This window comes from Larsenimonas salina, assembly GCF_023736155.1.
Lineage (GTDB): Bacteria > Pseudomonadota > Gammaproteobacteria > Pseudomonadales > Halomonadaceae > Larsenimonas > Larsenimonas salina.
The window spans coordinates 855,969-912,963 of sequence record NZ_JAMLJJ010000001.1 but is presented as its reverse complement, the minus strand read 5'-3'; the positions used below and the strand labels follow the sequence as shown (position 1 = coordinate 912,963).

Here is a 56,995-nt window from a genome sequence, read left to right as displayed (position 1 = left end):
TTGATACGCCGCGCTCGGGCAAGGTAGAGCTTTCGATCAAATCAATGCCTGTGGCCGAATTCGCGCCTTATGTTCGTGAGTTTGGCGGATACGAAGTAAAACAGGGCCAGGTCAGTGCAACGATGCACTATCGGCTCGAAGGCGAGACCATACGGTCTTCCAATACAATCTACTTCAATAATCTGGCACTGGGGCAACCGGTCGGTAAGCCACCCTCGTTTCCCATCAAAACGGCCATTGCTCTGCTTGAAGATGATCAGGGCCGGCTAACGCTGAGTGTGCCGTTCACCCTGAGTGCCAATGAGGCCTCGGTAGATATAAGTGCGCTGGTCTGGCAGGCGCTGAGAAAGGCCTTTGCCGATGTCCTGACATCGCCATTTGATGCGCTGTCGGCGCTGGTATCGGACTCAAGCTCGACCAAGGCGTCCGGCCGTGGTCCGACCTCGCTTTACCAAGCCATCGGCCATTCGACGGTCGAACAGGACGGGCGCACGATCAAGATTCGTTTCGGGCATCAGGAATATCGATTGAACGAGGCCAAGGCCGATCGATTGACCCATTGGGCGCGCGGACTCGCCAAGCGTTCGAAGCTTGCAGTACGGTTGACGCCTGGTGTCAGTCGGGGTGAACGGTCATCGCTTGATGGCCAACAAGTGCGCGCGTTGCTTGACGACCGGCGCGCTACGCTTAAGGCACTTTTGAGCGACGCCGGTGTGAAGTCGTACCAGATAAAAGAACGAGATGGCGGTGCGAGTCAGCTTACAACGCTTGAGCTGATATCACGTTGATAGAACGATGAGGCGGGCTGCTCATCGTCTGTAATGACGTCAGCAGATTTTGAGCCGATAGCCTCTTTGGACGATGAGAGCGGTGTCTGGCCATCGGCCTTGGCTGCCAGGCGTGCTGCTGCCTGGCAATTTAACTCCTCCGTGTGTTCGCGAAGTTTGCGACATTTGTAGCTGCGCCAGAACGATAGGATCAATGTAAACATGATAAATGGATTCCGTACTCGTCAGTTCGAATGACTTCAATGGGAATAGGGCTAGTGTCTGATTTGGTCTCTAATTCTTTTTTATTAGCTTTGTTGGAATAAGTATTAGTATTTTAATCGAAATCCAGGGCCCTTTAAAACCGGAAAACACTGCAAATAGTAGAGCTTATCGGCATAAGTGATCGATGTTGTCTACTTAACTGACTGATAAGGATGTGGATTTTTCTTGATTTAAATTACGTGATGAGTCGTTTTGAATTGGAATCCATATGTCGCCTACGGTAAGCGAATCCAGGGCGATATAAGTAAACTTGCGATTATGTAAGGCAATGCTGCCACGCGTCCCCTCAAAAGCCACTATGCTTAATTTCAAAGCCATGGACGGCGCATTTCCGATTCATCTGAGCGCCATATCGGGTTTACGGAAAGCGTATTACGCGAAAGCGAGGGCAATGACTCATGAGCAGTAAGCGTCAACAGCTGATCGAAACAGCATTTACAGAGTTCTATCGCGATGGCATTCATGCCGTTGGCATCAATCAGATTCTTACGGCGTCAGGAATTGCCAAGAAAACCCTGTATACCCACTTCGACAGCAAGGAGAATCTGGTGCTCGATGTGGTCGATTACTGGGATAACACCTTTGTGGACTGGTTGGCCAAGCGGCTGGCCATCGCGGACACCCCGAGCGAATTAAGTGACGCCCTGTTCGATGCGCTGGACGATTGGCAGGCCAATAAAGAGTCAACGTTTCCCGAGTATCGCGGCTGTTTTTTCGTCAATACCGCCGCAGAATACAGCGATCCAAACCATCCCACTCATGTTCGCTGCGCTCAGCACAAACGGCGGATTCGAGCCCTTCTGGATTTCTATCTAAACGAGATGGGGGTTGCCCAATCAGATAGAAATCAGTGGTGTGATACGCTCTGTCTGTTGAAGGAAGGCGTCATTTCTCAAACGCATATTGAGCGCGACAGCGAAGCTCCTGCACGTGCAAAGACGCTTGCCAGCACATTTTTGAACGCTTGAGCCAGTGCAGGAGGGGGAGCGCTTTTATCCAGTCAGCTCTTGGCCTTTTGAGCCAGTAGATCATTGCCGGCGGGAGAAAATTTAAAGAGCCCGGTTTTTGCGTCGTTTTCGCTGGTACCCAAGGGCGCACCTGCCGACTCGGGATGCGACGGGTCGGTTATCCGCGCATGGCAGACGACCGACAATGGCTTGTCCGATTGGCCAAGGCCTGTGCGAACCGCCTGGCTCATCAGTGAGTAGCAGATTCCATCGCTGTAGGCCTCGATCTCTTCGGCATTGAAGTTATAGTCCCCGTCGAACCAGACCGTGGCTTCAATGGTATTGTCTGCAAGGCGGTCCAGTCGGTAGCGGGTGGCGAGGTCATTTTTATTCACGAAGCTGTCCAGGGCGTTGTGGACTCCAGCAGCGGACGGCGTGCCGGCGCTGGCGCAGATGCTTGTTGTCAGAAGAAGTAATGTGGCAAGAAGTTGACGCATAAGAACCTCTGTAGATGGCGGATTTTATTGTAGGTGAACTCGTTAAAGGCTTTTCTTTGAGACTTTTCGGTTTCACGACTATGTTGGAGGAACACTTCCCGAATATGGAGATTTAGGGTATGTCCAACAAGCGCAGCATGTTTGGTCTTGCAGGAATTATGGGTGTTTCACTTTTGGCTGGGTGCGCAAGTGGCGGCCTCGAGGAAAATTCACCCTACGATCAGGTAGAAGGTAACTATGCGGGTGTTCTACCTTGTGCTGACTGCTCGGGTATCAAGACACGTTTGATGATCGATAATGAAAACGACGTCTCTGGCAAGTTCACCATGAAAAGCACCTACCTTGGTAAGTCACAAGGTAACGAGCCAATGATCACCAAGGGACAGGTCATGGTCCTTAATGACGCCGGCCCGAACCAGTATCCGGTAGTCTATCAGCTGACCGGACAGGATGGGACGACGGTCTATAATCTGCTGCCCCTCAGTAACGGTAACCTCCAGATCCTGAGCCGCGATTACACCAAGATTCAATCCAATATGGATCTGACCTTGAAGCGCGTCGATTGATTCCTTTTACCGGCCAGCTCAGGCTGGCCGGTAATCGCATTGCGGGCTAAACTCACGCCGACCTTCGCGACGAGTTATCTCTAAAAGGAGCCCCCATGAACGACCTTTCCGAAGAAATGCGAATGCCGTCTCCCTGCCCTGAATGTGGCAGTCATCGTGTCCGGCTTTCACAGGTGCACAATCCGGAAGACAAGGTATTCTGCTCCTCCTGCAATACTCAACGTGGGCTTTACAGTGATTTGAAACGTGAACTGATCGAATCGCCGAAGAGCACCAAGGAAGCACTGATTGAAGAAGCCGCCAACAAGAAGAGTTGATCGGATTGATTCGATAAAAAACCACTCGCTGAGTGGTTTTTTTATGGGTGGTCGCACGCCACTCTGTGATGAAAGCCAACTATTGAACTTAAAAAGTTAGCACGCTTTGTATTGGCGTTGGCTCAACGTCTTACGTATCATGCACGTCACTTGAATCTGGTGGGGAATCGCGTGTGAGTCAAACATTGCCTGGTGCGTGCAAACGTCTCAAGTGGGGCGCTATGAGTGCGGCGTTCTCTATGGCCGCGCTGTTGGCGGGCTGCGCCAATTATGCGGGTATCGAGTCTCACAGCGATATTCGAAGTGTCGACCGCGTTCATTCGGAAAAAACGCTGGCGAAGGTGCCGTTGTCCAAGGCCGCATGGCCTGAAACGAAGTGGTGGCGCGCGTTCGATGACCCCATGCTGGACGCCTTGATCAAGCAGGCATTGGATAACAGCCCCGACCTGGAAATCGCCCGGGCGCGCCTTCGAAAGGCCAACGCCGAGGCTGGAATTGCAAATGCCGAGCGGCTGCCAACGCTCGATGGCAATGCCAATGTAACGCGTACACGGGTGTCTGAGGTCGATGACCCTACAGGCGTTGGCGGGTTTTACAGCACGACGCGCGGCATGCTTTTGAACTTCAGTTACGACGTCGACTTATGGGGGGGCAACAAGGCCGCCTGGGAAGCCGCGCTTGGCCAGGCGAGGGCGCAGAACATCGATTATCGGGCAACGCTTCTGTCGCTTTCAACCAACGTGGCTCAAGCGTATATCAAGCTTCAGGATGCCTATACGCTCAGACAGATTGCGAAGGCGAACCTGAAGCGCACGCAACGGATCGCCGACATCAACCAGGAACTGTCGCGGGGCGGCCTTCAAAACGAGGCGCCGCAGCTGCAGGCACGTTCGAGCGTATCAAGCGCTCGACAATCGCTTGCCAGTGCCGACCAGCAACTTCAAAGCGCCAAGTTTTCATTGGCGCAGCTCATAGGTAAAGGGCCTGACGGTGCTTTTGCGCTGTCAGAGCCTAACGCCCTTACCGAGCTTCCGCTTGTGTTGCCGGGTCATCTGCCAGCAGAGCTTCTCGGCCGTCGGCCTGACATTGTGGCCGCGCGCTGGCGCGTCGAGGCTGCATCAAAGAACGTGAAGGCTGCCAAGACCAAGTTTTTTCCCAACATCAACTTGAGTGCCATGGCAGGGTTCAAGTCCTATCTGGGCGATTACATGTTCAGTGAGTCTGCCAAGGCGGGCAGCGTCAGCCCGGCGATTTCATTGCCGATCTTCGAAGGCGGCAAACTTCGAGCCAATCTCGAGAGCACGCTGGCCGACTATGACATGGCGGTCGGTCGTTATAATCAGACCCTGCTGTCGGCCTTGAATCAGGTGGCCGATGCGGTCAACGCCGTATCGTCCTACCGGACGCAGCTCGAAGCGGCGCGTCAAGCCAAGGAGGCCGCCGAGAAGGCTTTTACGCTTTCAAAAGAGCGCTATCAAGCCGGTATTGCCAATTACCTGCAGGTGCTCTCGACCGAGCAGCAGCTTCTTAGTGCCGAGCGAACGCTAGCCACCGTGACCTCACAGCAGCAGCAGGCCTCGATCAAGCTGATTCAGTCATTGGGCGGTGGCTTTGCGGGGGATAGCGAGCATCTGGAGCACGACGAGGGATTGATTTCTGCACCCGACGTACCGAAACGTCTGACCGACGGTGAGTCGACAACGAGCTGAGCACAGTCAATTCGTGCACAAAAAAAGCCCTCATGGTGAGGGCTTTTTTTATGTGGGCAGCGCACCTAGTGCGTCAGCTTTCGTTATCGCTTTCTTTACGTGTGCGCTTGGCAACGGCTTTTGAGTTGTCGGCGTTATCCAGCTTGGTCAAAAGCGTCTGGCTGCGTTTCTTGAAACTGGCCAGCTCGCTGCCCTTGAGGTGAGTGCCGCCCGGCAACTTGACCCGCATCGGGTTAACGCGGTGGTTATTCACGATGACTTCATAGTGCAGGTGAGGGCCGGTGGTACGCCCGCTGTTGCCTGAATAGGCGATTTTCTGACCCATTTTCACGCGTTGACCTGGTCGTACCACAGAGCGCGACAAATGAAGATAACGTGTCTTGTAGCCATTATCGTGGGTGATAACAACGTAAAGCCCCGCCAGTGCGTGATTGACCACCTTGGTAACACGTCCAGCGCCTGCCGCCTCGATCGGAGTGCCCGTTTTCATGGCGAAGTCGGTGCCGTAGTGCGGGCTGATTCGCCCGGTTACCGGATGGTGGCGACGCAGATTGAACGGCGAACTTACCCGATGATGACCGTTGAACGGATAGCGCTCGAACGAGGGATCAAGGCTTTTTCCGGTCGGAGTGTAGTAGGTGTCATCATGACGAACGATCGACAGGTCGAGCCGCTTTCCTTCATACCGGGCCGCAAGGATCCGCGAGGCGAGCGGACGGCCATCAATCATTTCCGACTCGACCAGCACCTGGAACCGGTCGCCCTGGCGCGTATCCTTGCGAAAATTGATCTTCTTGCCGAGCGCTTTCGTGAGCTCAGAAACTTCAGCGGAGGAAAGTCCGGTTGCAAGTGCCGATGCGCCGAAGCTGCCCTCGACCGTTCCCGCGAACATGCGCTGGGTCGCCTGTGTGGCCTGTGTGACGTTTGAAAGCGTAAAGGCCTGATCTGCGTCGCTTCGATCGAGCAGGTACCCTTCACGGGCATTTTTCATCACTTTTAAAGCGATTAAATTGCCGGCTCGGTCGAGCTTGTAATACAGGTCATGCCCGACTCTCAATCGCGTCAGTACTTTCTTGTCGGGTAGGGTGTTCAATATCTTGATGACATCGCCGTACCCGAGACCGAAGTTCCGCTCTGCCATGATGGTAAAGCTGTCACCGGGTTGAACGGTGTAGCTTTGCCATTCGGGGACGTATTGTTCCGTGGCGGCAATTTCTCCTTCAAGCGTCGATGCGTCTTCTTCCAGGTCAAACGGTTCGGCGAAGCTACTGTCAGAGGGAAGAATTTTCTGCGCGGCGTCGGTTTGCAGACTAAGTGCAAATTCGAGTGCCGAGGTGGAAATGTCTGAACGAACCGGCTCGCTGAACAGAGGCACGCTCATGGGCAGGGGTGTAACCATCTGAGGTGCCGGAGAAGAAGGCGGGTTCGTGCTTTCGGTGGCAGCAAGCTCGATGGGCTGTACGTCAACGGTTGATTCGGTATCTGAATTTTCGAGCCCGGCGACCAGGGTATGCGTGCCAAGCACGGTGACAACGGTGACTGCCGGTAACAGCAATAATTTGTGTGCTCGGGGTAGCGAACGCAGTATTCGCAGCATAGGGTGAGGCCCGTGTAAATAAAGGTGAACAGTATACGACCACGTATGACGATCAGGCTGGCCTACCTTATCCCATGGCTCGATTTATGAAAAGTTAGAAAAAGAAACAAGCGTGGGCTCTTAAAATGCTTTAAAGACGGTATTTTTGCGGTAAAGATCTTGAAATTCCCGATTCAGCTCGACCGTTTCGGCGATGAACGATGTATGATTTATACGGTGTCGCTGACCTGTTTGGAGCGTTTTTCAGACAGTGAGGCGAGCTCGAAATCGGGGCAGCGGCGCTTCCCAGACTGATCAATTCCGCCAACGAAGCCAGTAGATGCTCATTACACTCCTGGTGCCTCGAGGTTGTGTCATGTCCAAAATCACGCTTGCTCAGTGGCAGATGTTGGCCGCTGTGGTCGACCACGGTGGGTTTGCCAAGGCAGCCGAAGCCATCCATAAAAGCCCTTCCACCATCAATCATGCGGTGCATAAGCTGGAAGCTCAGCTTGGGGTGACGCTTTTAAACATCGAAGGGCGTCATGTGCGTCTAAGCGAAGCAGGAAGCCTGCTTTTGCGCCGGGCACGTCAGTTGCTCGAGGGGGCCGATGCGCTTGAAAACGTGGCCGGAAGTCTTGCAGAGGGCCTCGAGCCTGAAGTGAGCATTGCCGTCGATCAAATTTATCCAACCGACGCGCTTTCCGATGCACTCGACCGCTTTTCGAAACAGTTTCCTCATACGCGCATCCAGCTTTATGAAACCGTATTGCGAGGGGGCATCGAGCGCCTCGAACGTGGCGAAGTGGATCTATTGATCAGTGGTCTGGAGCCGGTGGGGTTTTTGGGGGAGTTGTTGACGCAGGTGCGTTTCATCGCGGTGGCCCACGAGTCTCATCCGCTTCATCAAGTGCGTCGAGAGCTTGATCTACGTGACCTTCATCAATATCGACAGATCGTGGTGCGGGATTCCGCGCGTTCTACAAGCGTCGATTCCGGCTGGCTCAAGGCTGAACAGCGCTGGACAGTTTGCCACGTAAGCACCGCGCTCGACATGCTTTCAAAGGGGCTGGGGTTTTGCTGGGTGTCGGAAACCAGGCTGAATCAAGGGCTGGTACATGCGCGATTAAAGCCCTTGCCGCTCAAGGCAGGGCGGGTTCGTGAAGTCCCCATACGACTTTACTATCGCGACATGGACAGTGCAGGGCCGGCCACGAGCGCATTGGCCATGTGTCTTAAAGAGGCAGTCAAGGCCGAGTGCGGTTCGGCGCGCCCCATTTATTAAAGGAGTGAATTGGCATGGGACTTTTGGTCGACGGTCAATGGAAAGATCAGTGGTACGACACAGAAAGCACCGGCGGAGAGTTTGTGCGTGAGCAGTCTCAGTGCCGGCAATGGGTCGTGGGCGATGGCATGATTCCACCCAATGATCGAAAGGTGCGGCCGGCGGAGGCCGATCGATATCACCTTTATGTGTCTCTGGCGTGTCCGTGGGCGCATCGTATTTTGATCATGCACCGGCTGAAAGGCCTTGAAGATTTGATCGGAGTCTCCGTGACCAGCCCATACATGGGCGATGACGGCTGGAGCTACGATCAACGTCAGGGCAGTACGGGCGATGCCATCAACGGGGTCGATTTTCATCGCGAGCTTTATATCAAGTCCGACCCCAATTACACCGGCCGAGTGACGGTGCCGGTGCTTTGGGATAAAAAGATGGGCGATATCGTTAACAACGAATCCGCCGAGCTGATGCGGATTCTGAACGACGCGTTCGATCAACTGACCGGCAATTCGCTTAACTTTTATCCGCCGGGGCTTCAAGCGCAGATCGATGACGTCAATGAACAGGTGTATGACACCGTGAACAACGGGGTCTACAAGGCAGGCTTCGCGACAGAGCAGTCCGTGTATGAAAAGCATGTTTCGGCTTTATTCAAGACCCTGGATGATCTTGAAGCCCGGCTTGATCGCCAGCGCTATCTTGTCGGGGCCTATCTGACCGAGGCCGATATTCGCCTGTTTACCACGTTGATTCGGTTCGATGCGGTCTATCACGGGCACTTCAAGTGCAATATCCGCCGGATCGAGGATTACCCGAATCTATCGAACTACCTGCGTGAGCTTTATCAGTGGCCCGGAGTCGCTGACACCGTCGATTTCGATCATATCAAGCGCCACTATTATCAAAGTCATCCGACCGTCAATCCGAATGGCATCGTGCCGCTTGGCCCAGCACTTGAGCTTTGGCGTGAGCACGACCGTGCCCGGTTGCCGGGCAAGGGCATCATGCAGTAGAGGTGCGCCAGTGTGTCAGCACCTTGTCGAAGGCATTGGCAAAATCGCGCACATCGGCGGCGGACATTCCGGACGGGCCGCCGGTGTGCTCGCCGCTTGCCCTGAGCGTTTCCATGAAGTCGCGCATGTTAAGCCGCGCCTTGATGTTATTGGACGTCAGCGCCTCGCCGCGTGAGGTCATGACCTGGGCGCCCTTGGCGATCACGGCATCGGCAAGAGGAAGGTCAGAGGTCACCACCAGATCATTTTGCTCGGCACGCTCGATAATTACATCGTCGGCGGCATCGGCGCCTCCCGGAACGCTGATCATTGTCAGGCAATGGCGCTTGGGCAGGGGCAGGGCATGATTGGCGACGAAATAGGCGTGATAGCCGGTACGCTCGGCGCCGCGTACGACGATGTCGCGGATGGCCTTGGGGCAGGCGTCGGCATCAATCCAGATGTAAGGCAATGGGGCTCTCCAAATCAGGCGGGCAGAACGCGGCCTTGTCCGTTCGTTAAATAAAGTAGGCAACTAACCTTTGGTATGATACAGTAGCTGTTCCTCGCATGTGTAGTAAGACCCTACCATCCTAGTTGATACGCCCCCTCTTTACTGTCTGAGCAATCGGGGACGTTTCTCCGACAGCGTTAAGGCGCAAGCCGCTGCCTTGCACAGATGGAAAGGCGCAGATGTTCTGCGCTGGTCGCCACACGTTGCGTACACACAGGCAAGCCCTGTACTTGATCGTGCGACCGTGGTGTCTGGGGCCGACTGCCCTTGTGCACTGCACTAAATTTCTCCGCCGGCCGGATGCGTCGGCTCATTAAGGTGTGACATGACCTCGACTTCCAATGCCTCGCTGACATTCAGCGACATGGCGTTACTGCCTGCCGTTCTCGAAGCCCTCGATTCCATCGGTTACCAACAGCCTTCTCCGATTCAGTCTCAGACCATCCCGTCTGTGCTCGAAGGCCGTGACGTACTGGGACAGGCTCAGACCGGTACAGGCAAAACGGCTGCGTTCGCGCTGCCGATTCTTTCACGCATCGATGTCAATCGACGTGAACCTCAGGTGCTCGTTCTGGCACCGACACGCGAGCTTGCACAGCAAGTTGCCGTCAATTTCTCATTGTACGGCCAGAACATGAAAGGCCTGAAGGTTCAGGCGCTCTGCGGTGGTCAGGACTACCGCGATCAGCTCCGTGGCCTTAAAAACGGTGCTCAGGTTATCGTCGGTACGCCGGGTCGTGTCATCGATCACCTGGATCGTAAGTCATTGAGCCTTGAAGGCCTCAATGCACTGGTACTTGATGAAGCCGACGAAATGCTTCGCATGGGCTTTATCGACGATGTCGAGCGCGTCGTCAAGGACACGCCGAAAGACGCGCAGCGTGTGTTCTTCTCGGCAACGCTTCCTCATGAAATCGAAAAGATCGTCAACCGTTATCTGGTTGATCCGGTCAAGGTTCAGATCGAATCCAAGGCAGCCACGACCACCATCGAACAGCGCGTTTGCCGCATCGATGGTCCGGCAAAGCTTGAAGCGCTGTCGCGTATTCTTGAAGTTGAGCCGGTCGATGCTGCCATCGTCTTTGTCCGTACGCGTGCTGCGTGTACGACACTGGTCGAGCAGCTTCTGAGTCGTGGCGTATCTGCGGCTGCGCTGTCGGGCGATCTGGATCAAAGCCTCCGTGAGCGCACCGTGACTCGCCTCAAGCGAGGCAAGGTCGACATTCTGGTCGCAACTGACGTCGCTGCCCGCGGGCTTGACGTGCCGCGCATCACGCACGTGTTCAACTACGATCTTCCGCACGATAGCGAGTCCTACATTCACCGGATCGGTCGTACCGGCCGGGCCGGACGTGACGGCATCGCCATCAGCTTTGCCGGCGTTCGCGAAAGCCGCAAGGTTCGCGTGCTCGAGCAGGCGACCGGTCAGGCCATCGCGAATATGGAACTGCCCGATGAGTCGGCGATCCGCGCTCACCGCGCCAAGCGATTCAAGACCCGTGTTGAAGCGGCGCTTGATAAAGGCTTCGAGCAACAGCGCGAGCTGGTCGAGTCTCTGATCGCCGAGGGTGTCGATCCGGTCGAGCTGGCCTGCGCCATGGCGTCCATCGCGCGTTCTGACGAATCACCGATTCATGCACTGCCCAAGCAGAGCAAGGAACGTGGCAATGAGCGCCGCGGCCGGGAAGGTGGTCGTGATGAGAAACCGCGTCGTCGTCGCGAAGCGGGTGGCGCCGGTGGTAATCGTCGCCCCGATGAAGGCATGACACGTTATCGTGTGTCGGTCGGTCACAAGGACGGCATCAAGCCCGGTCAGCTCGTTGGTGCACTTGCCAATGAAGGCGGTATCGAAGGCGCACGTATCGGTCGCATCGACATTCGCCAGTCGCACAGCACCGTCGAACTGCCCCAAGGGCTCCCGAGTTCGATTCTGGCCAAAATGGGCCGAGCGCGTGTCGGCGGTCGAACGCTTGAAATCAGCGAAGACAGCGACAAGCCTCAGCGCCGTCGCAACGACCAGGAACGTCAGTACGCGTCCTGATCGCTGAAGGTATGATCGAAACGCCCCGGCATTGTCCGGGGCGTTTTTGTATCTGGCCTTCAAGGCTTGAATCGCCGGTTGCCGGCTTGCACGCTGCGCCGGCTGAATTACGCTTGAAAGTGCGTTTTCGACATGAAGAGCATGCAGGGTCAAAGGCGATCACTGTTCCAATCGCAGGGAAATCTGGCAGGTAGGTTCGGCGCCGTTATCCGGCGATCTTGCGTCAGAAAACGCGCTACTTGAAACGAGGTTTCAAGTGGTTCTTGAAAGGGAGGCTTCGGCCTCCTTTTTGATAGGTTATTACGCGCTTTTGGATGTTCGAACTTATGGCTCATTTTCTGTTACCCAGTACTCCTCTGCATGAATGGGCGCTTGACCCTCAAGACGCTGTCGCGTTGCAAAAGCGTCTGGCGTCTCGGATCAGCCAGACGGACGATTTGCCGGAGACCGTCACGCTGGTGGCGGGCATTGACGTTGGCTTTGAAGAAGGCGGCGACGTCACCCGAGCCGCGATCGTTGTAATGTCTGTCCCCGAGCTTTCGATCGTCGAACACAGGGTTGCGCGCATTCCAACGCAGATGCCATACGTGCCGGGGCTGCTGTCCTTTCGAGAGCTGCCGGCCGTGCTCGAGGCGATCAGCATGCTCGAGCGTACGCCGGATTTGTTCATGGTGGACGGGCAGGGCATCGCTCACCCGCGTCGAATGGGCATTGCCACGCACCTCGGACTCTGGCTTGAGCGGCCGACCATCGGCGTCGGCAAGTCCAGACTGTGTGGGCAGCACGAGGCGGTGCCAGATCACAAGGGCGGCTGGACTGAACTTCACCACCGCGGTGAGTGCATCGGGGCGGTGCTTCGAACGCGTGAGCGCGTCAAGCCGCTTTATATTTCCCCGGGCCATCGCATTTCACTGGAGACCTCGATCGAGTGGGTCATGCGGTGTCTGACGCGCTACAAGCTCCCGGAGCCCACGCGACAGGCCGATAAGCTGGCCTCCCGAAAGCCCGGGGCAACCGTGGCGCTCGAGTCGCACATCCTGTAAAACAGGCGCATGGTTCATGAACGACAGGGAGGACCCATGCCATCGCATTATCTATTAGGTGGTACGTACACGACCGGCGACAGCGAGGGCATCTACTGCTACCCGACCGATGCGGGTGTCACGACACTCGGTGCGCCGTTTCTCATTGAGGCCGATTGCCCGTCATTTCTTGCGCTGAATGCCGAGCGCACCCGGATGTACGCGGTCAACGAAGTCCCCGGTCAAGACGGCAGCATCAGCGCGTTCGAGCTGGATGCAGGCAGTGGGCAGGCTCGTCTTCTTGGTCAGGTCGAGGCCAAGGGCGAGGATCCGTGTCATATCATGCTGACACCGAACGAGCGCTTCGTGGTCGTTTCCAACTATTCAGGCGGCTCGATCGTGGTCTACGCCTTGACGAGCGAAGGGACGCTCGGTGACTGCGTTCAGCACGTGGTCTTCGACGGTGACGGCGCCCGGATCAACGCTGAGCGCCAGACAAGGCCGCATCTGCACTCGTGTGTATTGAACGTGGACGGCGATGCACTGTACGCCTGTGATCTGGGCCGGGATCGGTTGTATCGCTTTGACTTCGACGAGACACGCGAACAGCCGCTCGGGGATCGAACGGAAATGATTGCGCCACCCGGCTGCGGGCCACGTCATCTCAAGTTTCATCCGGGCGGGCGATTTGCGTATCTGGTGGGGGAACTCGACGGCAGTGTCATCGGCTACCGCGTGGAAAACGATCGGCTCATTCAGTGCCAGATCGCATCGCTTGCGCCGAATGACGACACGCTCGAACATGGGGCAGCCGAGCTTCAGTTTTCACCAGACGGGCAGTTCCTGTATGTGTCGAACCGCGGCCAGTTCGATGAATTGATCTGCCTGCAGATCGATGCCGATGGCATGTTGAGCTGGAAGGCCACTACGCCTTCAGGCGGTCAACTGCCCAGACATTTCACGCTTGTGCCCGACGGGTCGGCTGCATTGGTGGGCAACCAGCAAAGCGGCGAGGTCACCCGAATCGAGCTTCATGACGATGGAAGTTTCGGCAACAGCGTATCCATTGGACGAATCGATCAGATCGCCTATCTTCAGGCGTTCGAATCCCGCACCTCATGAATGAGCGCCCGTGGCAGATTGATGATCTGAAAACGCCGTATCTGCGCTTTCTTGGCGTTGACATCGAGCGTTTTGATGTGGATGTGGTGACCCTGTCGATTACGGTGGCCGAGCAGCACTGCAATCTTCAGGGCTTGGCCCATGGTGGCATGCTGGCCTCTCTATTGGATTCGGTCAGTGGTTACAGTGGTCTTATTACCGAAGAAGGACATCAGATGCCGGCCGTGACTCTGTCATTGTCGATTCAGTACATGGCGCCAGCCAGATGCGGTGATACGCTTTACGCGCATGGTCGGGTAACCGGCGGCGGGCGGCGTGTCTTTTTTACGCACGCCGACATTATCGATTCAAACGGCGTTTGCCTTGCAAGCGCAACTGGGGTTTTCCGAAGGCCATCGGTTCGCCGATAAGGCCGTTTAATGCACGCATGAAGGCGCAAGAGAATGAATAAACGAAGCTTGGGTGAGGTGGTGTTCACGGTAGTGCTCTGGATCGTGATCGGTGCACTGGTTCAGTGGCTGATGCAGTCGCACTTTTCCGCGGCGATCGCCGCGCCCTCAGAGGATGCGACGTTGCCGCCGCTGGCAACCTATTGGAACGCGATGGGGCTGGTGGCGCTCTTCTTCGGCGTGTTGGCGTTCTGGGCACGTGACATGATGCGTGAAAATCCGCTGACAAAGTCGCTCAAGGTGGTGGCGTCACGGCTACTGAGCACGACCTTCGATGTTGGTCTCTTTTCACTCGGTGGCGCGCTTTTTGCCGTCTATGGCCCCGGTCAGGCCATGCTGCCGATGTGGCAGTCCGTGTTCATGGGCGTTAATTTTTCGTTGTTCGCCATCATGCTGGTGGTGCTTGGCGTGATCTGGTTCCTGGTCAAGCATTCACGTCTGTCGCTGGTCAACATTACGGCGCTGGAATTCAAGCCACTGCCGCGCGTCGGCATCTATGTTGCCTTGCTGCTGCTCTTGATTCTGACGGCTTGGTGGGCGCTGTAAGCGCACGTTGTCATAAAAAAAGCGCCTGACGGCGCTTTTTTTATGAGCAGTTTTCCATGGCCTAGCGGCGAACGACCCGCACATCGCTGATGCCCCCACCCAATGGCTGAACCTCGATCTGGTGAGGAATACGCTCGATCATATCGCGGACATGCGAGATCACGCCGATCTTCCTGCCTTGCGACTGAAGCGCGTCCAGCGCATCCATCACCAGGTTGAGCGACTGCGCATCGAGACTGCCAAAGCCCTCATCGATGAACAGCGTATTAATGGTCAGTGCGCTGGAGGCCATTGACGAAAGGCCAAGCGCCAGCGCCAGTGATATCAAAAAGCTTTCACCGCCCGACAGCGAATGCACAGAACGCTGCTCATCGGCCATCTCCTGGTCGATCACCAGTAGCCCCAGGTCGCTGCCGCCCCGAACCAGACGGTAACGCCTGGCCAACTGGGTCAAATGCGCGTTGGCCTGCTCGACCAGCCGATCCAGATTATAGCCCTGGGCAATGCGCCGAAATTTCTTGCCGTCGCTCGAGCCGATCGCACTGCCCAGACGCCCCCAGCGTCGATGCTCCGAGCGGGCGGCCTCCAGCTTTTGTTCAAGCGTGCGATAGATCTCACGCCTGCGGTCATCCTCGCGCCGCCGGGCCTGGGTTTCATCGCGTGCGATCAGTGCGCGTTCAAGCTCGGGAGCAAGGGCGGTAAGCGCGGCGTCATCGCGCTCGAGCCGCTCATTGAGTGTCGACGTAAGCGTTGTCTCGGGCAGTGCTCTGAGGGTGTCGTCAAGGTGAGTGTCAAACTGCGCCTGGATGGTCGCCAGCTCGGTTTCTGCACGAAGACGAGCATGGGTGGCCGCTTCGATGCGCTCGGTCAGCACCTCAAGCTCGCCCTCATCGGCCATGAGTAGCTCATTTACCTGCTCTTTTGGTATATCGACGTGGGTCTGGTACCACCTTGCCATCTGGCGCTTAATCTCATCGAGCTGAGTGGCCAGTACACTTGCCTGTTCGAGCTGGTGGCGGCACGCCTGGGTGTCGTGTCTGACGTGTTGCTCGGCGCGATGCATTCTTGCAAGTGCCTCGTCGCGTTCGGCTCTCAGGGTGCTGGTTGTCTGCTCGAGCGCCTGACGCCAGTGGCGCACGCTGTCTTGTCCTTGAAGGATCTCATTTAAGGTGCTTTGCGTCGCATCGCAGGTCAGCTCGAGCTGCGCGTGTTCTCTGGCTCGGATCGAGCGCTGGGCCTCGAGGCCATCGATCTGACTGTCAATAACGGCCGCGCGCGTATCAAGCTCGCCGAGTCGGCGCTCGAGCGGGGCGCGGGCCTGCTCATCGGCAAGAATCGCGTCAAGCTCGGCGTTGGTTTCATGCGTCTGTGTTGCAATCTCGCTTAACCGGTCGCTCAGCCACGTTTCAAGCGCCTTGGGCGTGCTCTGTTCAAAGCGCGCCAGAAACGGTGCGATGTCGGTCTTGGCCTGATCGAGCGCATCGCTTGCCTGCTTGTAGTCCGCTCGCGCCTGATCATGGGCCTGTCGAGCCAGGGTGACCTGAGCGAGCGCGCTGCTTGCCGCGCTCTCGGCCTCATGGGTCGCGTGAGTGGCCTCATCGAGCTGGCGTTGCTCCTCGGCTTCCATCGCCTGAAGCTGGGCGGAGGCGATACGCTTAGGCGGCTCATGGCGGTAGGGGTGATCTTGGCTACCGCAGACGGGGCAAGGTGCGTCGTCTGAAAGCGTGGCGCGAAGCGCCTCGATGGCCGCATCGTCTCTTAGCGCGCGTTGGCGCTGAAGACGAGCCTGACAGTCGGCAAGTTGCTGGCGGGCGAATGTCTGGTGCCGGTCGGCCGCGTTTTTTTCGGTTTCCTGCGCCTCGAGAGCGCTGTATCGAGCGCTGAGTGTCGCTTCGGCCTCGGCGTGTGCGCCTATGGCCGCGTTGACGCGTTTGGCATGTTCGAGGGCGTGAGTCAGTTCGTCGCGGGTTTCGCTGAGCCCGGTCATGCGTGCGTGAAGCGCCTGTCGATGGGCAAGCGGATCATCGATATCACGCGTTTGACGGCGCGCGCGCAGCTCGCTCAGCCGGGCGCGAAGGGTTGCGCGCTCGTGTTCGTTCTCCGAGCGCTCCGCCTTGAGCGTTGACAGCGTTTGGGCATCGTCGGCTTCGGCCTGCATGAGCGAGGCACTGCGCTCGCGGTCATAGGCGAGCTGGCGTTCGAGCTGGTCGGCCCGTTCAAGATGAGGGGCCAGCGAGGCGCAGTGCTGTTCGTGATGGTCCAGCTCACGCTGACGCTGCGCGTGCGTATCCGTGTGTTCATTGAGCGCCTTCTGGGCTGTTCGACGCTCCGACCAGGCGTCGCTGACACGCGTTCTTGCCTGCTCGAGTTCCTTGGCGGTGGATGCGCGCTGGTCAATGATCCGCCTAAGCGGTTCGATCGCATCAAGCTGATGTTTTCGCCGACGACTGTCGTCAAGCGTACGGTCGTGATCGCAGGCCGTAATGTAGCGCGCTCGACTCTCGGTCAAGGCGGTGTGCTCACGCATCAGGGTCTGCCAGCGCTCGCGCTGATGCGTGAGCGTGTGTTGGCGCTCGGTGAGCGCCTGCCAGTGTGTGGCTGCGGCGGTTTCATGCGCGTCGATCTCGGCGCGCTCAATCTCGGAGGCGGGCGGGGCGGAGGCCATGCTCTGTTCGAGCTGCGTCAGCGTTTGCTGCGCCGTGCGCGTGCGGTTGAAGGCCTCGATGGAGATGCGGCTGTAGATGTCGGTGTCGGTCAAGCGCTCCAGCAGTTCGCTGCGCTGATTGTCATCGGCGGTCAGAAACGCGTTGAACTCGGACTGCGCCAGCAGGACCGCTCGGGTGAACTGCTCGAAACCCAGGCCGAGCCGGCTATGGATGGCGGTTTGAAATTCGCGCTTGTGTCGGGTGAGTACCGTGGCGTCGGTTATGCGCATCAGGCTTTGATCGCTGGCCTGAAGGCGCCCGTCGGGTTTGTTGCGCGCACGTCGCACGCTCCAGCGGGCGCGGTAGCGCTCACCGTCGAGCCCCTCGAAGTCGACCTCGGCAAAGCCCTCGGCAGCGCCTCGCCGAAGGAGCGCTCTCGGGTCGTTCAAGGCAAGGGCATCATCGGCCACGTCCGGCGTCCTGGCGCTTTGCTGTGTGGCCTGCTTGAGACGGGGTGTGGTGCCGAAAAGCGCCAGGCACAGGCCGTCGAGCAGAGTGCTCTTGCCGGCCCCGGTTGGCCCCGTAATGGCAAAAAGGCCCGTTTCACCCAGCACGTCGCGGTCGAGTTCGATGCGGTGCGGCCCCTTGAGCGAGGCGAGGTTGTGAACGGTCAGTGTCAGTAGCTTCACAAGGCGGCCTCATCATCGTGGACGGACTGAGCAAGTGCTCTGAAATCGGTCAGCACGTCCTCCTCCGGTGGGGCGCCGTAGGCGCGTTCCCAGTGTGTGGTAAAGAGGGCCTCCGGCGTCAGGTCCTCGAGCCGGGGGGCGGGAGCGATGTCCCTCTGGGCATCGCCGTGATAGCGCGTCTGAATGGCTACCAGCCGATAGGGCTTGCCGGCTAAATGGGTATCGATGTCACCGCGAAGCGCCACGTGCGGTGCGTCAAGCTCGACGTGTACGTCAAGCCAGGGTGGCGGGCCGTCAACGGTGTCGGGCAGGGCGGCAAGCTCGGCCAGCACCTCGGAAAGGCAGGCCGGTCCGATGCGGTGCAAACTGGTGTGATCCGGAATTGGCCGCGACCGGGTCTCGCGTAGCGTGCCCTGGTCGATGTGGCCGATCACGACCTGGCGTGGGTAGTGGCGCTCGGACATGTCGAGGGCGATCGGCGAGCCGCTATAGCGCATCGCCACATTGGCATTGACGCGTTGAGGCTTGTGCAGATGCCCAAGGGCCACGTAGGCAAGAGAGTCAGGGTAAAGCGCCGCGGAAATCGATTCCTCCCCGCCGAGCACGATCGGGCGCTCGGAGTGTTCCGACACCGCCGCCCCTCGAACATGGGCATGGCCCATGGCAATTACGGCCTCGCCCGGCTGGGTCGCCTCTTTGGCGTGATCGAACACGGCCTGGTGCGCGTGCGCCATTCCGGCCTGATAGTCCGAGAGCCCGCGGCCGGTCACATCCGAGGGCCTTAGAAACGGCAGCGCGACGCAGAGCGCTTCACGCTCGCCGTCTGCGTTGGTCAGCGGCACCAGAAGCCGGTTCAGGTCCCCCGGGTCGAGCGAGTGAAGCTGGCCAAGCGCATGCGTGTTGAGCCCGGCGAGCAGTGGCGCGGGGAGTTCGATGCGGGCGGCACTGTCGTGATTGCCCGCGATCATCACGATGTCCATCGAGGGACGCTGCGTGTGGGCGCGCGTGATGAAATCGAACAGCAATCGCTGGGCCTCGATCGAGGGATTGACGACGTCGAAGATGTCGCCGGCAATCAAGAGCGCGTCGATGTCTTCCTCGTCGATGATGCTCAAAAGCCAGTCCAGGAAGGCACGGTGTTCGGCCTGGCGGTCGTGGCCGTGAAAGTTCTGGCCGAGGTGCCAGTCGGCGGTGTGCAAGAAGGTTAGCATGAACGGCGTCCTGAATTCGGCCCGAAAAAAAGCGGGCCCTCATGGTACCCGCCTTGTCGATCATTACGAAGTGGCGTTGGCGCTTTCAGGAGACCAGATGCACACCGCCGTCAACGTAGAGAGCGTCGCCGGTCAGCATGCGTGCGGCGTCGGTGGCCAGATACGCCATGGTCATGCCGACGTCATCGACATCGGCCATCTCCCGGCTCGGCGAGCGGTTAGAGGCTTCCTGAAGCAGGCTGTCGAAGTGCGACAGCCCCGAGGCCGCCCGGGTCGGCATTGGCCCCGGTGAAAGTGCGTGTACCCGAATGCCCTTGGGGCCGAGTTCGGCAGCCATGGAGCGCGTGGCCGCCTCGAGCGCAGCCTTGACCGGCCCCATCACGTGATAGCCTTCGACCACCTGCTGGCTGCCATGGTAGGTCATGGTAAACAGCGACCCGCCGTCATGCATCAGGGGTTCGGCGCGCTTGCAAAGCGCGATGAACGAGTAGCATGACAGCGCCATGGCGTCGAGAAAGCCCGCTTCCGAGCAGTCGACCAGCCGACCGCGCAAATCATTGAGCGGGGCATAGGCGACCGAATGTACGACGAAATCGAGCTGTCCCCAGCTCGCTTCCAGAGTTTCGAACACATGATCAAGCTGGCCGTCGATGCGCAGGTCGAGTGGCAGCAGGTGCTCGGCTTCGACCTCCTCGGCAAGCGGCGCGACATGGGGCCTGGCCTTTTCGTTGAGGTAGGTGATGGCAAGGCGCGCGCCGAGCGCGTGACAGGCGCGGGCACAGCCCCAGGCAATGGAATGGTCGTTGGCAATGCCTACGATCAATCCGCGCTTGCCCTCAAGCGTCATGGCGCCGGAAAGCTCCTTGAACGAACGGGCGTTGATGGTCATGGCGGCGGCCTCCTTGGTGGCGGATGTCAGGCGTAGTTGTGTGATGTCAGAAGCGTTCGGGTGTGTCGGGCGATCATCCAGGCCTCATCGGTTGCCATCACCCGGATTTCTGCGCGGCTTGTTCTTTGATGAATGCACTCGGCGTGCGCGGCGTTGGGGGTGTCGTCGAGCGCGAGGCCGAGCCACTCGAGATGAGCGACCACCGCCTTGCGCACATACGCACTGTGTTCACCAATGCCTGCGGTGAACACGAGCCCATCGAGCCCGCCGAGCGTGGTGGCCATTTCGGCCACGCCCTGAGCGATGCGCCAGGCGAAGTGCGCAAGCGCCGCTCGGGCATGCTCGTCGGTGGCCGCGAGTGATTCCAGCTCGCTGACCTCGGCGTGGCCTCCGGAGAGCGCCTTGAGCCCGCAGTCGTGGTAGAGCAGGTGCTCGATCGCCTCCGGGCTCATGCGCTTTTCACGCATCAGATAGAGCACGATGCCGGCGTCGAGCCGGCCCGGGCGCGTGCCCATCGGCAGGCCATCAAGCGCGGTAAAGCCCATGGTGGTATCGACACTTTGACCATTTTGAAGCGCGCACAGCGAGGCGCCGGCGCCGAGATGCGCGACCACCACCCGGCCGCTGGCAAGGGCGGGGGCGCGGGTTTTGAGCGTGCGGGCGATGTAGTCGTAGGAGAGCCCGTGAAAGCCATAGCGGTGCACGCCCTCGTCGTCGAGCCAGGCCGGAATCGGCAGGCGCCGGACCTGTGCGCTCTGGCCATGATGAAACGCGGTGTCGAAACACGCGACCTGCAGAAGCTCCGGTCGACGCCGCGCAATCGAGCGCATCGGGGCCAGATTGGCCCCTTGATGCAGTGGCGCCAGTGGCGTCAGACGGGCAAGACGCTCGATCACCGCATCGGTCACGACCGTGGGCTGGTTAAAGGCGTCGCCGCCATGAACCACCCGATGGCCGACAGCGTGGATGTGCCCGCGGATAAGCGGAGTCAGTTCCCGAGCCAGAAGCGTCTGGGCGTCCTCGGGATTTTGACTCTGGGCGACGGGCGGGAGGGCATCGAGTAGAGGCGTGCCGTCTCGGTCCGTGATCACGAGGCGAGGGTGGGCCGAGCCGATGCCGGTGAATGCTCCCTTGATGCAAAGGCCAAGCTCCGGGTCCTCGGCATCAAAGCCTGCGACCTTGAGGCTCGAAGATCCTGCGTTGAGCGTCAGTATCAACGAGTCGGCGATCATGTAAGCCCTCCCGGTAACGCGCGTGTTTGGAGATGATGCGCGTAGAGGCTTGCCGCGGCGCAGGAGGCCAGGCGCGTCTTGTGGCTGTCGGCGCGGCTGGTGAGAATAATGGGTACGCGTGCACCAAGCACGAGGCCGGCGGCGTCGGCCCCGGCAAGGAAGGTCAGGTTCTTGGCCAGCATATTGCCGGCTTCCAGATCCGGGGCGACCAGAATCTGCGCGCGGCCGGCGACCGGGGAATCAAGGTGCTTGAGGCGAGCGGCGTCAGCATTGATCGCGTTATCCAGCGCCAGTGGACCATCGAGCAGGCCACCCTCGATCTGGTGACGCTCGGCCATCTTGCACAGTGCGGCGGCGTCCAGCGTACTCGGAATCTTCGGGGTGACGGTTTCGACCGCGGACAGCAGCGCCACACGCGGTGTCCCAAGCGACAGGCCGAGGTGCAGATCGATGGCGTTTTGTACGATGTCGGCGCGGGTGAGCAGGTCCGGGGCAATGTTGATCGCGGCATCGGTGATGAACAGGGGCTCGGGGTAACTGGGCACGTCCATCAAAAAGACATGGCTGAGCCTGCGCTCGGTTCTCAAATGCGCCGTAGGTGCAAGCACGGCGTGCATCAACTCATCGGTATGAAGGCTGCCTTTCATCAAAAGCTGTGCCTGGCCCTCACTGACAAGCGCGACGGCTCGCTCTGCCGCGGCGTGACTGTGCGCTACATCGATGCAATCGATGTGTTCAAGCGATACGTCTAGTGCCCGCGCGGTGTCACAAAGCTTGGCCATCGGCCCGATTAGAATCGGCTCGATCAATCCATGCCGGGCAGCGTCGAGCACGCCGGACAGCGACGCCGTATCGCAGGGATGGGCTACCGCGCATCGAAGCGGCGCCCGTGCTTGCGCAGCGTCGATCAGGCGCTGATAGTGAGCGTGGGGGGCACGGCGAGTGGCGAAGGGCAAACCATCGGACATCGGTGGGTCTCCTTTGAACGGGGAAACACGGTTGGGCAGATTTGTTGCCAGCGCGCTTGCTCATGGGGCCAAGCGATGTCTTGACCTGGTGGCGTTGCATGGTGCACCGCAATATTAGAGTAGATTGAAACTTGTAACGCGTGGGGTGCCCAGTGTCGAGCAGTGTCACATGCGCGCCGATCCATAACGCAGATCAACAAAAAATTACGCAAAAGCGGCGCTCTTTCAGGAACCGGCAGTGTCACTGCGCGTCAGTATCGAACATCATAGGCGCGACTATAGTCGAGCATTCATCGTGGCAGAACTTCACTGAGACGGTTTATAAGGAAACAAGAATGGAGAGACGGACACTCATCAAGGCGTCCATGGCGCTGGCCTCATTGGGTCTTCCGGGTTGGCCTGCATTTGCCGCGACCAACGCCGGGGCAACCAGCACCGATAGCGAAGGCAAGCCGTTTGACTTCAACTGGCTGCAAAACCATGCCTGCGGGCTTTCGAAACAGCCCTATCAGGACACGACGCAGAAAGTGCCCGAACAGCTGGCAAAATTGCGTCCGCTCGATTACCAGCGCATTACCTACCGGCCGTCCAAGGCGCTTTGGGCTGAAGACCCGAACGCCGATGTCCGATTGCAGTTCTTCCACATCGGCATGCATTTCAATCAGCCGGTCCGTATGCACACCATTGACCGCGATACCCGCAAGGCGCGCGAAATCCACTTCAGCCCGGAGCTGTTCGATTACGAGGGTGTGGGGATCGACCCCAAAAGCCTGGAAGGCAACGACTTGGGTTTTGCCGGGTTTCGTGTGACCAAGAAGCCGCGCTGGGCCGATAATCAGGACATCGTGTCGTTTCTGGGCGCGAGTTATTTCCGCGCCATCGACAAGAACAACCAGTACGGCCTGTCGGCCCGTGGCCTTGCCATCAACACCGCGGCCAATGGCAAGGAGGAGGAGTTTCCTGCCTTCACTCAGTTCTGGTTCATGCACCCGGCGCCGGGCGAGACCCGGTTCATCACCTATGCGCTGCTGGATTCACCCAGCGCCACCGGCGCGTATCGCTTCGACATCGACTGTCAGGAAGAGCGGGTGGTCATGGGGGTTCAGAAGTACATCTACCCCCGTAAATCGATCGACCGGCTCGGCATCGCGCCCATGACGAGCATGTACCTGATGGGCCCGAGTCAGGCGCAGCGTCGCGACACGATCCACCCCCAGATTCACGACTCGGACCGTTTGTCGATGTGGCGTGGCAACGGCGAGTGGGTTTGTCGGCCGCTCTACAACCCTCAAAACATTCAGTACAACGCCTTCGCCGATGAAAACCTCAAGGGGTTCGGCCTGCTTCAGACCGATCACGACTTTGAAAGCTATATGGATGATCAGGCCTGGTACAGCCGCCGTCCAAGCCTCTGGATCGAGCCGACCAGTGCCTGGGGGAAAGGGGCGATCAATCTGATCGAGCTGCCGACCGTGGGTGAGGACGTCGACAACATCGTGGCATTCTGGGTGCCGGAGAAACCGGTACAGCCGAACGAGTCCCTATCGTTTGCCTATACGCTTTACTGGAGCCCGATGCCGCCGGTGGCGCCGACGCTTGCGCGGGTCGACAAGACCTATACCGGTATGGGCAATGTGCTTGAGGGCTGGATCCCGGGTGATCACTCACCCAAGGAGTACGCCCGTCGGTTTGCGGTGAACTTCAAGGGGGGCGATTTGATGTCACTTCCCGAAGACGCCGAACTCAAGCCGGTGGTCGAGGCTTCTCACGGCAAGGTCGATCTCGAGCAGGCGTTCCGCTTTGATGAAGCCGATGCCTACCGCGCCATTTTCGACTGGACGCCTGAAAGCGACAGCACCGAGCCGGTCACGCTTCGCATGTATCTGGCGAAGGACGGCAAGGCCGTGAGCGAAACCTGGCTGTATCAGTGGGTACCACCCAACCCCGATCAGCGCTTTTACTGAGTGAAATAGGCCTTTTGGCGCGTATTCGCCGATTAAGCGGATGCGCGCCTGGCCGATAGGCATCTTATGCGCCGATGCGCTACACTCGCTCGCCTTTCCAAGGTGCGATATATCGATCAACGCCAGGTACCGATATGAGCCTTTTGCCCAAGCCGTTCGTTTTTTTGCGACATGGTGAAACCTTTTACAATCGCGCTCGTATCATCGCCGGGCGCTTTGACGTGCCTCTTACCCCGGAAGGGGAACAGCAGGCCCGCGACGTTCAGGAGCTTTTGGACCGCCCCTGGTCCTACATTGCCGTAAGCTCGATGTTCAGGGCTCGAAAGACGGCTCGCCTGGCTATTCCCGGTGGGCGATTTCACATCTTCGACGGGCTTCGCGAGCGCGACTGGGGCGACCTGGAAGGCAAGCCTTACCGTCATCCGATGCCCTACACCTCGACCTCGCTGCCGGGCGGCGAGTCCTGGGACGTATTCCAGACGCGGGTGATCGGTGCGCTCAACGAGGTGCTGGCGCACCATGAGTACCCCTTGTTCGTTGCGCATTCAGGCGTTTTCCGCGTCATCCGTTTCGCAACGCTTGGAACGCACGAAGGCCCCCGGGTCAAGAATGTATGTCCGGTGGTTTGTACGCCGGGTGAGGGCAGTGAGGGCTGGTCTCTGACCTCGATGAGCGAAGCTGAAGCGTTCGAACCGACCGTCTAATCGGTCACCGCTCAAACTAACGGAGTTTTCTTTGGCACTTGTTACCGACCACCCCGCTCAAGGTGCTGTGAGCCGCTGGGTTGAAGACGCTGTGATTGGCGAAAATCTTTGCCCCTTCGCGCAGCGCGAGTGGCTTGCACACCGCGTCCGCCTGTGCGTCAGTGACGCAGGCGACCTGGACACGGTGCTGTCAGACCTTATGGATGAGCTGAATCGAATCGATCAATCCGATGCCCTGGAGACCACGCTTGTGATTCTCGGTGAGGGCGGCGGTGACTTCGACGAGTACCTCGACTGGCTCGAAGCCTCGAACCTTTTGGTATTCAAGATGGGGCTTGAGGGCAAGTTCCAGCTGGCAAGCTTTCATCCCGAGTATCAGTTTGAAGGCGAAGCGTTCGAGGACGCCTCGAATTTTACCAACCGTGCTCCGTGGCCGGTCCTTCATATCCTGCGCGAGGAAAGCATCGAAGCGGCGCTTGCCTCCGTTGATGACCCCGATGCGATCTTCGAACGCAACCAGGCGCATGCCAGGGCGCGTGGCACCGCGTACTGGCAATCACTGCTGGCTCGAAGCCACGGCACGTCCTGAGAGATCAGTTGGCCTTTCGTTTGCGTTTGCTGACGGTGTAGAGCGTGATGCCCGGCGCGTGGCCGTGCTGTTCGAAGTACGCCTTGCGCTTTTGCCATTGCTCGATCCGACTTTGCTGGCGCAGCTGGTGAAAGCTTTGGATCGAGTCGGAAAACGCGGCGGTTGACACGTTTGAGTGTGAGTAACTGACCACACCACAGGCGTCATTTGAGATGGACATGTTCGTTTCCCTGTCGTTTATTAGTGCCACTTTTTTGATGGGCATAGCGTGCATCCTTTTCACGCTAATTTCTGTGCGGTAACGCTTGGAAACACAGAGCGCCAAAGTGTAGCTAAATGTTACAGGGATTTCGATGAACGGTGTGCGGCGCACCAAATTAGGTGCGCCGTTTTACGTTAGATGATATCGAGCGGCTGTTTGGCGGAGGGTGGTGGGAAGGCGCTGTCGATGCTTTCGAGCTCCCGCGGGCTTAGAGTGATGTCCATGGCGGCAACGTTGGCCTCGAGGTGCGCCTCGTTCGATGTCTTTGGAATGGCCAGTACCCGATGCTCGCCGTTAACGGCGCGGATGGCCCAGGCCAGAAGAATCTGAGGCACGCTTGCGTGATGGTGTTTGGCGATCTCGGACAGAAGCGGATGATTGGATAGCCGCTGGAAATGGCGGCCACCGCCCTGAGACAGGGGGCTATACGCCATGACCGGCATACCAAGACGCGCCATTTCGGGCATCAGGGCATATTCGATCCCCCGGGATGCCATGTGGTAGAGCACCTGATTGGTGGTGCATTCCGGGCCGAACGCGGTTTTTTGAAGATCGGCGATGTCGCTTACGTCAAAGTTCGAGACGCCAAAGCGCTGAATCTTGCCTTCCTCGCGCAGCCGCCCGAGCGAGTCAATGGTCTCCTCGAGTGAGGCTGCCCCACGCCAGTGCAACAGGTACAGATCGAGGGTCTCGGTTTGAAGGCGCCGAAGACTTCGCTCGCAGGCATCGCGCACATTGTTGTAGCCGGCGTTGCCCGGCAGCATCTTGGACACCAGAAACGCCTGATCACGCCGGCCCTTGAGCGCTTCGCCGACCACTTCCTCCGACCCACCGTTGCCATACATTTCAGCCGTATCGATCACTTTGAGCCCAAGCTCGAGGCCGCGCTGTAATACGGCAATTTCATCCTTTCTCGGCGAGCGGCCTTCGCCCATGTGCCAGGTGCCTTGCCCCACTGCGGGTAGGGCCGTGCCATCGTGCAGATAAACGGTAGGTCGGGTCATGCAGGCTCCTTGGGGTGCCGCGTTGGGTGGGCCGGGCGTTCATGCCGGTGGACTGGATGTGTATCGACATGCGCGATAGTTCATTGAGGGGGGCAGAGCCCGACTTGTCAACGTCTGCCTTGGTCGAGGCGGGTTCACAGGCTGTGCTAAAGTGCCGTCGCTGCCTTGAGGCAGCAGGACACGGCACGTACACCATTAAAAAAAGACAGAGTCATGACCACACATATCCCCCACAAGGAACATTCAGAGCCCGTCCATGATGAAGGGCGCAGGCTTTCAGGCCAGGACGCCAAGACGTTGTCGCTGTCGGCGCTCGGCGGCGCGCTCGAATTCTACGATTTCGTTATCTATGTCTTCTTCTCGACCGTCGTCGGCACGCTGTTCTTTCCAAGCGACATGCCCGACTGGATGAGAAACGTGCAGACGTTCGGTATTTTTGCCGCGGGCTATCTCGCGCGCCCACTCGGCGGGGTCATCATGGCCCATTTCGGTGACCTGCTCGGGCGCAAGAAGATGTTCATGTTCAGCATCTTTCTAATGGCGGTGCCGACGCTATTGATGGGGCTGTTGCCCACGTATGAGACCATCGGCATCGCCGCGCCGCTTCTGCTTTTGTTGATGCGTGTGCTGCAGGGGGCGGCCATCGGCGGCGAGGCGCCGGGGGCGTGGGTGTTTGTCACCGAGCACGTGCCTCGTCGGCACATCAACTTTGCCTGCGGCTCGCTCTCCTGTGGGCTGGTCGGGGGCATTCTGCTTGGCTCGATTATCGCGACCCTGATCAACGCCTTCTTTTCGGCAAGTGAGATCAACGACTGGGCCTGGCGGCTGCCGTTCATTCTTGGGGGCGTTTTGGGGTTTGTGACCATGTATCTACGCCGCTGGCTGCATGAAACGCCGGTGTTTGCCGAGATGCAGGCGCGCAAGACGCTGTCCGAGGAACTGCCGGTCAAGCGCATCCTGACCCAGCATGGCAGCTCTGTCGTGCTGTCGATGGGCGTAACGTGGCTTTTGACCGCGGCGGTGGTAGTGACGGTGCTGATGACGCCGCCGCTTCTAAAGCAGGTGACCGGCATTGATGCGCAGCTGATGCAGGAGGCCAATACGATCTCGATCGTGTTCGTGATGATCGGGTGCCTGGTGGCGGGGTTCATGGCGGACCGGTTCGGGGCAGGCAAGGTGCTGGCGCTTTTTAGCCTGGGCCTTGCGATCACCTATGGCATCTTCTATTCCAGCATGCTCGAGGCCACCGATCACGTCTTCTCGCTTTATGCGCTGTCGGGCTTTTTTGTCGGGCTGGTCGGCGTGGTGCCAGGCATTGCAGTCAGCTCGTTTCCGGCCGCGATCCGGTTTACCGGGCTGTCGTTTTCCTACAACGTGGCCTACGCGATTTTCGGCGGGCTGACGCCCATGGGCGTGTCGTTTTTCATGGCGGTTGATCCGCTGGCGCCGGTCTATTACATCGCCTTCATCGGGGTACTTGGCGTGATGATCGGCGTGTGGGCCACGCGGCGGGCGCAGGCTCACGCCTGATGGCTTGATCGAACGGCATAAAAAAAACCCCGCATGAGCGGGGTTTTTTGTAGGCGGAGCACTTACGCGACCGGGGTCTGTACCTTGGAGCCCTTGAAGCCGTAGAAGGCAATGAACAGGTAGCACAGAAGCGGCAGGAAGAACGCGACCTGCAGGCCGATGGTGTCGGCAAGGCTTCCCTGAAGGACCGGAATCAGTGCGCCACCGACGATCGACATGATCAGAAGGCTTGAGGCCTTGCCGGTCAGCGGGCCGAGTTTGGCGATGCCGAGGGTGAAGATGGTCGGGAACATGATCGAGTTGAACAGGCCAATCGCGACGATCGAGTACATCGCAAGGTGCCCTTCGGTCATGATGGTGGTGCCAACTAGCGCAGCGGCGATCAGGCCGAACACACCCAGAAGCAGTTCAGCGCGAACGTAGCGCATCAGATACGAGCCGACAAACCGGCCGATCATGGCGCCTCCCCAATAGAACGTGACCAGGTGCGCCGCGCTTGATTCACTCATGTTGCCGATGTTGGGCATGGCCAGGTAGTTGACCATGAAGCTGCCGATGGAGACTTCGGCGCCCACGTACAAAAACAGCGCGACCACGCCAAGCAGCACGTGGCGATGGGCGAGGGCGTCCTTGAAGGTGTAGCTGGTTTTTTCATCTTCACCGGAGGCCTGATCCTTGAAGTGCGGCAGCTTCCAGAAAAAGATCACGGCAGAGAGCACCGCAAGCACCAGTGCCAGCACCAGATAGGGAATCTGAACGCTTTGCGCCTGTTCGATCTTATAGGCGGTGGCTTGGGCATCGGTCATCTGAGCGATCTGCTCGGCGCCAAGTACTGCGCCGGAGAGAATCACGGCGCCGCCGATCAGCGGGGCGACCGTGGTGCCGAGTGAGTTGAAGGCCTGGGCCAGGTTCAGACGGCTCGACGAGGTCTTTTCCGGACCGAGCATTGCCACATAGGGGTTGGCCGAGACCTGCAACATGGTGATGCCGCTTGCCAGCACGAACAGCGCCAGCAGGAATAAGCCGTAGGACGGTACCATCGCGGCCGGAATGAACATCAGCGCGCCAAGGCCTGCAATTAAAAGGCCCAGGCTGATGCTGTTCTTGTAGCCGATGCGGGTGAGCACCTTGGCCGCTGGCATCGACATGATGAAGTAGGCGCCGAAGAAGGTGAACTGGATCAGCATCGACTGGGTGTAGTTCAGTGAGAAAACGGCTTTCAGGTGCGGAATCAGGATGTCATTGAGACAGGTAATGAATCCCCACATGAAAAAGACGGTGGTCACGACGGCAAATGGGCCGTTGTGCGTACGTTCGGAGCCGCTGGACCCGGTCGAACGGGCCGAAGGGGTTGAAGGAGTCATCGTGGATTTCTCATGCCGAGCTGTTGCTCGCGGTGTATGGTCATCTGCCCTCAAGGCGCCCTTGCAGACGGGGAGCAGTGCATGAAGCCGGTGTCGGCCCGCCAGGCGGTGCTGACACGATTTAGCGTGGGCGCAACCTTACCATGGCTATGTCAGCCATAGGATGTGCCAAAACCGTCTTTTAGACTAACGTCGAAGTTGTCTTCGGGTGGCTTTCCGTGATGGCCACGGCTGTTGTCGACTCGGCTTTCTCGCTAGGATGGGCTGATCAAGCAAGGGAGCCGCCATGTTTACCGTGATCCACGCCAATCACGTCGAAGATCTGAAATCGCTGGCGCTGTCGGTCATCGAACGCCATCCACTCGACCCCCTCGACGATGAAACCTTCATCGTGCAATCCAACGGCATGGCCCAATGGCTTCGTCACGCCCTTGCCGAACACAGCGGCATTGCGGCGGCGCTCGACTTTCCCATGCCGTCCTCGTTTGCCTGGCGTGCCTATCGGGCGGTGCTTGGCGACGCCATTCCAGAGCGTTCCCCGTTTGACAAGTCGGCGCTGACCTGGCGTCTGATGCGACTTCTTCCCGCGCTGATTACGCGCCCCGAATTCGAGCCGCTGGCGCACTATCTTGAAGGTGAGCGCTATCCACGCCCGGACGTGCTCGAGCGCAAGCGGTATCAGCTGGCGGCGCAGCTTGCGGATCTGTTCGACCAGTATCTGGTCTATCGGCCTGAATGGATGGCGGCCTGGCAGGCCGGCGAGGACGCCCCTGACACGCTTCGAGACGACGAACGCTGGCAGCCGATGCTCTGGCGGGCACTGCTCGAGGACGCACAACCGGAGCTTCGGGACCAGCATCGGGCAGCGCTGCACGAGCGCTTTCTTGCCCGAGCCCGGGCGCTTGAGACCGTGCCTGCAGGGCTTCCCGGGCGCGTGTTCGTGTTCGGGATTTCGGCGCTGCCGATGCAGGTGCTTGATGTGCTGCACGCACTGTCGAACGTGGTCGAGGTGGTGCTGTTGATGACCAATCCGTGCCGGTATTACTGGGGCGATGTGGTGGCCGACCGCGAGGTGCTTGGCCGTGAGCTTGCCAAGCGCCGCCACGCCGACAAGCCCGGGCTCGACGTGGTCGACCCTGAGCTGCTTCATTTGAGCGCGAACCCGATGCTTGCAAGCTGGGGGACTCAGGGGCGCGACTTTCTGGTGTCGTTGTATGAGTTCGAGGCTCACAATCCGTTTTCGCTGGAGCAGGACCTCTTTCGCGATCGCGTCGAGCGTGAGCAGGCACCGCTCCTGCACCAGCTTCAACAGGACATCCTCGATCTCACCCACCCGAGTGAGCACGTAGTGGACGGTCAAAAGCGCCCGGTGCCTCTGGACGACGATTCGGTCGCGCTGGTCAGTGCGCATTCCCCGCTTCGCGAAGTGGAGATTCTGCGGGATCGACTGCTCGATGCCTTCGAGCGTCGCCCCGGCCTCAAGCCCCGCGACGTGATCGTCATGGTGCCGGACATCAACGCCTACGCGCCATTGATCGAGGCGGTGTTTGGCCAGATCAGTCCGTCGCGCTCGGACTACATCCCCTACACCATCGCCGACCAGCAAGCGACCCAGGCCGACCCGCTGCTGGTGCTGGTGCTTTCCCTGCTCGATCTGCCCAATGAGCGCCTGGGCGTCTCGACGCTGCTGGATTGGCTCGATGTCCCGGCGTTTCGTCAGCGCTTTTCGATTGACGACGCCGAGCTTGAATTGCTCGGGCGCTGGCTGCGTGACAGCGGTGTACGCTGGGGCATGGATGGTGCCCACCGCGAGCGGCTGGGGTTACCCCCGCTTGAGGGCAATACCTGGATGTTCGGGTTGAAGCGGATGCTGCTTGGCTACGCCAATGGCGACAGCGCGGCGTTTGCAGACATCGAACCCTTTGATGAAGTCGGCGGCATCGACGCTGCGCTTGCCGGCCGGCTGGCGGAGCTTCTGGAGACCCTCATGCGCCAGAGCGCGCTGCTTGAGTGCGCGCGCGGCCCCGAGCAGTGGCAGCAGGTGATCGTTGCGTTGATCGAGGCGACGCTCTCGCCCGAGAGCAGCAGCGACTGGTTCATCATCGACCGGCTGCAGCAGAGTCTGACCGAGTGGGTGGCAGAGTGTCAGTGTGCGTCGTTTGACGGCGAGCTCTCTCACGTTGTGGTGCGCGACGCGCTTCAGGAGCGACTGGACGCCGGCGGCCTTGCGCAGCGCTTTCTGGCCGGCAAGGTCAACTTCGCGACCCTGATGCCGATGCGCGCCATTCCATTTCGGGAGGTCGTGCTTCTGGGGATGAACGACGGTGACTATCCGCGGGCGCGACTGCCGCAGGACTTCGATCTGATGGCGGCTCGCCCGCGGGCCGGAGACCGCTCCCGCCGCGACGATGACCGCTACCTCTTTCTCGAGGCACTGCTCTCGGCGCGTGAGCGGTTGACGCTTTCCTGGGTCGGGCGCGATCAGCGCGACAACACCGAGCGGGTGCCGTCGGTGCTGGTCGGTGAGTTGATCGACACGCTCGATATTGGCTGGTGCGGCGCCGAGCACGGCCCGGTGCTTGAGCAGGTGCTGACCGAGTACCCTCTACAGCCGTTCTCGCGGCGCTATTTCGACGCCGGCCGCTCCAGCCGGTTATGGACGTTCGATGAGCACTGGGCGCGCCTTTACACTCGTGTGGCCGAGCCATCGGTGCCGGTGCCCGAGGCTGCGCTTCCCGAGACGCCCTTGACCCTTTCGGAGCTTGAGCGGCTGCTGCGTCGGCCGTTTCAGGTGTGTCTGGGCGCGCGACTTGGCATCGGTTTTCAGGAGCCCGAAGCGCTCGATGATGACCGCGAACCGTTTTCGCTGAACGCCCTTGACGTGCATCAGATCAAGCAGGCGTTTCTGGAGGAGCTTGCCCGCGACAGCGCCGCTGCGGCGGAGCACATGACCCGTTGGCAGCGCCGTGGCGCGCTTCCGGCACTCGGCTTTGGAGAGCACTGGATGACGACGGTAGAAACGCCTGTTACTGCGCAGTGGGCGCATTGGCAGGCCCTTGAACCGTCGTATGTGGCCCTCGAGCGCCCGTTGACGCTTGCCCTTACTCATGAGACGCCGCATGGCGCGGTGTCGTTTCGCGACCGGCTGGACGGTTTTCGCACCGATGAGGCCGGCGTGCTGTGGCGCTGGCACGTGTTGCCCGGGCATTACGGCCATTTCAAGCGTGCGCGGGACGGGCGCCTTGTCGAGTACGGCAAGCCGCACCGGCTGTTCGGCCCTTGGGTGGCGCAGCAGTGTGCCAGTGCGTGTGGCCAACCGTTTACGCTTGGGGTGGTGTTCGAGGATCGCGTGTTGACCTGCGTGCCACCCTCGCGCGAGGAAGGGCGTGCCCGGCTCGAGTCATTGCTTGAACTCTGGGCTGAAGGCTGGCAGACGCCACTTCCGAGTGTGGCCGCCCTTGGGGTTCACTGGTGGTCGCTGGCCGGTGCTGACGATGGCGACGGTGAGGGTGAGACGGGCGATCCACGTCTTGAGCGGCTTCGTGAACGTTACGAGGAGGGCATCTATAACGGCCCGGCGCCTGTTCGCCGTCAGGAACCGGCCATGAATGAGCTGTGGCCGAACATCAAGGCGTTGATGGAGGCAGGGTTCGAGCGCGTGAGCGAGTCGCTTTACGGTGCGTTCTGGTCTGATCTGAGTACCCGCGTCGAACAGACCACCTCGGGCGGGCTATAATGAGCGGCTGACAGTTAAGGAGCAGTTCATGACGCAGGCGTGTCCCGATCGTTTGATCATCGGTATCTCCGGTGCCTCCGGCGCCATCTATGGTGTGCGCCTTTTGATGTTGTTGCGCGATACACCGATTGAAACCCACCTGGTGATGACCCCGTCGGCCGAGGTGACTCTGGCGCACGAAACCGATTGGAAGGCCTCTGAGGTCAAGGCACTGGCCGATCAGTGCTATAGCGCCAAGGACATCGGTGCGGCAGTGTCGAGCGGGTCCTTCAAGACCCTTGGCATGATCGTAGCGCCGTGTTCGGTGCGCTCGATGTCGGACATGGCCACCGGGTCCACCTCCACGCTTCTGACCCGCGCTGCTGACGTGGTCATGAAGGAGCAGCGCAAGCTGGTGCTGATGGTGCGTGAGACTCCGCTTCACCGCAATCACTTGAAAAACATGACCTCGCTTGCCGAGATGGGTGTGATCATCGCACCGCCCGTACCGGCGTTCTACGCCCGCCCTCAAAGTCTCGAGGCGATGGTCGACCATAGCCTCGGGCGTGTGCTTGATCTGTTCGATATTGATCTGGGGACGGTCACGCGCTGGCAGTAACGTCTCTGAAAGTAACGCCTCTGACAGCCAGCCATGGCCTTGGCCATCGGCAGTAACACTTAAGCAGGCTGACAGCAGTGCCGGTGGCGATAAGGCGTGAGCCTCTTATACTTAAGTCCACTATGGACAGGAGGTCAGTATGCATCACATGGATGTGCGGGTGCTCGAGCAGGCGCTTGACTGGGCGCGCTCGGGGCAACCCATCTGGTTATGTACGGTGGTGTCAACCTATGGCTCATCGCCGCGGCCCCCGGGTTCGCTCCTGGTTGCGCTCGATGACGGGCGCTATGTTGGCTCGCTGTCGGGCGGGTGCGTCGAGGACGCGTTCATTGAGTCGATCCGCGATGGCGCGCTTTTGCCTCACACGGTGCAATGCATCGACTACGGCGCCACTCAGGAGGAGAGTCAGCGGTTGGAGCTTCCCTGTGGTGGGGTGCTGCGGGTCATGATCGAACGCCGTGAGGCCAACGCCGAGTGGCTGACGCACCTTGAGGTTCTGCACGCAACGCTTCTGGGACAGAAGCAGCTTATTCGTCAGGTTCAGCTCGATGGTGGCCGCTACCGGGTGTCGCTTGATCAGGCCACGCCCGCGCCGGTGGTGCGTGAAGACGACGCGACGATCTACATTCGCATTGGCCCCGCACTCAGACTGATTCTGGCCGGCATCTCGCCGGTGGCGGAATACTGCGCCCATTTTGCCCGCACCATGGGGTTCGAAGTGATCGTCTGTGACCCGAGAGCCGACAAGCGGGCGGGCTTTGACGTGCCGGGCGTTGAGGTTCAAAGCGTGCTGCCGGCGCTGTTCATCGCCTCGGGAGCGACCCACGGTGCGACCGCGATCGTTGCGCTTACTCACGATCCGCGCCTTGATGACCCCTCGATGATCGAGGCGGTCAAGACCGACGCGTTCTATATCGGGGCGATGGGCTCGGTCAACACCTCGCGGACGCGCGCGGCGCGGCTTGCGCGCTCAGGCGGGCTCAGTGATGCCCAGATCGCGCGAATCCACATGCCGATCGGCTTGAACCTTGGCAGCAAGGCGCCGGCGGAAATCGCGCTGGCGGTGATGGCGGACATCCTGCGAACGCACCGGGGCGTTGAGGTCAATGACGTTGTCAGCCGCGCACGTGTGCCGGCGTGACGCTGCCAGTCATCCTGCTGGCGGCGGGCTACAGCCGCCGCTTTGGCGACGCGGACAAGCGCCTGGCACGGATAAGCCCGAGCGAGACGCTGCTCGAGGCGTCGCTAAACCCGTTTTCCGACCGCTCCATTCATCTGGCACTTCGCTTGAATGATCGTGACGCGCCGTGGCTTGACGCGCTGTGCGCGCGCTTTCCAACCGTTCAGCCCGTCTTCTGCACGCGATCGGAGCAGGGCATGGGCGCAACCCTTTCTGAGGCGCTTTCACGCAGCGAGGCCAAGCTCGACAAAGACGCCGTTCTGGTGGCCCTTGGTGACATGCCGTCGCTGACCCCGGAGGTGGTTGCACGCGTTGAAGCCAGTGCCGGCGCCTTGAATATCGTGCGCCCCTGGCTGTTACGCTCGAATGGCGCCGGACTTCCGGGGCATCCGGTGGCGTGGGGGCGCGCGTTCTGGCCGGCGCTCAAGGGCCTGACCGGGGATAACGCCGGAAAATGCGTGATCGCCGCGCATCCTGAGGCGCTGGTGCGTCTTGAGATGAGCGATCCACGAGCGTGCCACGACGTCGACCGCCCGGACGCACTCAGACGCTATTGAGCCCCTCGAAGTGAAACGTGTGTTGCGGGGTTTCGGGGCCGGGCCGGCCGAAGCTGTAGCGCAGGCTGCGCTCATTCAGATTCATGACAATCGTGAAAAGCGTCTCCATCCGTTCGGCGGCCGGCCGCTCGGGATCGACGTATCGGCAGATGCTGTTGGGCGCGCCGTGCTCGTCGCTCAAGCGTTCGAACAGGGTGTCGAAGGAAGGCGCAGTGTCCTGGCTCAGGGCGCGCAGACGCTCGAGCCGGTCGAAGGAATCCGGGTTGGGAAAGTCCTCAAGATCCGGGGGAAGGTGGCGCGACACCAGATGGTTGGTGTGAAAAAGGGCGCCTTTTCTTGGCAGCATTGCAGTGTCGCCCATCGGCGAGACTTCTACCGAGGCGGCCTTGCCGTCTGCATCGGCAATCAGAAAATGCGCCGGTGAGGCCGTGCCGATCTCATCGACCATGTCGAGGGCGTGTTCGACCCCATCGCTTTCGAGAATGCGGCGCAGCATCACGTGTACCGGCAGCTTCGGCTTGCAGATGCGCGAGCGCAACGCATTGAGGCAGACCCCGACCCCGAGCGCGTTCATGCCGATCTTGCCGATGATGCCGGCCTCGGTAATCATGTGAATCGCGGGCTTGTTGTCGGGGTGAAGTGTGAGCGCCACCAGGGCTTCGCGTTGATCGGGGATCCAGTCCCAGTTTTGGGCAAGCCACAGGCTGTCATCGTCTGAGTGGCGCTGGTAGAGCGCCGAACAGCCATCGCTTTGAACGGGATGACCTGCGTGGGTCAGAACGATTTCGCTGCGGGCATTGAGTACCAGAATATCGAGAAGATCGACCCGTGCGCCGTCGGCAATGCCGGCCATTTCTTCCAAAAGCTCCGGGCTTGCCTGTTCGATCGCCGGCTTGAAGGTCTCGGCGGTGCGTCGGGCCTCGCGCCAGTCGATGCCCGCCACTTCCTCGAACATTCGACGGTAGTTGGCAAGGCTCAACCGGATCTGTTCTTCGGCCATCTGGCCATGCGTTTCGCCCAGGCTCCAGTGGCTGCCGCGGGCCTCGATCTGTGTCACCATAGAATCCAATCCTCGCTTGAACATTGGGTGTGCGAAGACGTTCAGCATGGGCCTGTCCGTGTGTGACGTCGAGTCCCTGTTACCAACCCTTGGGTAAAAACGAGCCTTCATGAGCCAGCCTGCGATCAATGAGGGCGCCCAGGCGCTCGATATTCCAACCTTTCCCCTGACCGGGCGTCGGCTGATCGAGGCCAGCGCCGGTACCGGCAAGACCTTTACCCTGGCCGCGCTCTATGTGCGTCTGATTCTGGGCCATGGCGGTGAGGCCGCATTCGCGCGGCCGATGATGCCGCCGGAAATTCTGGTGGTGACCTTTACCGAGGCCGCGACCCAAGAGCTGAGAGATCGAATTCGCGCACGCCTTATGCAGGCGCGTGATGTGCTTTTGGGGATCAAGATGCCGGACGCCGTGCTCGAGGCGGTGCTTGGTGGCATCGAATCGGAGGCGGCCAGTCGCGGCGCGGCGCGGCTCGATCAGGCGGCGCGGCTGATGGACGACGCGGCAATCTTTACCATTCATGGGTTCTGCCAGCGCATGCTCAAGCGCCACGCGTTTGATAGCGGCAGTCTCTTTGCCTCGACGCTTGTGCAGGACATCGCCCCGCTTTATCAGCAGGTGGTCGATGACTACTGGCGCCGGCGTTACTACCCCCTTGAGGGCGCGCTTCAGCGTCTGATTCTTGAGCGGTGGTCCGGCCCGGATGCGCTGGCGGCGGCGGTGTCGCCGCTGCTTCAAGGTGGGCGGCCTGCGCCTTTATGCTGGGCCGGTGAGCGGGTCGAGGCGCCGGTCTCCGTTGCCGCGGCGCTTGAGCCGGTGATCGATGCCCAGACCGAGAGCCTTGCCCAGAAGCGCGCTCTTCGCGACATGTGGGTCAGCGGCCGTGAGGCGATGACCGCCGAGATCGAGGCTGCGATCTCTGAAAAGCGCGTGAATGGGCGAAGCTTCAAGCAGGACGACCTCGAGCCCAAGCTGTCTGCGCTTGCCGAATGGCTGGAGGATGACACGCAGATGACGCCGCCTCGAGCGATTCGCGATTCCAAGGGCCAATTCTGGTGCGGTCAGGCCCGGTTCGAGGCCGCGGCCAACAAACAGAAGACGCCGCCGAGGCATGCCTTTTTCGAGGGGCTGGATCGCTATCAGGAGACGCTTTCCTCGATCACTGATCCTACCCCGGCGCTGCTTGCCCACGCGCGTGACGAGATCAGCGAGGCGCTTCTTTTTGAGAAGCGCCGTCAGGCGCAGTGGACGTTTGACGACCTGCTCAATGAGCTCGACAACGCACTCAGTGGCCCGGCCGGGCCTCGGTTGGCCGAGCGTATTCGCACCGAGCTTCCGGTGGCGCTGATCGATGAGTTCCAGGACACTGACCCGACCCAGTACCGCATCTTTTCGACCATCTACCCGGACCCGGCTGCCGAGGATCATGCATTACTTTTGATCGGGGATCCGAAGCAGGCCATCTACGGCTTTCGAGGGGCGGACATCGCGACGTATCTGAGCGCTCGGCGCTCGGCGCGGACCCATCACACTCTCGTTCGAAACTTTCGCTCGACCCACGCCATGGTTGATGCGGTGAATCAGCTGTTTTCGACGCGGGCGGTGCCGTTTTCCCATGAGGACATTCCCTTTCAGCCGGTTTCGGCCAAGGGGCTTGAGCGCACATTTGTGCATTGTGATCAGGTGGCGCCGGCGCTGACGTTCTGGTGGCCAAGCGACGTCGAGAGCATCGGAACCGGTGAGTATCAACGCCAGATGGCGACTGCGCTGACGCGAGACGTTCAGTCGCTGCTCGCCGGAGGACAGGCAGGCACCAGCGGCTTTGACACGGCCTCGGGCGAGCGAGCCCCGGTTCGGCCAGCCGATATTGCGATTTTAGTGCGCACGGGGCTTGAGGCCGAGCGCGTCCGTGAAGCACTGGAGGCGGGCGGCATCAAGAGTGTCTATCTCAGTCAGAAGCGCTCGGTGTTCGAGTCCGATACCGCGTTTCAGCTTTTGCAGGTGCTTGAGGCTGTTGCGTCCCCCCGAGACGATCGGCGCCTCAAGGGCGCACTTGGAACGCGGCTACTGAGTAACGGGCTGGGCGACGTCGTGGCGCTGATCGACGATGAGCTTGGGTGGGAATCGATGATCGAGCGCTTCGATGAGTATCACCGTCGCTGGCGCAGAGAGGGTGTTCTGCCGATGCTGCGTGCGGTGATGCATGAGTTCGAGGTGGGCGCGCGGCTATTGGCGCAGCCCGACGGCGAACGGCGCCTGACCGATTTCCTGCATTTGGGAGAGCTTGCCCAGAAGGCCAGCCAGTTTCTCGATGGCGAACAGGCACTTCTTCGCTGGATGCATCGCGGGCTTTCCGGGCGCTTCGATGAGGGCCTTGATGCCGATGCCCTCGTTCAACGGCTTGAAAGCGATGATGCACTGGTGCGTGTGGTCACGTTGCACAAGTCCAAGGGGCTTCAGTATCCGATCGTCTACCTGCCGTTCATCGGTAACTACCGTGACGCCGCGACGGGTAATGGGCCCGTACCGGTACTTGATGCCGAGGGCGGGAAGATGCTTGCCTGGCATCTTGATGAGGCGCAGCGAAGCGAGGCCGAGCAGGCGCGACTCGAGGAAGATGTGCGGCTTCTTTATGTGGGGCTGACGCGGGCACAGTTCGCCTGCCGGGTAGGGCTTGCGCCGGTGTACAAGGGGCGCAAGGCGCGCTCGCTGCCAAGTGATGCCACCACGCTTTCAAACGCGGCGATTGGCTGGCTGGTTGCCGGCGACGCCGAGTGCGATCAGACCGGCGGTGAGATCAAGGCCCGGCTCGAGGCGCTCAGTACAAATGAGAGTATTGCGTGCACCGCACCGCCCGAGGCGGTGACGTCGCCGCCCCGGTTTGACCGTGAGACCCACGATTGGCAAGGCGCGCGGATCTTTGACGGCGCAATCGACCGCCGGTTTTTCATGACTTCCTATTCAGGGGTCATGGCGCTTGCCGGTTCCGGTCAGCAACCGGCAGCAGAGATCGGCGAAGGGCTTGATACCGAAGTGCTCGAGGAGCGTACCCCGACACCACCACCGCCCGGGCGAACGCTTCTGGCGTTCGAGCGTGGGCCTAGAGCGGGCACGTTTTTGCACCATGTGCTGGACCGGATCGATTGGGCGCGGCTTGGAACCCCCGCGCATGATGACGCACTCGGTGAGTGGCTCGACGCGCGGCTGGCTCAGTCCGGGTTCGAGACGCGCTGGCGTGAGCCGTTGATGACGGCGGTGGCCGTGCTTGGGCAGCGTGCATTCGTGCCCGAGGGTCGGCTGATCGATATGCACCGGTGGCGTACCGAGCTCGAGTTCTGGCTGTCGGTGCCGTCGGTCGAGCTTGCCGAGCTCGACCGCATCATTTGTGCGCTTGATCCGTTACCCGTGCGTCGCCCAGCCCTTAGTGACCGAAAACTTCACGGCATGCTCAAGGGCTATATCGATCTGGTGGCTGAGTTCGATGGGCGCTATTACATCATCGACTGGAAATCCAACCATCTGGGCGAGGGTGTCGAGGACTATGACGAGGCGTCGATGGCGCGTGCGATCGCTCATCATCGCTATGATGTGCAGTACTGGCTCTATAGCCTGGCGCTGCATCGGCTGCTGCGCGCACGCCTTCCGGATTACGACCCGGAGCGCCATTTCGGCGGCGTGCGCTACGTCTTTCTGCGCGCGTTGGCCTTTCCCGAGGCGGACGGTTTTTGGTGCCGCCGGCCCGACCCCCAGGCGCTTTCGCGGCTCGATGTGCTGTTCAACGACGAGGTGAGTGGCGATGCCCGTACAGTTTGACCTACCCGCACAGTTTGACCTATGGAACGAGGCGGCGACGTCGCCTGAACTGTCCGTTGATGAGGTGCTTGCCACGCTCGAGCAGTGGCACGAATGGGGGTGGCTGCGTGCGCTGGACCTGCATTTTGCCCGGTTTCTGCAGGAGCTCGGTGAGGGCCGTGCCGAGGTGCTGATGCTTGCGGCACTGACCAGCCATCAGGCCGGTCGGGGGCATATCTGCCTGGTGCTGAGCGAGCTGGTGGCACGGCCGTTCGAAACGCTCAAGCTGCCGCCCGAGCCGATGGGGCAGCAGGGGGCGCCGGCGCTTTTGAAAACGCTTTCAGGGTATGGTCTTGACTGCCTCGAACGTGCGTTGGCGAGCGCGTCGGTGGTTGATGCCGTGCATCCTGAGTCAGGCAGTGCGCCGCTGGTGTTCGAGCACGGTCTGCTGTATCTGCGCCGGTTCTGGGCCAGCGAGCGTCGAATCGCGCACCACATCAACGTGCGTATGAGTATCGATACACCGGGCGCGCCATCGAGCGAGGCTCTGGCTCACTTGTTTGGCGCCTCGCCCAGTGATGAGACCGATTGGCAGCAGGTGGCGTGCGCGCTGGCGCTTAGACAGCGTTTCGCCGTGATTTCCGGTGGTCCCGGCACCGGCAAGACCACAACGGTTGCTAAGCTTCTGGTGCTGCTTCAGCAGCAGGCATTGGCGCAGGGGGGTGAGGCGCTATCGATTCAGATGGCCGCCCCTACTGGCAAGGCGGCTGCGCGGTTGACTGAATCGATGGCGGGCGCGTTGACGAAACTGTCGGTACCGGAAACGGTTCGAGCGCATTTACCGCGCGAGGCCATGACGCTTCATCGCCTTTTGGGCGCGCGCCCGGACACTCGTCGGTTCAGGTTCAATGAAACCCATGTGCTTGAAACCGATGTGCTGCTGGTCGATGAAGCGTCGATGGTGGATCTCGAGTTGATGGCGGCGTTAATGAATGCGTTAAAACCTCAGGCGCGCCTGATTCTTTTGGGTGACCGCGATCAGCTGGCCTCGGTCGAGGCAGGAGCGATTCTAGGTGATATCTGTGCCTCGGCCTGGCCCCCGGCGTTCAGCGAATCGATGTGTCGCTACCTCGAACACACCACCGGCGCCGACCTGACCGTTACACACCATGAAGGTGGCATTGCCGATCATGTGGTGGTGCTCCAAAAGAGCTACCGATTCTCGGATCACAGTGGCATTGGGCATTTGGCTCGGGCGATCAACCAAGGGGACATCGCCCAGGCGCGGGCCGTCGTGTCGAAAGGGTTCAATGACATCGCGCTGACACAGATCGAGGCGGGCGAGCGTACGCATGTCTACCTGGCCGTTGAGGGGTACCGCGCCTATCTCGAGGCCATCGAGGCAAATGCGTCGCCGGCCGAAGTGCTGGCCGCTTTTCAAAAATATCGAATGCTGTGCGCGCTTCGTCAGGGGGATTGGGGGGTAGAGACCCTCAATGAGCGCATCGCCGAGGCCTTGCAGGCTCGTGGCTGGATTGATCAGAGCAGCGGCTGGTACGTCGGCCGCCCGGTTCTGATTACACGAAACGATCGCCAGTTGGGGCTCTACAATGGTGACATCGGTATTGCACTGCCGGATCCGGCCGCCGAGGGACGACTGCGAGTCTTTGTGGATCAGGGCGAGCGTATTCGCTCGGTGTTGCCGGCCCGGCTGACGCACGCCGATACGGCGTACGCCATGACAGTACACAAATCGCAGGGTTCTGAGTTCGAGACCGTAACGGTGGTCATGCCGCCCTCGGACTCGGCCATCATGACTCGTGAGCTTCTCTATACGGCACTGACTCGAGCGCGGTCGATGTGTACGTTATGCATTGCCGATACCGAGGTGTTTTTCAACGCCTTAACACGCCGTGTTCAGCGCTCCTCGGGCCTGTCGCAGCGTCTTGGTGAACTGACTGACCAACGGTAATAAAAAAGCCCGCTTGAGTAAGCGGGCCAGGGGAGGGGTCAGTGACTGCCGCGAGAGCGCGTCATTAGTGAGTCCATGAGCGAGGTTGGCCGAAAGCCGAGTGAGGCAAGGCGTTCCGAACTCATGTGGCGAATGTTGATGCCGAGCACGGCCCCCATCGATACGGTCAGCATGACGATGGCATCGACGACGTTTGCAATCTGACTTGGGTCCTGAAAGACCGAGATGCCGAGGATCAGACTGATCCAGCCAAACGAGAAGGCCATGGTCCAGCCGATCGCCGAGCGCCAGCCGCTTTTGTAGGTATTGCCGTTTTGAAGCTCCGCCTGCATGGTGGTGTTGATGGCCTGCTGTTGTGCGGTTTGAGCCTCGAGCTGATTTTCTTCTTGGCGCGTAGTGGCTTCAAGCGTTGCCCGTTTGAGCTCGGTTTCAAGTTCGGCAAGCTTTACCGCGGCTTTTGGGTCGGTTTTGAGTGCGGTCTCGACCGCGTCCGGCGAGTTATTCACCCCAAGCGTCGAGGCGATGGCCTGGCCGACGACGTGTCCAGCGGGGCCTGCCAGTGCTTGCCCAAGCGCCGGTGCGAGAGAGGCTACGGTATTGGTAATAGTTGTCCAGTTCATCGTTGTACCTCCACAAGGGATGTGTTGTCGCGTTGTTGTTTGATCCGGTTTAGAAGCTCGCGGTAATTGCGCTCTTCTTGTTCAGTTAATACGACCCACAAGCTCTCTGGGTACTGATCCGGTGTTGAGGGCGACATCCGTCCTTGAATTGAGAGCTGAACCTCATGACGCAGAGCCATGTCGTGCGTGGCCATGAGGGTCTGTCCTGCCCAACTGATAAGTCCTGTTATCAGTACCGTCAGTGCCGAGAAGAGATGGGGCGATCCAGTAAACGTCTGGGTCTGAGTTGTCATCTCTGTGCTCCTGATTGGTGAGGACGAGACAATAGTCACAAATTGTTGCGTAAAGTTACATTAGAGGCTGGTGTAAGAACGCCTCGAGACGCCTTTTTTTAAATTCGCAGCCTGGAACGCGACAAACTATGCTGAGTTAAATGGCGTCTAACTCTAGGAATTAAATGACAAAAATAACCGTAAAGGGTGATTTCTGGTCGGCGATAAAAGCACTCAAACATCACGCATGGACGGGGCAACTAGAGCTTGAATGTCTGTCTGGACGCATTGAAATAGCGCCCGATGGCACATGGCATGCACTGACGCCGATCGATGATGTCTCTACCTATCTATGTGATGTGTATGTGCCGCTGGTCTCGTTCAGATACCCGATGACTCTCGGTCAGCTGGGGCAAAGCCTCGATGGCCGTATCGCGACGGTCACCGGTGCCTCGCGCTATGTAACCGGCCATGAAAGTCTGATCCATCTGCACCGTGTGCGGGCGCTGGTGGATGCGGTACTGGTCGGGGCGGGAACCGTCGAGGCGGATGATCCGCGTTTGACCGTGCGTCACGTCGAGGGCGACCAACCCACTCGCGTCGTGCTGGATCCGAACGCGCGGGTGTCGGCGCAGAGCAGTCTGTTTCACGATGAGGCGGCGCCGACGCTGTACCTGAGCTGTGTTGAGCGTGATCGTCCCCTGCCGTCACATGTCGACTGCCTGCTGCTTGATGCGACCGCGCAGGGCTCGGGAATCTCTACTCAAGCGATTCTAGAGGCGTTGCATGCCCGGGGGCTCAAGCGAGTATTGATCGAGGGCGGTGGGCTGACGGTCTCTCGGTTTGTGGCCGAAAGGACGCTTGATCGGCTTCATGTCACGGTCGCACCCATGCTGATTGGTTCCGGGCGGCCAGCGATGACGCTGCCCGAGATCATCTCGCTCGATGATGCCTTGCGGCCTTATTCCCGAACGTTTGCCCTTGGCAAGGATGTCTTGTTCGATCTGGCGTTCGATGACGTACGTTGACTCCGCCGTCGCATCAGAAAGATCACCGCACCCGGTAGGCTCGACACCAGTACGAGGGTGCCGTAAAGGATCGAAATGGCAACGCCTTCGCTCGATGAGAACCCGGCAATGCCCCACACCACGGCGGCGGCACTTTCTCGCACCCCCCAGCCGCCAACCGACAGCGGCACGACCATGGCCATGAGAATCGGTGGGATCAATGCCATAAGGGTCGCGTTGTCGAGTGGGCTGTCGAGTGCGCGCGCGCAGCAGGCAAACACACCGATGTAGGTGCCGACGATGATCAGCGAGCTTGCAAGCTGCTGAAGCCACACCTCACGGGTCAATAAGCTCAAGCGAACATTGTTCAGAAAGTGGCCTGCAGCCGTTCGGAAGTGCCAGACAAGGCCGGCTGCAATGATCACGGCGCTACCGGCGAGCGGGGCGATGATGATGCCGGGCAAGTGCAGTAGCCGGTCAAATGGGGCCAGCAGTATCGGGTGCGCGATCAGCGTGATCAGCCCGATCGTCAAGAGCGCGAGCTGGCCGGATAGACGTTCGATGATGACGGCGTGGATGGCGCGCGCCTTCTGGTCACTGTCCTGACTGTGACGCCAGGCGCGTGTAATGTCGCCGCCGATGCCGCCCGGGAGTATCTGATTCAAGACAGTAGCCAGATAGTATTCTTTCAAGGCGACCGAAAAAGGCAGGGAAAGCTTCAAAGCGTGGGCGGTGAGCTGCCAGCGCCAGGCTGAAAGCAGAAATTGAGGCACAGTCAGCGCAAGCCCTGCGGCCAGCCAGCCGGCGGAGGGTGAGCTCAGCGTATGGTAGATGTGTGAAAAATCGAGGGTAGCGAACATGATCGCTATCACACCGATCAGCAGCGTCACCCTCAAGCGCACTACGCGGTCGCCTTGTCCGGGGCTGGAACCACTAAAAGATCCTTGTGGCCCACGACAATGGTGGCGTTGCCGGCCTGAAACTGTGTCAGGCGCCGGCTATACCAGTGCTCGAGCTGACTGTGCAGCGATTTTGGGGCAATTTCCCTGGCCGCCGCCACGCGCTCTCGAAGCAAACGCTCACCCAATTGCCGAGCGGATATACCCGCTTCGCGGTGGATACGCCACGGGGTATCGTGCACGGTCACTCGATAGCCTGCGCGCTCGAAATGCTGCAAAGCGCACGACCAGCCATCAGGGCCACAGGCTGTGCCGAGCCCACGCTCCTGGCGCTGATGGTCGTTGATGAGCTGTGCCATCGTCTGATCCATGGCTTTGAGCACATCGTGATCATCATCGCTATCAGGCCGGGCATCGATGGAAAAGTGGCCGTCCACACTCAGTGCAAACAAGCCCACCTGAGCGTGACGCATCATGTGATCGGCCAGCCGTGAAAGCCAGTCATCCGACACCAGGTCAAGCAGCGCCGAAGCCGTTACTAAATGCGTATCTGGCGCGATTACGGCGGCAGGGTCAGTGATAGACGCTGTTTGCGTCGTGAGCGTCAACTCGGCGATCGGTGCGGAGTGGAGCTGAGCAGCCTCGAGCAGCGTTGGGTCATGATCGACCAGATGCCAGTGCTGAGCGCCTGTGAGTCTGGGTGCCAGAAAGCGCAGGTTGCTGCCACGCCCGGCGCCCAGGTCGGTCACGGTCAATGGCGAGAAGGGGAGGGCCTGCTTGACCGCGTCACTCAAGCCATCCCCTCGAGCGTGGTGGTCAGCCGGTTCTCGAAGGGCAAGCCAGTCCGTTTCGAACTGGCTGCCCTTGGCCATTTGATAGGGCGTTGTCATGCGGTCTGGGCGAGGTGCAGGGCTTTCATGAAACGGTAGCCCGTGTCCGTCCAGCGACGAAGATGCTCGCGCGCAGTCAGCGCGCCCTGCGTAAGCTTCTGACGCTCGGCAGGAACCTCGATCAGTCGTCCAAGGGTGGTTTTCAACGCTTCGGTATCCCCGGTTGGCAGCACGATTCCGGCGTCCTTGGGCAGCGTGTCCATCAAGGCGCCGCCTTTCATGGTCACTACCGGCACACCGAATGCGATCGCTTCATTGATGACCATGCCGTAGCTTTCAAAGTACGACGGCAGCACGAAAAGATAAGCCCGCTTGTAATACTGCGCCAGCGCATCGCCCTGGCGCTCACCGAGCAGGTGCACACGGTCTTCCAGGCCATGGGCGGCAATGCGGGCTCGTACGTCCTCGACGTATTCAGGTGCGCGGTCGAGCGCGCCGACCAGGTCACATTCCCACTCGAGATGCTTCAGGTCGGCCAGTGCATCGACCAGCAGCGCTTGCCCCTTGCGCGGTGTGACCGTTGCCACACACAGAAGTCTCGGCGGGTGGCGGTCCGGTTGGCCGAGCGGGAAACGATCGACACCGGGCTCAACCACGTGAATGGCGTCCGGAGATACGTTGTAATTGGCCAGGCGCTCGACCATGAAGCGGCTGGTCACGATGACGTCATCGACAGCGGCGAGCGTGCGAATTTCCTGATGCTTGTAATGCACGCGCATGGCTTCGGTCAGCCCGGTTTCATCAGCAAGAGGCAGATGCACGATGGCCGTGATCGTCAGCCGGTTCTGATGGGCTTCGATCAACTCCGGAAAGTTACCGATGCACAGGCCATCCATGACGGCGCGCGCGCCGTCCGGCAGCTCGTTCAAATGATGCTCGAGCGAGGCGCGTGCGGTCTCGTCGCCTTCCGGAAAGGCGCCATCGACTTCGATGACCCGCACATTGATGTCGTGACGCGACAGGGTTTCCATCACGCGCGCGTTGTAAAGATACCCGCCGGTCAACTGATGGATGGAGCCGGCTGAAAAGAAGTATAAGTCGTTCATTATGAGGTGCTCCCTGTCAGTTCGCCGTCATAACTTGCCCAGGCGATGTGCGATTCATGCAATGTCACCGTCATGGCTTCAAGCCCCTTGCCGCCGTCTCCCAGAGCGCCGGTGTCGATGGCGCTTGCAAGTCGGTCGAACACGGCTTTTGCCATGAATTCTGTAGTGGTGTTGCGACCCTTGAATTCTTCGAGTTCGTTTAGGTGTTCGAAATTGAACTCTTCGAGCACGTTAGAGAGCGTTTGACTCGCCAGGCCGATATCCACGACCAGGTCGTCGCTGTCGAGCGTCTTGCGCTTGAAGGTCACGTCGACCACATAGGTTGCCCCGTGAAGCTTTTGTGCGGGGCCAAAGGTGTCACCATGAAAGCTGTGCGCGATCATGAAATGGTCACGTACGGTCAAGCTGAACATAACGGTCCTTGTTCGTCGTTGGGTGAAGCGGTGTAGCGGATGCGATGACAAAGCGTTGCATCATCATCAAGGATGACGCCATATCGCTTTGGAAGCGAGGAAAACAGGCTTTCGCCGCTGATAAGGTGGTCAAGAATCGGGTCGTTCAAGAGATCGAGGGCTTTTGCAAGACGACGGCCGTAATCCCAGCGAGGTTTTTGGCAGGGTGCAAGCGCACCGACCTGGCTTGACCGAAGGGTCAAGCGTTTGGCGTGAAACGCCTGACCAAGCGGCACCTCGACGGGGGTATTGCCATACCAGCTCATTTCGATGATACGTGCTTCCATGCCGGCAAGCTCAAGCGCCGTGCACAGGCCTTCAGGCCGGCCGCTGGCGTGAATAATGAGGTCGCGCTCTCCTGATGCCTCGGACTGATCCAGCACATGATGAAGGTTCAACTGAGAAAGCAGCGTGCATCGCGTTTTATTTGGGTCAACGACCTCAACGTCGGTGCCGGGCATTTTGCTACAGAGATAGGCCACCAGAGCCCCGACCACGCCCGCGCCGATCACGGTAATGCGCTCGCCGGCAAGCGGCGCTGCGTCCCAGCACCCATTCAAGGCCGTTTCCATATTGGCTGCAAGAATCGCGCGCTCGGCTGGAACATCATCCGGGACGACCACAACGCTCGAGCTCGGTACGTCGAACACATCCTGATGCGGATGCAGCGCAAAGACCGTCTTGTCGAGCAAGTGGGCCGGCCCTTCGATAACCGTGCCCACGCAGTTGTAGCCGTATTTGATTGGAAAAGGGAAGGTACCTTCCTGAAAGGGGGCCTGCATGCGTTCGAACTCGCTTGAAGGAACGCGCTCGTTGAACACAAGCCCCTCGGTGCCTTTACTGATGCCGCTGTACAGGGTTTTAACCCGCAGGGTCCCTTCAGGCCGGCCAGGCAGGGGCGCTTCAATCAACTCGCCATGACGACGATGAGTGATCCAGAAAGCCTGGGCATGGTGTGTGGTCATAGGGGTTCCTGCACAGGGTATAAAAAGGCAACGCGCCGTCCTTCCTTTAGTTAAGTTCATTTAGGCCATATGTCAATTAACCTTATGTTTTAGTTGCGTTTTTGAAGATAGGTTTAAATTAGGGTTCTCTTTTTGGCTGGTGAGTATCTGTTCAATGCGGACGAACGTGTTATGTACTATCTCTGTATAAATAATCGATCATAAAAAACCACGCGGTCATGTGGGCCATTCGAGCCTGAAGGGGTGGTGCGTATCTTGGGAGGGCGTCATGACATCCAGGGCAGGTAAGTACGTTGCGGAACCCTCCAGGGCTGGATGGTTGCTGTTCGAGCTGTTTCTTGGGCTTGCAGGGCTTTATATGCTTAACGCCGAGCTTTGGGTGTTCGACATCGATGAGGTCGGGGTGGGGCGTGTCGCGTTTGGAGCGTATCTGGTCGTGGCCTTTCTACTGTGGCTCGGGCTGCGGCGCACGGACCAGATGCATCTTGGCTGGGCCAATGCCGTCACGGGCGTGCGCGCCGTGCTTGTCTGTTTCATGACGGGGGTGGCGATGTTTCCTGAAACGCTAGAGGTTCATCTTATGAACTTTCTTGCGTTGGCGCTCATTGCGCTGTGCCTTGATGGCGTCGATGGTTGGGTCGCTCGGCGCAAGGGTGAAAGCTCGCCGCTTGGCGCGCGTTTTGATATGGAGCTCGATGCGGCGTTCATCCTTTTACTGAGCTTTTCGGTCATACAGCTCGACAAGGCAGGCGTCTGGGTATTGATGATCGGAGGAATGCGCTATCTCTTTATTCTGGCATCGCTTTGGCTTCCCGCACTGAAAAAACCGTTATATGACTCGCGGCGTCGCAAGGTCATCTGTGTGGTCCAGGTGCTTGCACTCATGGTCTGCCTGGTCCCCCTTGTAAGCGCGTCGATAAGCGCATGGCTTGCCGCGCTTGCGCTTTTGCTGCTTGTTTATTCCTTTGCCGTCGATACGCATTGGCTCCTGCAACAGCCCGGTCAATCCCGCCATTAACCAACCAAATCGATCAGCTCGTGATTGGGGATGTCGTTTCGAGAGGCGCCTGCCTCTTTCTCGAGCCTTGATCGGCGTTAGTAACGCCCACCTGCGGCCGGCTGTGCAGGGTCTCCCTTCTTCCGTACAATGGCGCGCCAACACACGCCCCGTGCGTAAGGCGACATTGATATGCTGTTCCATCTTGCGTCCAGTACATGGTCGTCTTCGCATCCTTGGCATCGTTCAACGCCGAGACTCGACAACGATTTCGAGCGGGTCGAATTGCAAGAACATTGAGTGAGTGGCACCAGCAAGTGACTGATAAAACGCAATATACCCCTTTGGATCAAGCGCGTCGGTTTTCCGTAGCCCCCATGATGGAGTGGACGACCCGCGATTACCGGGTGCTTGCCCGGCTCATGACCCGCAATGCGCTTCTTTATACTGAGATGGTAACCACCGGCGCATTACTGCATGGCACTCCGCGCGAGCGCTTTATCGGGCACGATGAAATGGAATATCCGCTGGCCCTTCAGCTTGGGGGAAGTGATCCGGGTGCCCTGGCCGAGTGCGCGGGCATTGCCGAGGCGTGGGGATTCGATGAGGTCAACCTGAACGTTGGGTGCCCAAGCGATCGTGTGCAGAACAACATGATCGGCGCCTGCTTGATGGCGCACCCCGAGCTGGTGGGCCGCTGCGTCTCGGCCATGCAGTCGGCTGTCTCTATTCCGGTCACGGTAAAATGCCGTATCGGTATCGACGATCAGGACAGTGAGCGGGATCTGTCTCGCTTCATCGACATCGTCGCTGACGCCGGCGCGCAGGTGTTTACCGTTCATGCCCGCAAGGCCTGGCTTCAGGGGCTGTCTCCCAAGGAAAACCGGGATGTGCCACCTCTGGATTATGACCGGGTCTATCGGTTGAAGGCGCGGCATCCAGAACTTCACATTGGCATCAACGGCGGCATCAAGACGCTTGAGGCCTGCAGCGGTCATCTAAACCACGTCGATAGTGTCATGGTCGGTCGTGAGGCGTACCAGAATCCGTATCTGCTCGCCGGACTCGACCAGGCACTTTGGGGAGAAACAACCGAGCCGCTGTCGCGCCAGGCGGTGCTCGAGCAGTTTCGTCCGTACCTGGCGCGTCGGCTGGAAGATGGCGTCAAACTCAATCATCTGACCCGCCATCTGCTGGGTCTGTTTCATGGCTGCCGAGGTGGGCGTACATTCAGGCGGTTTCTGTCTGAAAACGCGCATAAAGCAGATGCAGGTCTTGAGGTTTATGACCAAGCCTGTCGTATCGTGGCGGAGAGTCATTAAGGTCTTAGGCTAAAGTTTTAGTCTTATTTATTAAATTAAGTTTGGGCACAGCTTTAGCCCACTTATCATGACGGTGTCGTTACAACTTTCATAATAAGCGGGAGCAGTATCATGACCTGGAACATGGCAAGAAACGCAGCATGCGTGTTGGCAAGCGTATGTGTGGTCACGCCCGCCAGCGCCTATTCCGCGTTCGATGGGGACTCGCCCTGGATGCTGGGTGACTGGCGCGGGGCACGCACATCGCTTTCCGATCAGGGCATCGATTTCACACTGGGCTATGTATCGGAATCGGCCTGGAACGCAGCGGGCGGCTACAACCATGATCGAACAGCGCGCTACAGCGACCAATGGACGCTCGGCGCAGCGTTTGATCTGGAGCGGCTCTTTGATATTCCAAACGCTGAATTCCAGATGACCCTGACTGATCGCAACGGCCGGGACATCACACGTGATCGCTTGGTCAATCCTGACTCCGGAGCACTGTCCTCGACACAGGAAGTATGGGGGCGCGGCCAAACCACGCGACTCACACAGCTCTGGTACCGACAGACCTACTTCGATGATGCGCTTGATATAAAACTGGGCCGCATTCCGGTCGGTGCCGATTTCGCCGCGGTCGATAGCCAGTTTCAAAATCTGGCGCTCGGTGGCGGCCAGCCGGGCAATTGGGCCGGGGGGATCTGGTATAACTGGCCGGTCAGCCAGTGGGCCGCGCGCGTTCGGCTCAACATGACGCCGCAGTGGTACGCCCAGATCGGGTTTTTCAATGAAAACCCGTCCAACCTTGACGTTCGAAATGCCCTCGATCTGAAGCACAGTGGTACGACGGGCACCCTCATTCCGGCTGAAATAGGCTGGACACCCCGGCTTTTTGCACAGGAACTGCCCGGCAAATACGCTCTTGGCGGGTACTACAGCACCGCGGATGCCGATCGAGCAGACGGTGACGGCACGACCGGGCGCCGGTTCGGCGTCTATTTCGTGGCGCAGCAGCAACTAACGGCCCGAAACAATGACCCGCATCGGGGGCTGACTGCCACGGTTCAGGGGGCATATAACGATCAGCGAACCTCGACCATCGATCGGTACTTGTCGGCTGCGCTCAGCTATGTCGGACCGTTCGATGCGCGGCCCAGAGACGAGGTCGGTGTAGGTATTGGTTGGGTACACGTCAACGACGACGTCAGTGATGCGCGTCGACAAAGCAACATCGAACAGGGCTATACCTACGACGATGCGGCCTACCTTCCGGCGCAAGGCAGCGAATACAATACGGAAGTGTATTACGGCGTTAGTGTGAATCGTTGGTTGAAGCTGCAGCCGAACCTTCAATACATCGTGCACCCGGGCGGGTTAGGTGAGGTGGATGACGCAGTGGTCGGTGGCTTGAGAGTTCAAGCCACCTTGTAACACCATGCGGTCTACTCGTTGTTGCCGAATGAATATTATCGGGTAAGACGTCGGTGTAATGACCGGGCTAAAGGCTCGCTAAAGCGACATGGGGGTCATGCTGCCCATGACGCGAGCGCGGGGTAGACAATGCACCGCGAGTGATTCCCGTCGACCCTGGCTGTCTTCGGCATCGCACTGGCCATCATCGAGGAGCAGGCGCCGAATCTTGAGCTGGCGCTGCTCTTCGACAACGTACAAGCCCGACTCGGTAAAGCGCAGCGCGGGTACGACAAAAAGCCACTCACCGTGTCCAAAGAAATCAAAGCTCTGGTCAGGTTCGGTACATAGTAAAAACCCTTTTATTGCCTTCCAATAATCCGGTAATAACCCTGTCGGAATCATGGTTTGTGCTGCGGTTTTCCCACCAAGACACTCCGGGTTCTGTGTCAGTTGATAGATCGGAACATGGTTTGTAGACGCGTCGTAGACCGCCTTGGTCTCCGATACGCTCATACGGGAATCACCAAGAAGGTACCCGACACTACAACCCAATGCTTTCGACAATGGCCCTAAACGTGAATGACCGACCCGCTGGATTGCGCCGCTTTCCCAGTAAGAAATCGTGACGTCGGATACGCCAACACGTCTTGCCAGGGCTGCCTTGCTAATACCAGCCTGTTCACGCAGATCACGTATACGCTCGCCTAGCTTGTTCATGAATAGCTCTCGTTATCATTCATGTCTGGCAATTATAAAGTACTAATACCTAAGTGTGCTTATATGGATTTTATCTAACAATTTAGAATGAGTTTCCCCAGTCGGTCTGCACCTTAACTGAAAATACCGCGCGACGACGTTAAAAAATGTCGCAAATCACTACGCGAGTTTTGCGCGCCCTCAGTTGACTGTTATTTGAGCGGTCCTCTTTAAAGCCGAGTCACGTTCTGTGCATTTTTGATACCTGAGTACCTCTTGGGTGATCTACGCTTCTGAGCAAGTAACGACATGACCCCCGAGGAGAGTATTCAAATGACGCACGGTATCCGGTTTTCACGACATGGCGGCAGTGAGGTGCTTGAGTATGTGGAGGTGCCGACCCAGACACCAGGCGCTAATGAGGTGCTGGTTAGAAACCAGGCCATTGGCATGAATTTCATCGATATCTATGGGCGCGAAGGGCTGTATCCGGTGTCGTCGTTTCCTTCGGGCCTGGGTACCGAAGCCGCCGGCATCATCGAAGCGGTTGGTGAAGATGTTCAAGCGTTTTCACCGGGAGACCGAGTGGCCTACGCCCAGGGGCCCCTCGGCGCCTATTCACAGCTGCACTGCCTGCCGGCCGAGTTTTTGATACCGCTTCCTGAGTCGATTTCGTTCGACGTGGCTGCGGCGAGCCTTCTTAAAGGCATGACCGTTCAGTACCTGTTGCGTCAGGTTCATGAGGTCAAGGCCGGAGATACAATCTTGTTTCACGCTGCTGCAGGCGGGGTTGGAACACTGGCCTGTCAATGGGCCAATGCGCTCGGGGCGCGATTGATCGGTACCGTATCCACCGATGAAAAGGCCGAGCTTGCTCGATCGTTGGGCGCCGATGCCATCATCAATTACACCACCGAGGATGTAGTCGAGCGCGTCAAGGCACTGACCGACAATGAGCTGTGCGACGTGGTATACGATTCCGTCGGCAAGGATACCTGGCCGGTATCGCTTGACTGTGTAAAACGGCGTGGGCTGATCGTCAGTTTCGGCAACGCCTCCGGCCCCGTCGAAGGCGTCAATCTAGGTATCCTTAATCAGAAGGGCTCACTTTTTGTGACGCGGCCAAGTCTTGGCGGCTACGCCGATACGCCGTCTCGGCGAAAGGCGATGGCGGCTGAGCTTTTTGACATGATCGAGCGCGGCGCTATCGACGTTCAGATCAACCAGCGCTTTGCGCTTTCCGAGGCGGGCAAGGCGCAGGACGCCTTGATGCAGCGCCGCACGACCGGGGCAACGCTGCTCATTCCTTAGCGTTTTTTTAAGGCTTACCACTCGATCGGGGTGTCATTCCAGTCCCAGAAACTGCCGCTGTCATCGGGTGTTCGGTTGGCAAGGACCGTGAGAAGCGCGTCGGCGGCGTAGCTTGGGGTAAAGAGCTTGTTATCGGGTACGTGGCCTTGAAACGGCTTCGAGAGCCCGGTGTCGGTGGTGCCAGGGTGAAGGCTTACGATGATGGCTTCCGGATTCCGGCGTTCCAGCTCAACCGAGGCGGTCTTGACCAGCATGTTGAGTGCAGCCTTGCTCGCCCGGTAGCCGTACCAGCCTCCGAGGCGGTTGTCACCGATCGACCCTATGCGCGCCGACAACACTCCGATCAGCGCGGGCTGTCTTGAGATCCTTGGCGCAAGTTGGCCGAGCAGACCGCCGAAGGTGGCCGTATTGATGCGAAAGCTCTCGGTAAGCTGATCGGTCGTTAAATGCTCGAGGCGTTTTTCCGGCGAAATTGTGTCGCTGTGAAGCACGCCTACCGTATGAAGCCAGAGGTGTACGTGGTCGGGAAGCTGGCCGGCCAGTTCACGCTGGCCTTCCTCGCTTGAGAGGTCGGTCGTGATCTCGGTTACTCGATCATCGGCGGTAACGCCCTCGGCCGGTGAGCGCGAGGCAAGGGTCAACGAACCAAGCGAGTCGCTCTCAAGCAGGGCATTGGCAAACGCCACGCCGAGCCCACCTGTGCCGGTGATCAGGGCGTTAAACGGGGAGGGGAGGTGAGAGAACATACGGTATCCTTTCCTGAATCATGTCTGCTCGTGATCGCAAAGCGCTCATCCAGCCGTAAAGTGTAGAGCAGTCGTGGTCCGTGCGACGTCACAGTTTCAATTGTTGGTTCAGCGCACGAAACCGGCTGTTGGGTGTGTTTAAAAGCGCTTGGGGTGTGCCGTGCTCGATCAGGCGACCGTGTTCGAGTACCGCGATACGGTCCATCTGCGAAAGCGCGGTCATCTTGTGAGTGATCAAAATCAGCGTGCGCCCCTGGGCGTAGTGATAGATGGCGTCCAGCACACGCAGTTCACTTGCCCGGTCGAGTCCTTCCGTAGGCTCATCCAGAATCAGAATCGGCGCGCTTGAGATCAGCGCTCGTGCAACGCCAAAGCGGCGAAGCTGGCCGCCGGAAAGCGAGCTTCCGCCTTCGTCTGGCCAGCTGTCGAGCCCGTCTGGCTGCGACGCGAGCCATTCACCAAGATCCAGCGCGCTCAATACCTCAATGAATGTCTCATCCGAGGCGTTTGGTGCGCCCAGACGCAGGTTCTCGCGGTAAGTGGTGGTAAATAGATGCGTATCCTGTGAGGCAACGGCCATTTGGCGTCGAAGCGTTGGTTCGCTCAAGGCATCAATGGATACGCCGCCCAGTGTGATGGTTCCGGAATCAAGCTCGATGAATCGCGTCAACGCGTTGATCAGGCTGGTCTTGCCGCTGCCGGAGGGCCCTATCAAGGCAAGATGTTGGTGTTCTTCAAGGGTCAGTGATACACCGTTAAGGGCCGGTGTTTCTCGAGTGAAGCGAACGCAGACGTGCTCGATCACGAGTCGATGGCCCTTGGGGGGCGCATGATCGATGTTCGGAAATACGATCGTGCTGGTGCCCTCTATCACGGCATCGATGCGCCCTGCCGCGCGCCGGATCTTACCCAGCTCCTGAAAGGCCCGGGGCAGCGAGGTAATCGCCTCAAACCCGGCCAAAACGGTCAATCCCAGCAGTGCGATCAACGTGGGGTCCAGTGCATTTTGATGGGCCAGATAGGCCGCGCCTGCCATGACTCCGGTCAAGGTAATGCCCAAAAGCACTTGGGTTAAAAGCTGTGAGCGCCCCCATAGACGAGCAAGCTCGAGCTCGCGGGTATCCCGATCACGCTGGCGTGTCAATAAGGCGGTCACCTCATCGCGCCAGCAGCCATAGATCATCAGCTCCGTCATGCCGCTCAGCCGCTCCTGGAGTCGCGTGCGGTTGGTGGTGTCCAGTGTGTGCCATCGGCTAGACACGCCGGCCCCGCGCTTGAGCGCCCACCAGGGGCCGAATGTGCCGGCGATAAGCAATGAAAGCGCCGCGCCCAGACCGATCCAGAGGGCAAAAACGCCCATCACCACACCGCAGGTCATGATGGCAAGTACGGCGACGATCGAGGGGGTAATCACGCGAACGTAAAGACCATCGAGTGCGTCGATGTCTCGGGTCAGGCGGGTGAGTAGTTCACTGCTGCCGTGCGTTTGGAGCTCGGACGGGGAGAGGGGCTCGATGGCAAGAAAGAGGCGCCGCCTAAGCGTCGAAAGCAGCTTGAAGGTGCCTTCGTGGGTGGTGATGCGCTCGCCATAGCGGCCGAGTGTGCGGGTGACTGCGAAAAAGCGCACACCGGCAGACGGCAGGAAGTAGTTGAAGCTGTGGGCAGTGGCCGCGCTCACTCCGGCCAGCGCCGAGGCGCTTAGAAACCAGCCCGACAGGGAAATCAGCCCAATGGTGGAAAGCGCTGCGATCAGATTCAAAACGACCCCGGCTGCCAGCAGTGGCAGAAACGGGCGCAT

50 protein-coding genes (2 of these 50 only partly in view) are annotated in these 56,995 nt (G+C 59.4%); 27 read left to right on the top strand and 23 right to left on the bottom strand.

Annotation, left to right across the window (positions count from 1 at the left end):
* Window positions 1–788 carry the final stretch of a DUF748 domain-containing protein gene (locus NAT23_RS04360; RefSeq protein WP_251925955.1) on the top strand. 1,333 nt of this gene lie to the left of the window's left edge, so only the last 788 of its 2,121 coding nucleotides appear in the window; the start codon falls outside the window, past its left edge; its stop codon occupies window positions 786–788.
* Here NAT23_RS04360 and NAT23_RS04355 read toward each other — a convergent pair.
* Window positions 755–991, bottom strand: a complete 237-nt coding sequence (locus tag NAT23_RS04355; RefSeq protein WP_251925953.1) for a hypothetical protein — start codon at window positions 989–991, stop codon at window positions 755–757. The two genes, NAT23_RS04360 and NAT23_RS04355, sit on opposite strands and share 34 nt — an antisense overlap.
* Window positions 992–1,450: 459 nt before the next feature.
* Between NAT23_RS04355 and NAT23_RS04350 the strand changes: the two genes are divergently transcribed.
* Window positions 1,451–2,020: a TetR/AcrR family transcriptional regulator gene (locus NAT23_RS04350; protein WP_251925951.1), complete on the top strand. Its 570-nt coding sequence runs from the start codon at window positions 1,451–1,453 to the stop codon at window positions 2,018–2,020.
* Window positions 2,021–2,052: 32 nt separating this feature from the next.
* Here the strand turns inward: NAT23_RS04350 and NAT23_RS04345 are convergent, their stop codons facing one another.
* On the bottom strand, window positions 2,053–2,496 hold the full coding sequence (locus NAT23_RS04345) for a hypothetical protein (RefSeq protein WP_251925949.1): 444 nt from the start codon (window positions 2,494–2,496) through the stop codon (window positions 2,053–2,055).
* 119 nt (window positions 2,497–2,615) lie between these two features.
* Between NAT23_RS04345 and NAT23_RS04340 the strand changes: the two genes are divergently transcribed.
* The 3 genes from NAT23_RS04340 to NAT23_RS04330 all read left to right on the top strand — a co-directional run bounded on the left by NAT23_RS04340 (window position 2,616) and on the right by NAT23_RS04330 (window position 5,088).
* Window positions 2,616–3,062: a copper resistance protein NlpE N-terminal domain-containing protein gene (locus tag NAT23_RS04340; RefSeq protein ID WP_251590782.1), complete on the top strand. Its 447-nt coding sequence runs from the start codon at window positions 2,616–2,618 to the stop codon at window positions 3,060–3,062.
* Window positions 3,063–3,157: 95 nt separating this feature from the next.
* Window positions 3,158–3,379, top strand: coding sequence for a hypothetical protein (locus NAT23_RS04335; protein WP_251590780.1), 222 nt, complete (start codon window positions 3,158–3,160; stop codon window positions 3,377–3,379).
* A gap of 221 nt (window positions 3,380–3,600) precedes the next feature.
* Window positions 3,601–5,088 carry an efflux transporter outer membrane subunit gene (locus NAT23_RS04330; protein ID WP_251925947.1) on the top strand — a complete coding sequence of 496 codons (1,488 nt, stop codon included), beginning with the start codon at window positions 3,601–3,603 and terminating at the stop codon, window positions 5,086–5,088.
* A 73-nt stretch (window positions 5,089–5,161) separates the two neighbouring features.
* On the opposite strand, the gene NAT23_RS04325 is transcribed toward NAT23_RS04330, so the two are convergent.
* The gene (locus NAT23_RS04325; protein WP_251925945.1) at window positions 5,162–6,643 is read right to left on the bottom strand and encodes a peptidoglycan DD-metalloendopeptidase family protein; all 1,482 of its coding nucleotides are present in this window, start codon (window positions 6,641–6,643) and stop codon (window positions 5,162–5,164) included.
* Between the two features lie 397 nt (window positions 6,644–7,040).
* Between NAT23_RS04325 and NAT23_RS04320 the strand changes: the two genes are divergently transcribed.
* Together NAT23_RS04320 and NAT23_RS04315 are read left to right on the top strand one after the other, a co-directional pair.
* Complete coding sequence (locus NAT23_RS04320; RefSeq protein WP_251925943.1) at window positions 7,041–7,949, top strand: LysR family transcriptional regulator; 909 nt, start codon at window positions 7,041–7,043, stop codon at window positions 7,947–7,949.
* A 14-nt stretch (window positions 7,950–7,963) separates the two neighbouring features.
* On the top strand, window positions 7,964–8,962 hold the full coding sequence (locus tag NAT23_RS04315) for a glutathione S-transferase family protein (RefSeq protein WP_251925941.1): 999 nt from the start codon (window positions 7,964–7,966) through the stop codon (window positions 8,960–8,962).
* Here the strand turns inward: NAT23_RS04315 and NAT23_RS04310 are convergent.
* Window positions 8,952–9,413 (bottom strand): YaiI/YqxD family protein, encoded by a 462-nt coding sequence (locus NAT23_RS04310; protein ID WP_251925930.1) that lies wholly within the window; start codon window positions 9,411–9,413, stop codon window positions 8,952–8,954. The two genes, NAT23_RS04315 and NAT23_RS04310, sit on opposite strands and share 11 nt — an antisense overlap.
* A 367-nt stretch (window positions 9,414–9,780) precedes the next feature.
* Between NAT23_RS04310 and NAT23_RS04305 the strand changes: the two genes are divergently transcribed.
* The 5 genes from NAT23_RS04305 to NAT23_RS04285 all read left to right on the top strand — a co-directional run bounded on the left by NAT23_RS04305 (window position 9,781) and on the right by NAT23_RS04285 (window position 14,635).
* Window positions 9,781–11,496 (top strand): DEAD/DEAH box helicase, encoded by a 1,716-nt coding sequence (locus NAT23_RS04305; RefSeq protein ID WP_251925928.1) that lies wholly within the window; start codon window positions 9,781–9,783, stop codon window positions 11,494–11,496.
* A gap of 326 nt (window positions 11,497–11,822) precedes the next feature.
* The gene (nfi, locus tag NAT23_RS04300) at window positions 11,823–12,539 is read left to right on the top strand and encodes a deoxyribonuclease V (protein WP_251925926.1); all 717 of its coding nucleotides are present in this window, start codon (window positions 11,823–11,825) and stop codon (window positions 12,537–12,539) included.
* A gap of 36 nt (window positions 12,540–12,575) precedes the next feature.
* A complete protein-coding gene (locus NAT23_RS04295) occupies window positions 12,576–13,640 on the top strand; it encodes a lactonase family protein (RefSeq protein ID WP_251925924.1) in 1,065 nt (354 codons plus the stop codon).
* Window positions 13,637–14,050 (top strand): PaaI family thioesterase, encoded by a 414-nt coding sequence (locus tag NAT23_RS04290; RefSeq protein ID WP_251925922.1) that lies wholly within the window; start codon window positions 13,637–13,639, stop codon window positions 14,048–14,050. The genes NAT23_RS04295 and NAT23_RS04290 overlap by 4 nt, the downstream gene beginning before the upstream one ends.
* A gap of 33 nt (window positions 14,051–14,083) precedes the next feature.
* On the top strand, window positions 14,084–14,635 hold the full coding sequence (locus NAT23_RS04285) for a hypothetical protein (RefSeq protein WP_251925920.1): 552 nt from the start codon (window positions 14,084–14,086) through the stop codon (window positions 14,633–14,635).
* A gap of 61 nt (window positions 14,636–14,696) precedes the next feature.
* Here NAT23_RS04285 and NAT23_RS04280 read toward each other — a convergent pair whose 3' ends face one another.
* The 5 genes from NAT23_RS04280 to NAT23_RS04260 form a co-directional block, all read right to left on the bottom strand.
* Window positions 14,697–17,969, bottom strand: a complete 3,273-nt coding sequence (locus NAT23_RS04280; protein ID WP_251925918.1) for an AAA family ATPase — start codon at window positions 17,967–17,969, stop codon at window positions 14,697–14,699.
* Window positions 17,966–19,180, bottom strand: coding sequence for an exonuclease SbcCD subunit D C-terminal domain-containing protein (locus NAT23_RS04275; protein ID WP_251925916.1), 1,215 nt, complete (start codon window positions 19,178–19,180; stop codon window positions 17,966–17,968). The genes NAT23_RS04280 and NAT23_RS04275 overlap by 4 nt, the downstream gene beginning before the upstream one ends.
* 85 nt (window positions 19,181–19,265) lie before the next feature.
* Window positions 19,266–20,069: an enoyl-ACP reductase FabI gene (gene fabI / locus NAT23_RS04270; protein WP_251925915.1), complete on the bottom strand. Its 804-nt coding sequence runs from the start codon at window positions 20,067–20,069 to the stop codon at window positions 19,266–19,268.
* 26 nt (window positions 20,070–20,095) lie between these two features.
* A complete protein-coding gene (locus NAT23_RS04265; protein WP_251925913.1) occupies window positions 20,096–21,301 on the bottom strand; it encodes an acetate/propionate family kinase in 1,206 nt (401 codons plus the stop codon).
* Window positions 21,298–22,269, bottom strand: a complete 972-nt coding sequence (locus NAT23_RS04260) for a phosphate acetyltransferase (RefSeq protein ID WP_251925911.1) — start codon at window positions 22,267–22,269, stop codon at window positions 21,298–21,300. The genes NAT23_RS04265 and NAT23_RS04260 overlap by 4 nt, the downstream gene beginning before the upstream one ends.
* A gap of 335 nt (window positions 22,270–22,604) precedes the next feature.
* Between NAT23_RS04260 and NAT23_RS04255 the strand changes: the two genes are divergently transcribed.
* The 3 genes from NAT23_RS04255 to NAT23_RS04245 all read left to right on the top strand — a co-directional run bounded on the left by NAT23_RS04255 (window position 22,605) and on the right by NAT23_RS04245 (window position 25,526).
* Window positions 22,605–24,233 carry an OpgD/OpgG family glucan biosynthesis protein gene (locus NAT23_RS04255; protein ID WP_251925909.1) on the top strand — a complete coding sequence of 543 codons (1,629 nt, stop codon included), beginning with the start codon at window positions 22,605–22,607 and terminating at the stop codon, window positions 24,231–24,233.
* Between the two features lie 134 nt (window positions 24,234–24,367).
* The gene (locus tag NAT23_RS04250) at window positions 24,368–24,937 is read left to right on the top strand and encodes a histidine phosphatase family protein (protein ID WP_251925907.1); all 570 of its coding nucleotides are present in this window, start codon (window positions 24,368–24,370) and stop codon (window positions 24,935–24,937) included.
* A 31-nt stretch (window positions 24,938–24,968) separates the two neighbouring features.
* Window positions 24,969–25,526 carry a DUF1415 domain-containing protein gene (locus tag NAT23_RS04245; protein ID WP_251925905.1) on the top strand — a complete coding sequence of 186 codons (558 nt, stop codon included), beginning with the start codon at window positions 24,969–24,971 and terminating at the stop codon, window positions 25,524–25,526.
* Window positions 25,527–25,530: 4 nt separating this feature from the next.
* Here NAT23_RS04245 and NAT23_RS04240 read toward each other — a convergent pair whose 3' ends face one another.
* Window positions 25,531–25,746: a hypothetical protein gene (locus NAT23_RS04240; protein ID WP_251925903.1), complete on the bottom strand. Its 216-nt coding sequence runs from the start codon at window positions 25,744–25,746 to the stop codon at window positions 25,531–25,533.
* A gap of 176 nt (window positions 25,747–25,922) precedes the next feature.
* The gene (locus tag NAT23_RS04235; protein ID WP_251925901.1) at window positions 25,923–26,792 is read right to left on the bottom strand and encodes an aldo/keto reductase; all 870 of its coding nucleotides are present in this window, start codon (window positions 26,790–26,792) and stop codon (window positions 25,923–25,925) included.
* A gap of 213 nt (window positions 26,793–27,005) precedes the next feature.
* Between NAT23_RS04235 and NAT23_RS04230 the strand changes: the two genes are divergently transcribed.
* Window positions 27,006–28,322 (top strand): MFS transporter, encoded by a 1,317-nt coding sequence (locus NAT23_RS04230; RefSeq protein ID WP_251925899.1) that lies wholly within the window; start codon window positions 27,006–27,008, stop codon window positions 28,320–28,322.
* Between the two features lie 62 nt (window positions 28,323–28,384).
* Here the strand turns inward: NAT23_RS04230 and fucP are convergent, their stop codons facing one another.
* Entirely contained in the window at window positions 28,385–29,686 is a 1,302-nt protein-coding gene (fucP, locus tag NAT23_RS04225) for an L-fucose:H+ symporter permease (RefSeq protein WP_251925897.1), read from the bottom strand.
* 286 nt (window positions 29,687–29,972) lie between these two features.
* Here fucP and recC point away from each other — a divergent pair, with 286 nt between their 5' ends.
* The 4 genes from recC to NAT23_RS04205 all read left to right on the top strand — a co-directional run bounded on the left by recC (window position 29,973) and on the right by NAT23_RS04205 (window position 35,757).
* Window positions 29,973–33,422, top strand: coding sequence for an exodeoxyribonuclease V subunit gamma (gene recC, locus NAT23_RS04220; RefSeq protein ID WP_251925895.1), 3,450 nt, complete (start codon window positions 29,973–29,975; stop codon window positions 33,420–33,422).
* A gap of 28 nt (window positions 33,423–33,450) precedes the next feature.
* The gene (locus NAT23_RS04215; protein ID WP_251590714.1) at window positions 33,451–34,020 is read left to right on the top strand and encodes a UbiX family flavin prenyltransferase; all 570 of its coding nucleotides are present in this window, start codon (window positions 33,451–33,453) and stop codon (window positions 34,018–34,020) included.
* A gap of 139 nt (window positions 34,021–34,159) precedes the next feature.
* Complete coding sequence (locus NAT23_RS04210; protein ID WP_251925893.1) at window positions 34,160–35,161, top strand: XdhC family protein; 1,002 nt, start codon at window positions 34,160–34,162, stop codon at window positions 35,159–35,161.
* Window positions 35,158–35,757 carry a nucleotidyltransferase family protein gene (locus tag NAT23_RS04205; protein ID WP_251925891.1) on the top strand — a complete coding sequence of 200 codons (600 nt, stop codon included), beginning with the start codon at window positions 35,158–35,160 and terminating at the stop codon, window positions 35,755–35,757. Before NAT23_RS04210 ends, NAT23_RS04205 begins: the two co-directional genes overlap by 4 nt.
* Here NAT23_RS04205 and NAT23_RS04200 read toward each other — a convergent pair.
* Window positions 35,744–36,817: a C45 family autoproteolytic acyltransferase/hydrolase gene (locus tag NAT23_RS04200; protein WP_251925889.1), complete on the bottom strand. Its 1,074-nt coding sequence runs from the start codon at window positions 36,815–36,817 to the stop codon at window positions 35,744–35,746. The two genes, NAT23_RS04205 and NAT23_RS04200, sit on opposite strands and share 14 nt — an antisense overlap.
* A 109-nt stretch (window positions 36,818–36,926) precedes the next feature.
* Here NAT23_RS04200 and recB point away from each other — a divergent pair, with 109 nt between their 5' ends.
* Together recB and recD are read left to right on the top strand one after the other, a co-directional pair.
* Window positions 36,927–40,628, top strand: coding sequence for an exodeoxyribonuclease V subunit beta (gene recB / locus NAT23_RS04195; RefSeq protein WP_251925887.1), 3,702 nt, complete (start codon window positions 36,927–36,929; stop codon window positions 40,626–40,628).
* The gene (gene recD / locus NAT23_RS04190; RefSeq protein ID WP_251925884.1) at window positions 40,612–42,579 is read left to right on the top strand and encodes an exodeoxyribonuclease V subunit alpha; all 1,968 of its coding nucleotides are present in this window, start codon (window positions 40,612–40,614) and stop codon (window positions 42,577–42,579) included. Before recB ends, recD begins: the two co-directional genes overlap by 17 nt.
* 38 nt (window positions 42,580–42,617) lie before the next feature.
* Here recD and NAT23_RS04185 read toward each other — a convergent pair whose 3' ends face one another.
* Window positions 42,618–43,199 carry a 3TM-type holin gene (locus NAT23_RS04185; RefSeq protein ID WP_251925882.1) on the bottom strand — a complete coding sequence of 194 codons (582 nt, stop codon included), beginning with the start codon at window positions 43,197–43,199 and terminating at the stop codon, window positions 42,618–42,620.
* A complete protein-coding gene (locus NAT23_RS04180) occupies window positions 43,196–43,492 on the bottom strand; it encodes a hypothetical protein (protein WP_251925880.1) in 297 nt (98 codons plus the stop codon). The genes NAT23_RS04185 and NAT23_RS04180 overlap by 4 nt, the downstream gene beginning before the upstream one ends.
* Window positions 43,493–43,656: 164 nt before the next feature.
* Here NAT23_RS04180 and NAT23_RS04175 point away from each other — a divergent pair, with 164 nt between their 5' ends.
* The gene (locus NAT23_RS04175) at window positions 43,657–44,499 is read left to right on the top strand and encodes a RibD family protein (RefSeq protein WP_251925879.1); all 843 of its coding nucleotides are present in this window, start codon (window positions 43,657–43,659) and stop codon (window positions 44,497–44,499) included.
* On the opposite strand, the gene NAT23_RS04170 is transcribed toward NAT23_RS04175, so the two are convergent.
* The 5 genes from NAT23_RS04170 to NAT23_RS04150 are packed head-to-tail and all read right to left on the bottom strand — an operon-like array spanning window position 44,433 to window position 48,730.
* Entirely contained in the window at window positions 44,433–45,368 is a 936-nt protein-coding gene (locus NAT23_RS04170) for a lysylphosphatidylglycerol synthase transmembrane domain-containing protein (protein ID WP_350028302.1), read from the bottom strand. The genes NAT23_RS04175 and NAT23_RS04170 overlap by 67 nt on opposite strands.
* Before the next feature lie 11 nt (window positions 45,369–45,379).
* Complete coding sequence (locus tag NAT23_RS04165) at window positions 45,380–46,267, bottom strand: class I SAM-dependent methyltransferase (RefSeq protein ID WP_251925875.1); 888 nt, start codon at window positions 46,265–46,267, stop codon at window positions 45,380–45,382.
* Complete coding sequence (locus NAT23_RS04160) at window positions 46,264–47,313, bottom strand: glycosyltransferase family 4 protein (protein WP_251925873.1); 1,050 nt, start codon at window positions 47,311–47,313, stop codon at window positions 46,264–46,266. The genes NAT23_RS04165 and NAT23_RS04160 overlap by 4 nt, the downstream gene beginning before the upstream one ends.
* Entirely contained in the window at window positions 47,313–47,726 is a 414-nt protein-coding gene (locus NAT23_RS04155) for a 6-pyruvoyl trahydropterin synthase family protein (protein WP_251590679.1), read from the bottom strand. Before NAT23_RS04155 ends, NAT23_RS04160 begins: the two co-directional genes overlap by 1 nt.
* Window positions 47,714–48,730 (bottom strand): zinc-dependent alcohol dehydrogenase, encoded by a 1,017-nt coding sequence (locus NAT23_RS04150; protein WP_251925871.1) that lies wholly within the window; start codon window positions 48,728–48,730, stop codon window positions 47,714–47,716. The genes NAT23_RS04155 and NAT23_RS04150 overlap by 13 nt, the downstream gene beginning before the upstream one ends.
* Window positions 48,731–48,998: 268 nt before the next feature.
* Between NAT23_RS04150 and NAT23_RS04145 the strand changes: the two genes are divergently transcribed.
* The 3 genes from NAT23_RS04145 to NAT23_RS04135 all read left to right on the top strand — a co-directional run bounded on the left by NAT23_RS04145 (window position 48,999) and on the right by NAT23_RS04135 (window position 52,462).
* Window positions 48,999–49,748, top strand: a complete 750-nt coding sequence (locus NAT23_RS04145; RefSeq protein ID WP_251925869.1) for a CDP-alcohol phosphatidyltransferase family protein — start codon at window positions 48,999–49,001, stop codon at window positions 49,746–49,748.
* Between the two features lie 296 nt (window positions 49,749–50,044).
* Entirely contained in the window at window positions 50,045–51,049 is a 1,005-nt protein-coding gene (gene dusA / locus NAT23_RS04140; RefSeq protein ID WP_350028301.1) for a tRNA dihydrouridine(20/20a) synthase DusA, read from the top strand.
* A 111-nt stretch (window positions 51,050–51,160) separates the two neighbouring features.
* Window positions 51,161–52,462: a carbohydrate porin gene (locus tag NAT23_RS04135; RefSeq protein ID WP_251925857.1), complete on the top strand. Its 1,302-nt coding sequence runs from the start codon at window positions 51,161–51,163 to the stop codon at window positions 52,460–52,462.
* Between the two features lie 78 nt (window positions 52,463–52,540).
* On the opposite strand, the gene NAT23_RS04130 is transcribed toward NAT23_RS04135, so the two are convergent.
* Window positions 52,541–53,161, bottom strand: a complete 621-nt coding sequence (locus NAT23_RS04130) for a helix-turn-helix domain-containing protein (protein WP_251925855.1) — start codon at window positions 53,159–53,161, stop codon at window positions 52,541–52,543.
* 312 nt (window positions 53,162–53,473) lie between these two features.
* Between NAT23_RS04130 and NAT23_RS04125 the strand changes: the two genes are divergently transcribed.
* Window positions 53,474–54,451 (top strand): quinone oxidoreductase family protein, encoded by a 978-nt coding sequence (locus NAT23_RS04125; RefSeq protein ID WP_251925854.1) that lies wholly within the window; start codon window positions 53,474–53,476, stop codon window positions 54,449–54,451.
* A gap of 14 nt (window positions 54,452–54,465) precedes the next feature.
* On the opposite strand, the gene NAT23_RS04120 is transcribed toward NAT23_RS04125, so the two are convergent.
* Window positions 54,466–55,197 carry an SDR family NAD(P)-dependent oxidoreductase gene (locus NAT23_RS04120; RefSeq protein WP_251925852.1) on the bottom strand — a complete coding sequence of 244 codons (732 nt, stop codon included), beginning with the start codon at window positions 55,195–55,197 and terminating at the stop codon, window positions 54,466–54,468.
* A gap of 88 nt (window positions 55,198–55,285) precedes the next feature.
* Window positions 55,286–56,995, bottom strand: partial view of a thiol reductant ABC exporter subunit CydC gene (gene cydC, locus NAT23_RS04115; RefSeq protein ID WP_251925850.1) — the 3' portion only. The gene runs 45 nt beyond the window's last position; the window shows 1,710 of its 1,755 coding nt (coding positions 46–1,755); its start codon lies beyond the right edge, outside the window; its stop codon occupies window positions 55,286–55,288.

Bases quoted from the DNA above. Each gene is read 5' to 3' on its own strand.
- NAT23_RS04285 (WP_251925920.1), top strand. From the start codon at position 14,084: ATGAATAAACGAAGCTTGGGTGAGGTGGTGTTCACGGTAGTGCTCTGG.
- NAT23_RS04345 (WP_251925949.1), bottom strand. From the start codon at position 2,496: ATGCGTCAACTTCTTGCCACATTACTTCTTCTGACAACAAGCATCTGC.
- NAT23_RS04255 (WP_251925909.1), top strand. From the start codon at position 22,605: ATGGAGAGACGGACACTCATCAAGGCGTCCATGGCGCTGGCCTCATTG.
- NAT23_RS04290 (WP_251925922.1), top strand. From the start codon at position 13,637: ATGAATGAGCGCCCGTGGCAGATTGATGATCTGAAAACGCCGTATCTG.
- NAT23_RS04215 (WP_251590714.1), top strand. From the start codon at position 33,451: ATGACGCAGGCGTGTCCCGATCGTTTGATCATCGGTATCTCCGGTGCC.
- NAT23_RS04135 (WP_251925857.1), top strand. From the start codon at position 51,161: ATGACCTGGAACATGGCAAGAAACGCAGCATGCGTGTTGGCAAGCGTA.
- NAT23_RS04355 (WP_251925953.1), bottom strand. From the start codon at position 991: ATGTTTACATTGATCCTATCGTTCTGGCGCAGCTACAAATGTCGCAAA.
- NAT23_RS04165 (WP_251925875.1), bottom strand. From the start codon at position 46,267: ATGACAACGCCCTATCAAATGGCCAAGGGCAGCCAGTTCGAAACGGAC.
- NAT23_RS04200 (WP_251925889.1), bottom strand. From the start codon at position 36,817: ATGGTGACACAGATCGAGGCCCGCGGCAGCCACTGGAGCCTGGGCGAA.
- recB (WP_251925887.1), top strand. From the start codon at position 36,927: ATGAGCCAGCCTGCGATCAATGAGGGCGCCCAGGCGCTCGATATTCCA.
- NAT23_RS04295 (WP_251925924.1), top strand. From the start codon at position 12,576: ATGCCATCGCATTATCTATTAGGTGGTACGTACACGACCGGCGACAGC.
- NAT23_RS04175 (WP_251925879.1), top strand. From the start codon at position 43,657: ATGACAAAAATAACCGTAAAGGGTGATTTCTGGTCGGCGATAAAAGCA.
- NAT23_RS04265 (WP_251925913.1), bottom strand. From the start codon at position 21,301: ATGATCGCCGACTCGTTGATACTGACGCTCAACGCAGGATCTTCGAGC.
- NAT23_RS04320 (WP_251925943.1), top strand. From the start codon at position 7,041: ATGTCCAAAATCACGCTTGCTCAGTGGCAGATGTTGGCCGCTGTGGTC.
- NAT23_RS04150 (WP_251925871.1), bottom strand. From the start codon at position 48,730: ATGACCACACACCATGCCCAGGCTTTCTGGATCACTCATCGTCGTCAT.
- NAT23_RS04160 (WP_251925873.1), bottom strand. From the start codon at position 47,313: ATGAACGACTTATACTTCTTTTCAGCCGGCTCCATCCATCAGTTGACC.
- NAT23_RS04235 (WP_251925901.1), bottom strand. From the start codon at position 26,792: ATGACCCGACCTACCGTTTATCTGCACGATGGCACGGCCCTACCCGCA.
- NAT23_RS04340 (WP_251590782.1), top strand. From the start codon at position 2,616: ATGTCCAACAAGCGCAGCATGTTTGGTCTTGCAGGAATTATGGGTGTT.
- NAT23_RS04260 (WP_251925911.1), bottom strand. From the start codon at position 22,269: ATGTCCGATGGTTTGCCCTTCGCCACTCGCCGTGCCCCCCACGCTCAC.
- NAT23_RS04315 (WP_251925941.1), top strand. From the start codon at position 7,964: ATGGGACTTTTGGTCGACGGTCAATGGAAAGATCAGTGGTACGACACA.
- NAT23_RS04330 (WP_251925947.1), top strand. From the start codon at position 3,601: ATGAGTGCGGCGTTCTCTATGGCCGCGCTGTTGGCGGGCTGCGCCAAT.
- recD (WP_251925884.1), top strand. From the start codon at position 40,612: ATGCCCGTACAGTTTGACCTACCCGCACAGTTTGACCTATGGAACGAG.
- NAT23_RS04155 (WP_251590679.1), bottom strand. From the start codon at position 47,726: ATGTTCAGCTTGACCGTACGTGACCATTTCATGATCGCGCACAGCTTT.
- NAT23_RS04335 (WP_251590780.1), top strand. From the start codon at position 3,158: ATGAACGACCTTTCCGAAGAAATGCGAATGCCGTCTCCCTGCCCTGAA.
- NAT23_RS04210 (WP_251925893.1), top strand. From the start codon at position 34,160: ATGCATCACATGGATGTGCGGGTGCTCGAGCAGGCGCTTGACTGGGCG.
- nfi (WP_251925926.1), top strand. From the start codon at position 11,823: ATGGCTCATTTTCTGTTACCCAGTACTCCTCTGCATGAATGGGCGCTT.
- NAT23_RS04240 (WP_251925903.1), bottom strand. From the start codon at position 25,746: ATGTCCATCTCAAATGACGCCTGTGGTGTGGTCAGTTACTCACACTCA.
- NAT23_RS04185 (WP_251925882.1), bottom strand. From the start codon at position 43,199: ATGAACTGGACAACTATTACCAATACCGTAGCCTCTCTCGCACCGGCG.
- recC (WP_251925895.1), top strand. From the start codon at position 29,973: ATGTTTACCGTGATCCACGCCAATCACGTCGAAGATCTGAAATCGCTG.
- NAT23_RS04305 (WP_251925928.1), top strand. From the start codon at position 9,781: ATGACCTCGACTTCCAATGCCTCGCTGACATTCAGCGACATGGCGTTA.
- NAT23_RS04180 (WP_251925880.1), bottom strand. From the start codon at position 43,492: ATGACAACTCAGACCCAGACGTTTACTGGATCGCCCCATCTCTTCTCG.
- NAT23_RS04130 (WP_251925855.1), bottom strand. From the start codon at position 53,161: ATGAACAAGCTAGGCGAGCGTATACGTGATCTGCGTGAACAGGCTGGT.
- NAT23_RS04145 (WP_251925869.1), top strand. From the start codon at position 48,999: ATGACATCCAGGGCAGGTAAGTACGTTGCGGAACCCTCCAGGGCTGGA.
- NAT23_RS04250 (WP_251925907.1), top strand. From the start codon at position 24,368: ATGAGCCTTTTGCCCAAGCCGTTCGTTTTTTTGCGACATGGTGAAACC.
- fucP (WP_251925897.1), bottom strand. From the start codon at position 29,686: ATGACTCCTTCAACCCCTTCGGCCCGTTCGACCGGGTCCAGCGGCTCC.
- fabI (WP_251925915.1), bottom strand. From the start codon at position 20,069: ATGACCATCAACGCCCGTTCGTTCAAGGAGCTTTCCGGCGCCATGACG.
- NAT23_RS04275 (WP_251925916.1), bottom strand. From the start codon at position 19,180: ATGCTAACCTTCTTGCACACCGCCGACTGGCACCTCGGCCAGAACTTT.
- NAT23_RS04350 (WP_251925951.1), top strand. From the start codon at position 1,451: ATGAGCAGTAAGCGTCAACAGCTGATCGAAACAGCATTTACAGAGTTC.
- NAT23_RS04125 (WP_251925854.1), top strand. From the start codon at position 53,474: ATGACGCACGGTATCCGGTTTTCACGACATGGCGGCAGTGAGGTGCTT.
- NAT23_RS04120 (WP_251925852.1), bottom strand. From the start codon at position 55,197: ATGTTCTCTCACCTCCCCTCCCCGTTTAACGCCCTGATCACCGGCACA.
- NAT23_RS04230 (WP_251925899.1), top strand. From the start codon at position 27,006: ATGACCACACATATCCCCCACAAGGAACATTCAGAGCCCGTCCATGAT.